General features: G+C 74.5%; 42 protein-coding genes and 4 pseudogenes (1 of these 46 running past the window's edge). 7 read left to right on the plus strand and 39 right to left on the minus strand.

From position 1 onward, the window contains the following. Positions 1-72 precede the first annotated feature (72 nt). The 5 genes and pseudogenes from WA788_RS26735 to WA788_RS26755 all read right to left on the minus strand — a co-directional run. Positions 73-1,758, minus strand: a complete 1,686-nt coding sequence (locus tag WA788_RS26735) for a ribonuclease J (RefSeq protein WP_335981422.1) — start codon at positions 1,756-1,758, stop codon at positions 73-75. A 256-nt stretch (positions 1,759-2,014) separates the two neighbouring features. Then, complete coding sequence (dapA, locus tag WA788_RS26740) at positions 2,015-2,914, minus strand: 4-hydroxy-tetrahydrodipicolinate synthase (RefSeq protein WP_335981425.1); 900 nt, start codon at positions 2,912-2,914, stop codon at positions 2,015-2,017. A 183-nt stretch (positions 2,915-3,097) separates the two neighbouring features. Then, positions 3,098-3,547: pseudogene (thyX, locus tag WA788_RS26745) on the minus strand (FAD-dependent thymidylate synthase); the annotation flags it as partial. Positions 3,548-3,550: 3 nt separating this feature from the next. Continuing rightward, positions 3,551-4,477 (minus strand): annotated as a pseudogene (locus WA788_RS26750) (HNH endonuclease); the annotation flags it as partial. Further along, positions 4,457-4,762 (minus strand): annotated as a pseudogene (locus WA788_RS26755) (FAD-dependent thymidylate synthase); the annotation flags it as partial. The pseudogenes WA788_RS26750 and WA788_RS26755, both read right to left, overlap by 21 nt. Positions 4,763-4,925: 163 nt before the next feature. Between WA788_RS26755 and WA788_RS26760 the strand changes: the two are divergent. Beyond that, positions 4,926-5,468, plus strand: coding sequence for a hypothetical protein (locus WA788_RS26760; protein ID WP_335981428.1), 543 nt, complete (start codon positions 4,926-4,928; stop codon positions 5,466-5,468). A gap of 34 nt (positions 5,469-5,502) precedes the next feature. Here the strand turns inward: WA788_RS26760 and WA788_RS26765 are convergent, their stop codons facing one another. The 6 genes from WA788_RS26765 to WA788_RS26790 form a co-directional block, all read right to left on the minus strand. Continuing rightward, a complete protein-coding gene (locus WA788_RS26765) occupies positions 5,503-6,003 on the minus strand; it encodes a hypothetical protein (RefSeq protein WP_335981430.1) in 501 nt (166 codons plus the stop codon). A gap of 5 nt (positions 6,004-6,008) precedes the next feature. Further along, positions 6,009-6,806, minus strand: a complete 798-nt coding sequence (gene dapB, locus WA788_RS26770; RefSeq protein WP_335981431.1) for a 4-hydroxy-tetrahydrodipicolinate reductase — start codon at positions 6,804-6,806, stop codon at positions 6,009-6,011. Positions 6,807-6,897: 91 nt separating this feature from the next. Next, the gene (locus WA788_RS26775; RefSeq protein WP_335981434.1) at positions 6,898-8,274 is read right to left on the minus strand and encodes a M16 family metallopeptidase; all 1,377 of its coding nucleotides are present in this window, start codon (positions 8,272-8,274) and stop codon (positions 6,898-6,900) included. Then, positions 8,271-10,490 carry a polyribonucleotide nucleotidyltransferase gene (locus WA788_RS26780; RefSeq protein ID WP_335981436.1) on the minus strand — a complete coding sequence of 740 codons (2,220 nt, stop codon included), beginning with the start codon at positions 10,488-10,490 and terminating at the stop codon, positions 8,271-8,273. Before WA788_RS26780 ends, WA788_RS26775 begins: the two co-directional genes overlap by 4 nt. Before the next feature lie 411 nt (positions 10,491-10,901). Further along, entirely contained in the window at positions 10,902-11,189 is a 288-nt protein-coding gene (rpsO, locus tag WA788_RS26785) for a 30S ribosomal protein S15 (protein ID WP_033173003.1), read from the minus strand. Positions 11,190-11,341: 152 nt separating this feature from the next. Further along, a complete protein-coding gene (locus WA788_RS26790) occupies positions 11,342-11,998 on the minus strand; it encodes a chloramphenicol phosphotransferase CPT family protein (protein ID WP_335981444.1) in 657 nt (218 codons plus the stop codon). 307 nt (positions 11,999-12,305) lie between these two features. On the opposite strand from WA788_RS26790, the gene WA788_RS26795 reads away from it, so the two are divergent. Further along, positions 12,306-15,701: an SCO5717 family growth-regulating ATPase gene (locus WA788_RS26795; RefSeq protein ID WP_335981447.1), complete on the plus strand. Its 3,396-nt coding sequence runs from the start codon at positions 12,306-12,308 to the stop codon at positions 15,699-15,701. Positions 15,702-15,900: 199 nt separating this feature from the next. Here the strand turns inward: WA788_RS26795 and WA788_RS26800 are convergent, their stop codons facing one another. From WA788_RS26800 to rimP, 12 genes are all read right to left on the minus strand, one after another. Beyond that, the gene (locus tag WA788_RS26800) at positions 15,901-16,860 is read right to left on the minus strand and encodes a bifunctional riboflavin kinase/FAD synthetase (protein WP_335981450.1); all 960 of its coding nucleotides are present in this window, start codon (positions 16,858-16,860) and stop codon (positions 15,901-15,903) included. A gap of 134 nt (positions 16,861-16,994) precedes the next feature. Further along, on the minus strand, positions 16,995-17,678 hold the full coding sequence (locus WA788_RS26805) for a phosphatase domain-containing putative toxin (protein ID WP_335981452.1): 684 nt from the start codon (positions 17,676-17,678) through the stop codon (positions 16,995-16,997). Between the two features lie 156 nt (positions 17,679-17,834). After that, complete coding sequence (locus WA788_RS26810; protein WP_335981454.1) at positions 17,835-18,764, minus strand: hypothetical protein; 930 nt, start codon at positions 18,762-18,764, stop codon at positions 17,835-17,837. Then, positions 18,761-21,226: a PEP/pyruvate-binding domain-containing protein gene (locus WA788_RS26815; protein ID WP_335981456.1), complete on the minus strand. Its 2,466-nt coding sequence runs from the start codon at positions 21,224-21,226 to the stop codon at positions 18,761-18,763. The genes WA788_RS26810 and WA788_RS26815 overlap by 4 nt, the downstream gene beginning before the upstream one ends. 277 nt (positions 21,227-21,503) lie before the next feature. Then, positions 21,504-25,529, minus strand: a complete 4,026-nt coding sequence (locus WA788_RS26820; RefSeq protein ID WP_335981457.1) for a serine protease — start codon at positions 25,527-25,529, stop codon at positions 21,504-21,506. Between the two features lie 296 nt (positions 25,530-25,825). Further along, positions 25,826-26,722, minus strand: coding sequence for a tRNA pseudouridine(55) synthase TruB (gene truB, locus WA788_RS26825; RefSeq protein ID WP_335981459.1), 897 nt, complete (start codon positions 26,720-26,722; stop codon positions 25,826-25,828). Then, entirely contained in the window at positions 26,719-27,276 is a 558-nt protein-coding gene (gene rbfA, locus WA788_RS26830) for a 30S ribosome-binding factor RbfA (RefSeq protein WP_335981461.1), read from the minus strand. The genes truB and rbfA overlap by 4 nt, the downstream gene beginning before the upstream one ends. 44 nt (positions 27,277-27,320) lie before the next feature. Then, complete coding sequence (locus WA788_RS26835; RefSeq protein WP_335981463.1) at positions 27,321-27,614, minus strand: DUF503 domain-containing protein; 294 nt, start codon at positions 27,612-27,614, stop codon at positions 27,321-27,323. A 109-nt stretch (positions 27,615-27,723) separates the two neighbouring features. Continuing rightward, complete coding sequence (gene infB / locus WA788_RS26840) at positions 27,724-30,810, minus strand: translation initiation factor IF-2 (protein ID WP_335981465.1); 3,087 nt, start codon at positions 30,808-30,810, stop codon at positions 27,724-27,726. A gap of 173 nt (positions 30,811-30,983) precedes the next feature. Further along, a complete protein-coding gene (locus tag WA788_RS26845; protein WP_335981467.1) occupies positions 30,984-31,262 on the minus strand; it encodes a YlxR family protein in 279 nt (92 codons plus the stop codon). Between the two features lie 97 nt (positions 31,263-31,359). Then, the gene (nusA, locus tag WA788_RS26850) at positions 31,360-32,343 is read right to left on the minus strand and encodes a transcription termination factor NusA (RefSeq protein WP_335981468.1); all 984 of its coding nucleotides are present in this window, start codon (positions 32,341-32,343) and stop codon (positions 31,360-31,362) included. A gap of 2 nt (positions 32,344-32,345) precedes the next feature. After that, positions 32,346-32,912, minus strand: coding sequence for a ribosome maturation factor RimP (gene rimP / locus WA788_RS26855; protein WP_335981470.1), 567 nt, complete (start codon positions 32,910-32,912; stop codon positions 32,346-32,348). A 137-nt stretch (positions 32,913-33,049) separates the two neighbouring features. Between rimP and WA788_RS26860 the strand changes: the two genes are divergently transcribed. The 3 genes from WA788_RS26860 to WA788_RS26870 all read left to right on the plus strand — a co-directional run bounded on the left by WA788_RS26860 (position 33,050) and on the right by WA788_RS26870 (position 35,048). Then, positions 33,050-33,577 (plus strand): hypothetical protein, encoded by a 528-nt coding sequence (locus tag WA788_RS26860; protein ID WP_335981472.1) that lies wholly within the window; start codon positions 33,050-33,052, stop codon positions 33,575-33,577. A gap of 7 nt (positions 33,578-33,584) precedes the next feature. Continuing rightward, positions 33,585-34,010, plus strand: a complete 426-nt coding sequence (locus tag WA788_RS26865) for a ferritin-like domain-containing protein (RefSeq protein WP_335981474.1) — start codon at positions 33,585-33,587, stop codon at positions 34,008-34,010. A gap of 78 nt (positions 34,011-34,088) precedes the next feature. Next, a complete protein-coding gene (locus WA788_RS26870; protein ID WP_443034101.1) occupies positions 34,089-35,048 on the plus strand; it encodes an aminoglycoside phosphotransferase family protein in 960 nt (319 codons plus the stop codon). Positions 35,049-35,080: 32 nt separating this feature from the next. Here WA788_RS26870 and WA788_RS26875 read toward each other — a convergent pair. The 10 genes and pseudogenes from WA788_RS26875 to WA788_RS26920 all read right to left on the minus strand — a co-directional run. After that, a pseudogene (locus tag WA788_RS26875) lies at positions 35,081-35,248 on the minus strand (His/Gly/Thr/Pro-type tRNA ligase C-terminal domain-containing protein); the annotation flags it as partial. After that, positions 35,227-35,769 carry a GNAT family N-acetyltransferase gene (locus WA788_RS26880; RefSeq protein ID WP_335981478.1) on the minus strand — a complete coding sequence of 181 codons (543 nt, stop codon included), beginning with the start codon at positions 35,767-35,769 and terminating at the stop codon, positions 35,227-35,229. The gene WA788_RS26880 and the pseudogene WA788_RS26875, both read right to left, overlap by 22 nt. 170 nt (positions 35,770-35,939) lie before the next feature. Next, a complete protein-coding gene (locus WA788_RS26885) occupies positions 35,940-36,785 on the minus strand; it encodes a GNAT family N-acetyltransferase (RefSeq protein ID WP_335981480.1) in 846 nt (281 codons plus the stop codon). A gap of 133 nt (positions 36,786-36,918) precedes the next feature. After that, on the minus strand, positions 36,919-38,073 hold the full coding sequence (ispG, locus tag WA788_RS26890; RefSeq protein ID WP_335981482.1) for a flavodoxin-dependent (E)-4-hydroxy-3-methylbut-2-enyl-diphosphate synthase: 1,155 nt from the start codon (positions 38,071-38,073) through the stop codon (positions 36,919-36,921). 101 nt (positions 38,074-38,174) lie between these two features. Then, positions 38,175-39,494, minus strand: a complete 1,320-nt coding sequence (locus WA788_RS26895; RefSeq protein WP_335981485.1) for a M50 family metallopeptidase — start codon at positions 39,492-39,494, stop codon at positions 38,175-38,177. Further along, positions 39,491-40,741 carry a 1-deoxy-D-xylulose-5-phosphate reductoisomerase gene (dxr, locus tag WA788_RS26900; RefSeq protein WP_335981488.1) on the minus strand — a complete coding sequence of 417 codons (1,251 nt, stop codon included), beginning with the start codon at positions 40,739-40,741 and terminating at the stop codon, positions 39,491-39,493. Before dxr ends, WA788_RS26895 begins: the two co-directional genes overlap by 4 nt. Positions 40,742-41,066: 325 nt before the next feature. Next, positions 41,067-42,989 (minus strand): acyl-CoA dehydrogenase family protein, encoded by a 1,923-nt coding sequence (locus WA788_RS26905; protein ID WP_335981489.1) that lies wholly within the window; start codon positions 42,987-42,989, stop codon positions 41,067-41,069. 140 nt (positions 42,990-43,129) lie between these two features. After that, the gene (locus tag WA788_RS26910; protein ID WP_335981491.1) at positions 43,130-44,590 is read right to left on the minus strand and encodes an aldehyde dehydrogenase family protein; all 1,461 of its coding nucleotides are present in this window, start codon (positions 44,588-44,590) and stop codon (positions 43,130-43,132) included. Between the two features lie 94 nt (positions 44,591-44,684). Further along, positions 44,685-46,268, minus strand: coding sequence for a PucR family transcriptional regulator (locus tag WA788_RS26915; protein WP_335981493.1), 1,584 nt, complete (start codon positions 46,266-46,268; stop codon positions 44,685-44,687). A gap of 127 nt (positions 46,269-46,395) precedes the next feature. Continuing rightward, a complete protein-coding gene (locus WA788_RS26920) occupies positions 46,396-48,768 on the minus strand; it encodes an ATP/GTP-binding protein (protein WP_335981494.1) in 2,373 nt (790 codons plus the stop codon). A gap of 226 nt (positions 48,769-48,994) precedes the next feature. Between WA788_RS26920 and gabT the strand changes: the two genes are divergently transcribed. After that, positions 48,995-50,326: a 4-aminobutyrate--2-oxoglutarate transaminase gene (gabT, locus tag WA788_RS26925; protein WP_335981495.1), complete on the plus strand. Its 1,332-nt coding sequence runs from the start codon at positions 48,995-48,997 to the stop codon at positions 50,324-50,326. Positions 50,327-50,768: 442 nt separating this feature from the next. After that, complete coding sequence (locus WA788_RS26930; RefSeq protein WP_335981498.1) at positions 50,769-51,407, plus strand: phosphatase PAP2 family protein; 639 nt, start codon at positions 50,769-50,771, stop codon at positions 51,405-51,407. Here the strand turns inward: WA788_RS26930 and WA788_RS26935 are convergent. From WA788_RS26935 to WA788_RS26960, 6 genes are all read right to left on the minus strand, one after another. Then, the gene (locus WA788_RS26935; protein ID WP_335981500.1) at positions 51,343-52,848 is read right to left on the minus strand and encodes a CoA-acylating methylmalonate-semialdehyde dehydrogenase; all 1,506 of its coding nucleotides are present in this window, start codon (positions 52,846-52,848) and stop codon (positions 51,343-51,345) included. The two genes, WA788_RS26930 and WA788_RS26935, sit on opposite strands and share 65 nt — an antisense overlap. A gap of 100 nt (positions 52,849-52,948) precedes the next feature. Further along, on the minus strand, positions 52,949-53,398 hold the full coding sequence (locus WA788_RS26940; RefSeq protein ID WP_335981502.1) for a hypothetical protein: 450 nt from the start codon (positions 53,396-53,398) through the stop codon (positions 52,949-52,951). A gap of 160 nt (positions 53,399-53,558) precedes the next feature. Next, on the minus strand, positions 53,559-54,953 hold the full coding sequence (locus tag WA788_RS26945) for an NAD(P)/FAD-dependent oxidoreductase (RefSeq protein WP_335981621.1): 1,395 nt from the start codon (positions 54,951-54,953) through the stop codon (positions 53,559-53,561). A gap of 1 nt (position 54,954) precedes the next feature. Further along, positions 54,955-55,752, minus strand: a complete 798-nt coding sequence (locus WA788_RS26950; protein ID WP_335981503.1) for an ABC transporter permease — start codon at positions 55,750-55,752, stop codon at positions 54,955-54,957. Beyond that, a complete protein-coding gene (locus WA788_RS26955) occupies positions 55,752-56,693 on the minus strand; it encodes an ABC transporter permease (RefSeq protein ID WP_335981506.1) in 942 nt (313 codons plus the stop codon). The genes WA788_RS26950 and WA788_RS26955 overlap by 1 nt, the downstream gene beginning before the upstream one ends. Then, a protein-coding gene (locus tag WA788_RS26960; protein WP_335981508.1) for an ABC transporter ATP-binding protein crosses the window boundary here: on the minus strand, positions 56,690-57,671 show its 3' portion. The gene runs 275 nt beyond the window's last position; only the last 982 of its 1,257 coding nucleotides appear in the window; the start codon falls outside the window, past its right edge — the gene reads right to left on this strand; its stop codon occupies positions 56,690-56,692. Before WA788_RS26960 ends, WA788_RS26955 begins: the two co-directional genes overlap by 4 nt.

A 57,671-nucleotide genomic window follows, 5' to 3' on the forward strand; every position in this document is an offset into this window, starting at 1 on the left:
TGCCAACGTACTGGAGCGGGCCGCCGGATGCAAATCCGGCGGCCCGCTCCCTGGAACGATCTTGACGGTGCGTCAGACTTCGACGACCACCGGCAGGATCATCGGACGGCGGCGGTAGGTGTCGGACACCCACTTGCCGACCGAGCGACGGATGATCTGCTGGATCTGCCGGGTCTCCATGACGCCGTCGGAGGCCGAACGGGACAGCCCCTCCTCGATCTTGGGGATCACCGCGGCGAACGCGTCGTCCTCGATGCCCGAGCCCCTGGCGTGGATGTGGGGACCGCCGACGAGCTTGCCCGTGGTGCTGTCGACCACGACGAAGACCGAGACGATGCCTTCCTCGCCCAGGATGCGACGGTCCTTCAGGGACGACTCGGTGATGTCGCCGACCGACAGGCCGTCGACGTACACATAGCCGGCCTGGACCTTGCCCGCGATCTTCGCCTTGCCGTCGATGAGGTCGACGGCGACGCCGTCCTCCGCGATGACGGTGCGGTCGCGGGGAATGCCGGTGAGCATGCCCAGGTCGGCGTTGGCCCGCAGATGGCGCCACTCGCCGTGGATGGGCATGAGGTTGCGCGGCTTGCAGATGTTGTAGAAGTACAGCAGCTCGCCGGCCGAGGCGTGCCCCGAGACGTGGACCTTCGCGTTGCCCTTGTGGACGACGTTGGCGCCCCAGCGGGTCAGTCCGTTGATCACGCGGTAGACCGCGTTCTCGTTGCCCGGGATGAGGGACGAGGCGAGGACGACGGTGTCGCCCTCGACGATGCGGATCTGGTGGTCGCGGTTGGCCATCCGGGACAGTGCGGCCATCGGCTCGCCCTGGGAACCGGTGCAGACCAGCACGACCTTCTCGTCGGGCAGGTCGTCGAGCACCTTGACGTCGACGATGAGCCCGCTCGGCACCTTGAGATAGCCGAGGTCGCGGGCGATGCCCATGTTCCGGACCATGGAGCGGCCGACGAACGCGACCTTGCGGCCCCGCTCGTGGGCGGCGTCCAGCACCTGCTGGATGCGGTGCACATGGCTGGCGAAACTCGCGACGATGATCCGCTTCTCCGCCTTGGCGAAGGTCTGCCGGAGCACCTGCGAGATGTCGCGCTCCGGCGGCACGAAGCCGGGGACCTCGGCGTTCGTGGAGTCGGCCAGGAGCAGGTCGATGCCCTCCTCGCCGAGCCGCGCGAAGGTCGGCAGGTCCGTCAGGCGCCCGTCGAGCGGGAGCTGGTCCATCTTGAAGTCGCCGGTGACGACGACATTGCCGGCCGGGGTGCGGATGGCGACCGCGAGCGCGTCCGGGATGGAGTGGTTGACCGCGACGAACTCGCAGTCGAAGGGGCCGATCCGCTCCCGGTCGCCCTCCTTGACCTCCAGGGCGTACGGGCGGATGCGGTGCTCCTGGAGCTTCGCCTCGACCAGGGCGAGGGTGAGCTTGGAGCCGATCAGCGGGATGTCGTCCTTCTCGCGGAGCAGGAAGGGGACGGCGCCGATGTGGTCCTCGTGGCCGTGCGTCAGGACGATGCCGACCACGTCGTTCAGCCGGTCGCGGATGGAAGTGAAGTCCGGCAGGATCAGGTCGACGCCGGGCTGCTCCTCTTCGGGGAAGAGGACGCCGCAGTCGACGATGAGCAGCCGGCCGGCGTATTCGAAGACGGTCATGTTGCGGCCGATCTCGCCCAGTCCGCCGAGCGGGGTGATGCGCAGACCGCCCTCCGCGAGTGCCGGCGGGGGACCGAGTTCAGGGTGCGGATGACTCAAAGGGTTTCTCCTTACCGCGCATGCCAGAGGGCCCCTCGTGGGGGCCGCGGCCGGCGCGACGCTGTTCCGGTGTTCGAGTGGTGCTGCCGCGTTCGGAAGGCTTTTCCGACGCTGACGTTTTCGTGGTCCGGCGTCCTGCGGACCGAAGTGTGGCGTCCGGCGTCTCCGCGGGCCGCGCGCGGCCTGCCCGGGCCCGGGCGGTGCCGCGGAGCGCTGCGGTATTCAGTTGTGAGGTCCTGTGGTGTTCCGGCCGTGCTCAGAGGTGTACCCCGCCCGCGGCGAGATCCTTCCTGAGCTGCTCGGTCTCCTCCTCGCCGAGGGGGACCAGGGGCAGCCGGAGCGGGCCTGCGGGCAGTCCGCGCAGCGCGAGGGCGGTCTTGGTGGTGATGACGCCCTGGGCGCGGAACATGCCGGTGTAGACGGGCAGCAGGCACTGGTGGATCTCGGTGGCCTTGGCGACGTCCCCGCTGGTGTACGCGTCCAGGAGGGCGCGCAGCTCGCTGGAGACGAGGTGGCCGACGACGGAGACGAAGCCGGTGGCGCCGATCGACAGCAGCGGCAGGTTGAGCATGTCGTCGCCGGAGTACCAGGCGAGGCCGCTGCGGGAGATGGCCCAGCTCGCGGCGGCGAGGTCGCCCTTCGCGTCCTTGTTGGCGACGATCCGGGGGTGGTCGCCGAGCCGGACCAGGGTCTCCGTCTCGATGGGGACGGCGCTGCGGCCGGGGATGTCGTAGAGCATGACCGGCAGGGCGGTGGCGTCGGCGATCGCGGTGAAGTGCCGGTACAGGCCCTCCTGCGGGGGCTTGCTGTAGTACGGCGTCACGGCGAGCAGGCCATGGGCGCCGGCGCGCTCGGCCTGGCGGGCGAGGGCGGTGCTGTGCGCGGTGTCATTGGTCCCGACGCCGGCGACGACGTGGGCGCGGTCGCCCACGGCTTCGAGGACGGCGCGGACCAGCCGGTCCTTCTCGTCGTCGCTGGTGGTGGGCGACTCACCCGTGGTGCCGTTGACGACGAGTCCGTCGTTGCCCTGGTCCACGAGGTGGGCGGCGAGCCGCTGTGCGCCGTCGGCATCGAGGGCGCCGTCGGCGGTGAACGGCGTGACCATGGCGGTCAGCACCCGCCCGAAGGGGGCGTCAGGGGTGGAAGTCGGAGCCATACGTCCCACGTTACTGGGTGTGTGTGCGGCTGCGCAGCCATGGTCGGCGCGGCCTGTGGACAACCGGGTCCGCGATGAGGACTCCAGCGCTGCCTGCTCGGGGGTTCAGGCAGCACCGGAGTCCGTTTCCGCAGCCTAGATGAACTTCGCGAATGCCTGCAATCCGAACACTTCGGACATTTCCTAGGGGGCGACTCGGCCGTTCGCGTTGAACGCGGCGTGCGTGAGCGGCATCAGCTTCGCCCACTCCGCCTCCATCAGCTCGCCGACCATCTCGATCTCCCGCTGCGGGAAGGACGGGACCCGGGCCAGCTCGTGCTGTGTCCGCAACCCGAGGAAGTGCATCAGCGACCGGGCGTTGCACGTGGCGTACATCGACGAGAACAGCCCCACCGGCAGCGTCGACCTGGCCACTTCCCGGGCCACCCCGGCCGCCAGCAGCTCCTGGTAGGCCGCGTACGACCGCTCGTACGACTCCGCCATCACGGCGAGCGCCGCCTCGCGCTGCTCATCGCTCCCGGCCACGAACTCGTACTTCCCCGGCCGGCCCTGCTGCACGAGCTTGCGCTCCTTGCCCGGCACGTAGAACACCGGCCGCAGCTCCCGGTACCTCCCGGACTCCTCGTTGTACGAGTTGTGGACGACGATCCCGTTCGCCAGGAAGTTGTGCCACGGACCGGCGACGGCCAGGTCGTAGGTCATCTCCTCGCCGTCCTCGACCACCGCGGTGATGCGGTCGGGGAGTGCGACGGCGATCTTCCCGCCCCGCTGGGCGAGCGCCTGCTCCGAGGCGCTCTTGGTGGCGTGGCACTCCTCGCAGGCGGGAGCGAGGTTGCCGGTGTCGAGGGCCTTCGTCAGGTCCGCGGCCACCGGCACCACATGGTCCAGGGCCAGGGACCCGCGCGGGAAGCTGCCGCCGCACAGGTGGCAGGTGTCCGTCTCCGCGATCAGGCGCTCGCGCTGCATCGACGTCCACACGCCGATGCCGCGGCGCAGGCTCGGCGGAACCAGCCCCGCGGACGGGCGTACCGCGGTGCCCGCGCTCATCACGGCGTCCCCGGCAGCCAGCTCGCCCGCCTTGCGCCAGCCGTCGGGGGTGAGGATCGCGTGGTCGACCGAGCAGCGCAGGGTGCGGCCGCCCTCGGTGGTGATGCGGATCAGGGACTTGGTGCCCGACTCCATGACGTCGACGATCCGGGCCCGCTGGGTTCGGAGGGTTTCCTCGTCGTAGCACCGCACGTGGTTGCGGCGGACCGACTCCAACCGGCGCACCCGCGTGCTCGGGTGCTCCTCGCGGAACTCCGCGACCGCGCTGTCCGCCGCCTCCCGGCTGTCGTACAGGCCGAGGTAGTGGTTGCGGCCCTGGTGGCGCGCCTGCGCCATCCACTTGCCGGCCTTGGTGTGCCAGGTGGCCCCACCGGCCGGGGTCGGCAGCCGCTCCTCGACACCGTGGTGCCACTGCTGGTAGAGGTCCTTGATCGTGCGGCGGCGCAGTCCGCCCGCCTCGCTCTCCAGGGTGATCTCGGTGTCGCCGGCCAGGCACCATCCGGCGCGGTGGCGCATGAACTCGCGGATGACGAAGATCGGGGCGCTGATGAAGAAGGTCATCGAGTTGTGCTCGAAGGGGCTGCCGTGGCGGTCGCGCATCAGGTAGTTGATCAGGCCCTTGGAGCGCTCGGGGTCCTTGGTCAGCTCTTCGAGGGACTGCTCGCCCGCGGTGGAGACGCGGGCCGCCCACAGGACGTCGGTGTCGGACGCGCTGTGCTTGACGAGCTCGACCGTGACGTCGTCCCGCAAGTGGACGGGGGCGGGGGCGGGGGTCTCGGTGGCGGGCTGGTCGGTGGACACCGGCGGGTCCTTCCTGTTGTCTGTTGTGCGCCGCTCAGCTTATGGGGTGGGTCCGGGCGGCAGCCGCAGCCGGGCCGACCCGGAGCTTGGCCGCCGCGACCGGGCCGGATAACCTCACCCGTCAACAGCCCTTGCACCTGACAGCAGCCGAAGGATTCTCCGCGTGTCCTTGCCCTTCCGCTCCGCCGCCGCCGTTGACGACGAGTACGCGACCGGCCGGCCGCTGCCCGCCGACCTGCGGGACCGCTGGATGCGCCCGTACCGTCCGGGCCCCTGGCGGGTCGCCGTCGCCGCGCTGGCGCTGATGCTCGCCGCCTACCTGCTGTTCGCCGCGCTGATCATGGTCGCCGCCAAGAGCGTGCAGGGCGGGGGTGTGCTGGTCCTGTTGGCCGCACTGGTGATCGCGGGCACGCTGCGGCTGCTGCGGATGGGCGTGTGGCTCAGCGGCAGGGGGCTGCGGCAGGTCGGGTACTTCACCACGGTCACCGTGCCCTGGCCGCAGGTGACGTCGGTGCGCACCGCGCAGCAGCCGGTGCGGGTGCTGGGGCTGCCGCGCAGTGTGCAGGGGCAGGCGCTGGTGATCAGCCGGCGCGGTACCGCGCTGCGGCCGCTGATGACCGACCACAACGCGGACTTCCTGGGGCGGGCGGAGGCGTTCGACGTCGCCGCGGACGCCATAGAGGGCTGGTCGCTGGAACTGCGCTGAGGGCGCCGCGCGCCTGCGGTGGGCCCATTGTCGGCTACCGCGGGTCGTCCGCGGCCTGCTGGGCGGCGCCTGCCGCCCGTACGGGCGGATGTGCCGCCTGCGCGTCATGGAGGCGGATGGCGCGCTGCATGGCCTTGCGGGCGCGCGGGGTGTCGCGGGCGTCGAAGTAGGCGACGGCGAGGCGGAACCAGTTGCGCCAGTCCTCGGGGTCGGCCTCGGTCTCGGCCTGGCGCCTGGCGAACACGGCGTCGGCCGAGGCGCGGTCGATACGGCCGCTGGGGGTGCGGGCCAGCTCGTCCACGGGCAGCCCGCCCTCGGCCTCGAGCTCCCGGCCCAGCCGTCCGGCGTGCCGGGCGAACTGGGTGGTGTGCCACAGGAACCAGGCGCCGATCAGCGGGAGCACCAGGACGGCGAGGCCGAAGGCGACGGTGACGGGCCGGCCGTCGGCGATCAGCAGCACTCCGCGGTCGCCGACGAGCACGAAGTAGAAGACGAGGACGACCGCGGAGACGGTGTAGCTGAGCTTGGCGCGCATCGGGTTCAGTCTCCCTGGTGCCCGGCGGTGGTGGTGCCGTCCGCCGCGCCGGGTCCGTCGGTGAGGAAGTGCTCCAGGCCGAAGGTGAGGCCGGGGACGCCGGGGACGGTGCGGACGGCGAGCAGGATGCCGGGCATGAAGCTGCTGTGGTGCAGCGAGTCGTGGCGGATGGTGAGGGTCTCGCCGGTGCCGCCGAGCAGGACCTCCTGGTGGGCGAGCAGGCCGCGCAGCCGTACGGAGTGCACCGGGACGCCGTCGACGTCGGCGCCGCGGGCGCCGTCGAGGCCGTGGGTGGTGGGGTCGTGCTGTGCCGGGCGGCCGGCCTCGGTGCGGGCGGCGGCGATCAGCTGGGCGGTGCGGGTGGCGGTGCCGCTGGGCGCGTCGGCCTTGTTGTCATGGTGCAGCTCGATGACCTCGACGGACTCGAACCAGGGGGCCGCCTGCTGGGCGAAGCGCATGGTGAGGACGGCGCCGATGGAGAAGTTGGGGGCGATGAGCGCGCCGGTGCCGGGCGAGGCGTCGAGCCAGCCGCTCAGGGTCTCCAGCCGCTCGGGGGTCCAGCCGGTGGTGCCGACCACGGTGTGGATGCCGTGGCCGACACAGAACTCCAGGTTGGCAAGGACGGAGTCGGGGTGGGTGAGTTCGACCGCGACCTGGGCGCCGGATTCGGTCAGCGCCTCCAGCCGGTCGCCGCGGCCGACCGCGGCGACCAGGTCGAGGTCGTCGGCGGCCTCGACGGCGCGGACCGCCTCCGAGCCGATCCGGCCCTTCGCACCGATGACGGCCACTCGCAGCTTGCTCATCGTTGGGGAGTCCTCCGGGTGTAAGGGTCACGCAGCAGGGCGTGCGGGTGTTACACGGTGCCTGCCTGCGCACCTGCGGACAGTGCGCAGGCTACGCGATGGCCTCGTGCAGCCGTGCGGCCTGCTTCTCCTTGACCGGCCCTATGACCGCCAGGGAGGGCCGCTGCCCCAGTACATCGCGGGCCACCTCGCGTACCTGGGCCGGGGTCACCGCGGCGATCCGGGCCAGCAGGTCGTCCACGGACAGCTGCTCGCCCCAGCACAGTTCGCTCTTGCCGATCCGGTTCATCAGGGCGCCGGTGTCCTCCAGGCCCAGCACGGTGGAGCCGGAGAGCTGGCCGATGGCGCGGCGCAGTTCCTCGTCGCTGAGGCCCTGCTCGGCGACGTGGTGGAGTTCGTCGCGGCAGATCTTGAGGACGTCGGGCAGGCGGCGCGGCTGGCAGCCGGCGTAGACGCCGAACATGCCGCAGTCGGCGTAGGAGGAGGTGTAGGAGTACACGGAGTAGGCCAGGCCGCGCTTCTCGCGGACCTCCTGGAAGAGCCGGGAGCTCATGCCGCCGCCGAGCGCGGTGTTGAGGACGCCCAGGGCCCAGCGGCGTTCGTCGGTGCGGGACAGGCCGGGCATGCCGAGCACCACGTGGGCCTGTTCGGTGCGCCGGTCGAGGATCTCGACGTGTCCGCCGCCGCGGATCGTCCGCTTCCCGGCGCGGGGCGGCTGGGGTGCGGCGCCGGTGTCGGTGAGGGCGCCGGCGCGTTCGAAGGCGCGGCGGACCTGGCGGACGACGGTGGCGTGGTCGATGTTGCCCGCGGCGGCGACGACGAGCCGGGTGGGGTCGTAGTGCTTGCGGTAGAAGCGGGCGACCTGGTCGCGGGTGAGGGCGTTGACGGTCTCGACGGTGCCGAGGACGGGGCGGCCGAGCGGGGAGTCGCCCAGGAGCGCGGTGGTGAACAGGTCGTGCACCTGGTCGCCGGGGTCGTCCTCGGTCATGGCGATCTCCTCCAGGACGACGCCGCGTTCGGCGTCGATGTCCTCCTGGCGGATCAGGGACCCGGTGAGCATGTCGCAGACCACGTCGATGGCGAGCGGCAGGTCGGTGTCGAGCACCCTGGCGTAGTAGCAGGTGTACTCCTTGGCGGTGAAGGCGTTCATCTCGCCGCCGACGGCGTCGATCGCCGCGGAGATGTCGAGGGCGCTGCGCCGCTGGGTGCCCTTGAAGAGCAGGTGCTCCAGGTAGTGCGTGGCGCCGTTGAGGACGGGGGTCTCGTCGCGGGAGCCGACGCCGGCCCAGATGCCGAAGGTGGCCGAGCGCACGGTGGGCAGTGTCTCGGTGACGACGCGCAGGCCGCCGGGGAGCACGGAGCGGCGTACGGTGCCGGTGCCGTCGGTGCCGGGCAGCAGGGTCCGTGTGCGGACGGCCCGCCCCTTGGTGGAGGGGCGGGCCGTCACTGCGGTGGAGCGGGTCGTCACTTGGCCGACTCGTCCTTCTGCTCCGCGCCGTCGTCCTCGCCCTCGATGACGGGGATCAGGGAGAGCTTGCCGCGCTGGTCGATCTCGGCGATCTCGACCTGGACCTTGGTGCCCACGCCGAGGACGTCCTCGACGTTCTCGACGCGCTTGCCGCCGGCGAGCTTGCGGATCTGCGAGATGTGCAGCAGTCCGTCCTTGCCGGGCATCAGCGAGACGAAGGCGCCGAAGGTGGTGGTCTTCACCACGGTGCCCAGGTACCGCTCGCCGACCTCGGGCATGGTCGGGTTGGCGATCTGGTTGATCATCGCCCGCGCGGCCTCGGCCTGGGAGCCCTCGGTGGCGCCGATCAGGACGGTGCCGTCGTCCTCGATCGAGATGTCGGCGCCGGTGTCCTCCTGGATCTGGTTGATCATCTTGCCCTTGGGGCCGATGACCTCGCCGATCTTGTCCACGGGGATCTTGATGCTGATGATCCGCGGGGCGTTGGGGGACATCTCGTCCGGGGAGTCGATGGCCTCCATCATCACGTCGAGGATGTGCAGGCGGGCGTCGCGGGCCTGCTTGAGGGCCGCGGCCAGCACCGACGCGGGGATGCCGTCGAGCTTGGTGTCGAGCTGGAGGGCGGTGACGAACTTCTTGGTGCCGGCGACCTTGAAGTCCATGTCGCCGTACGCGTCCTCGGCGCCGAGGATGTCGGTCAGCGCGACGTAGTGCGTCTCGCCCTCGATCTCCTGGGAGATCAGGCCCATGGCGATACCGGCGACGGGGGCCTTGAGCGGCACACCGGCGTTCAGCAGCGACATGGTGGAGGCGCAGACCGAGCCCATGGAGGTGGACCCGTTGGAGCCGAGCGCCTCGGAGACCTGCCGGATCGCGTAGGGGAACTCCTCGCGGGTGGGCAGGACCGGGAGCAGGGCGCGCTCGGCGAGCGCGCCGTGGCCGATCTCGCGGCGCTTGGGGGAGCCGACGCGGCCGGTCTCGCCGACGGAGTACGGCGGGAAGTTGTAGTTGTGCATGTAGCGCTTGCGCGTCTCGGGCGCGAGCGTGTCGAGCTGCTGCTCCATGCGGAGCATGTTGAGGGTGGTGACGCCCAGGATCTGGGTCTCACCGCGCTCGAACAGCGCCGAGCCGTGCACCCGCGGGATCGCCTCGACCTCGGCGGCCAGGGTGCGGATGTCGGTGACGCCGCGGCCGTCGATGCGGACCTTGTCGCGGATGACGCGCTGGCGGACCAGCTTCTTGGTCAGGGCGCGGTAGGCGGCGGAGATCTCCTTCTCGCGCCCCTCGAACTGCGGCAGCAGCTTCTCGGCGGCCAGGCCCTTGACCCGGTCCAGCTCGGCCTCGCGGGCCTGCTTGCCGGGGATGGTGAGCGCCTGCGCGAGCTCGCCGGTGACCGCGGACTCCAGCGCCTCCAGCACGTCGTCCTGGTAGTCCAGGAAGATCGGGAACTCGGCGGTGGGCTTGGCGCCCTTGGCGGCCAGTTCGGACTGCGCCTTGCACAGCACCTTGATGAACGGCTTGGCGGCCTCCAGGCCGGCGGCCACGACCTCCTCGGTCGGCGCCTCGACACCGCCCTCGACCAGCTTGATGGTGTGCGCGGTGGCCTCGGCCTCGACCATCATGATCGCGACGTCGCCGTCGTCCAGCACGCGGCCGGCGACGACCATGTCGAAGACGGCCTCCTCCAGCTCGCTGTGGGTCGGGAACGCCACCCACTGGTTCTTGATCAGCGCGACCCGGACACCGCCGATGGGGCCGGAGAACGGCAGGCCGGCCAGCTGCGTGGAGCAGGAGGCGGCGTTGATGGCGACCACGTCGTAGAGGTGGTCGGGGTTGAGCGCCATGACGGTGCAGACGACCTGGATCTCGTTGCGCAGGCCCTTGACGAAGGACGGGCGCAGCGGGCGGTCGATCAGCCGGCAGGTGAGGATGGCGTCCTCGGAGGGGCGGCCCTCGCGGCGGAAGAAGGAGCCGGGGATGCGGCCGGCGGCGTACATGCGCTCCTCGACGTCCACCGTGAGGGGGAAGAAGTCGAAGTGCTCCTTGGGCTGCTTCGAGGCGCTGGTCGCCGACAGCACCATGGTGTCGTCGTCCAGGTAGGCCACGGCGGAGCCGGCGGCCTGGCGGGCCAGGCGGCCCGTCTCGAAGCGGATGGTGCGGGTGCCGAAGGAACCGTTGTCGATCACGGCTTCGGCGTAGTGGGTCTCGTTCTCCACTATCGGGTTTCTCCTCGTTTTTGCCCGCAGGGCGTGTCCCTGCCGGGCCTTCGGTGGAGGTGCGTCGTCCCGCCGGGGCCGGTCTTCGATCGAAGCCTCCGGTGGCGGGTGCCACCCGGGGGCCACTACCGAGGACCGGCGTATGCGGCGGTCAGGAGGACGCTCCTCCTCGTGCGTTGTCAACACCCGAACGGTGTCAACAGCCCCATTGCACCAGACGCGGGCCGGATCGCGCACGTCATGCGCGCGGCCCGGGCGGGTGCCGCGGGTCCGTCGAACGGCTACTCGGAGCCGTCCGCCGGAAAGTCGTACGGAACATACGGATACGGAACATACGGAACGGTCGTACGGAAGGCCGTACGGAAAAGGGAGCGGTCCCGTGTCGAACGGGGACCGCTCCCTGGTGGCTTCCTAGCGGACGCCGGCCGCACCGGCACGGATGCCGAGGCGCTCGCGCAGCTCACGGAAGCGCGTGATGTCCTTCTTGGCCAGGTACTGCAGCAGACGGCGGCGCTGGCCGACCAGGATCAGCAGACCACGACGCGAGTGGTGGTCGTGCTTGTGGGTCTTGAGGTGCTCGGTCAGGTCCGAGATCCGGCGCGACAGCAGTGCGACCTGGACCTCGGGGGAGCCGGTGTCGCCCTCCTTGGTGCCGAACTCGGCGATGATCTGCTTCTTCGTCTCGACGTCGAGCGACATACGGACTCCTCAGGGTGTCTACGGCCTTCGAGCGCCCCCGGTCTGCATCGCGGGGGAATCTCACATGACTCGCAAGGCGCTGCCACGCGGTGCGTGCACACGCGTGGCCGCCACCCAGGGTAGCAGGGCGCGTCGACCTCCCTACCCGCGGGTCACCCCGGGTGGGCGGCGTGGCCGGCCGGGTACGCCGACCAGGGCGCGCCCGGGTACGCCGCGCGGGCCGCCCGGGCCGCCTGTGCCTCCCGCGCGGCCCGGATCGCGCGCAGCCGGCGGAAGGCGGTCGGCGGGCGGCCGCAGGCGACGCGCGACTCGACGTACTCCTTGACGAGCTCCGCGCAGGCACGCGGCGAGGCGGTGCCGGTGTCGCACTCAAAGTCGTACACGCCGTGGGCGTGCACCCGGGTGTACTGGTAGGCGGCCAGGCCCGGCGGACGGTCGGCGCGCGCCTGCTCGCGGCGCTTGAGCTCCGGCAGCGGGCAGTGCACGCCGATGAGGAAGACCTCGGCGTCGGCGAGGACGGTCAGGCAGTCGTCCAGCCGCCACGGCTCGCTCAGCACGTGGTCGACGACGAGGTCGTTGCCCGCGGCGGCCATTCCCGCCACGGCGCGGTGGTATCCCATCCGGGTGCGGGTGAGCACCGCGTCGAGCGCGTCGGGGGCGACGTCCTTGGCCGCGCGCATGGCGTTGATGCCGTCGACCGGGAAGTGGAAGTAGGGGTCGCCGTCGAGGATCGCCAACAGCTCGCGGGCGATGCTCGACTTGCCCGCGCTGGACGTGCCGTTGAGGAAGATGATCCGCCCGGGGCGCATGGAGGCGATCGTATACGCGCTTCACAGCGCGGCGACAGCACAGCCGCGCGGGCGGTGGCAGGCGGTGGCGGGTGGCGGCACGCGGCGGCGGGCCGGGCGGGGCGGGGCCGAGGCGCGGCCGAGGTGTCCGGGGCGATTCGGGCGGGAAGGAGCGGAAAGGGTGTCCGAACGGCCTGACGGCGTACGGCGACCGGCTATTAGGCTGTCCGTCGAAGTGGCGGGGACCGCGGGGCACAGAAGAGCCCGTGCGGCACACGGGGTGGGGAGACGGTGACGCGTTGCTCCCCGACGCAGACCTGGAGGCATTGTGAGCAGCGATCGGGACGACAACCGCGCGGGCGGGGCCGCCCCTGTCGAGGGCCCCTCCGGGGGTGAGGTCACGGACATCACCGGCGAATACCGCTTCGATTTCACCCCTCCGGCCTGGTACATGCAGAGCGGCAGCGACCCGGACGCCGACAGCGGCGCCGACGCCGAAGCGGAGCCGGACAGCCCCGCCGCGGCCGCGGCGGAGCCCGAGGGCTCGGGGTCGCGCGCGCCGGTCTGGGAGCCGCGGCCCGAGGCCGGCGCGGGTGCCGCGCCGGGTGACGCGTCGTCGTGGTCGGCCGCCTCGCTGCCTCCGGTGGGGGGCCTGGGCAGCGGTTCGGCCTCCGGCGCCCGGGTCGCCGCGGGCGGCTCGGCTCAGCCGGAGGACGCCAGGCCCTCCTGGTCCGCCTCCTCCGTACCGTCCGTGCCCGCCCCTGCTGCCGTCGAGCCGAAGGACGCGCCTGCCGGTGCGCCGGAGCCGGAGGACGCCAAGCCCGCCTGGACGCAGGACGAGGAGGAAGAGGACGACGGCTTGCCGCCGCTTCCGCCCGGGTCCGAACTCATGGCCAAGAAGAGCGACGCCCCGGCGGCGCGGGGGTCTTCGGCCGAGGGCGACCACCGCTCCCCCGCCGCGATGCGCCGCGAGATCGAGGAGCGGGCGGCCGCGATGCTGGCGAAGGCGGAGTGGCCGCCGCGGGACACGCGGCCCGCGGCCGAGCCGGCGGCGCCCCCGCAGGACGCCCGGCCGGAGGCCCGGCCGGAGAACGAGGCCCCCGAGAGCGCGCGGCCGGCTGCCGCCCAGGAGCCCGAGGCGCAGGACGCGCCGGCGCAGAAGCGCGCGCCGGTGTGGACGCCGCTGCCGGTGCCGCCCGCCGAGGACCCGAAGCCGTGGACGCCGGACGCGCCGCGCGGCCCGATGCCGCCGCTGCCCCCGCAGTTCCAGCGCGCCGAGGAGCCGGCGCCGCCCGCACCGGCTCCCCCGGCCGCGCCCGCCGCCGGCGGCCCGGGGGCGGACTTCCCGCCGCCGGTCGGGCAGCCGGTCGTCCCGGCCGGGTACGGCTTCCCGCCGCCGTCCGCGCAGCCGCAGCCGCAACCGCAGCCCGTCCAGCAGCAACCGCAGCCCGAGGCGCCGCAACCGGCCGCGCCTGCCGAGCAGTTGCCCGCGCCCACGGGGTACGCGCAGCCGCAGCCGGCCGCCGCGCCGCTGCCGCCGCCCTCGCCCCAGGCCCAGCCGTCCGGTTTCGAGCTGCCGCGCCCGACGGGGTACGCGCAGCCGCAGCCCGCCGCGACGCCCCCCGCTCCCCCGGCGCCGGCGCCTGCTCCGACCGCGCCTCAGGAGCCCCAGGCGGCGCAGACCGCCCCCGCCGGGCCCGGTTACGGCTTCCCGCAGCAGCAGCCCCCCGCGCCCGCCGGTCCGACCGGGCACGCCCAGCCGCAGCCCGCCGCGGCTCCCCCGGCACCGGTACCGGCCCCCGCCCAGGAGCCTCCGGCCGCCGCCGGATACGGCTTCCCGCAGCAGGGCCCGCCCGGTCAGCCGGCCCAGCCGCACGCCGCGCCCGCGCTCCCTGCCGCGGAAGGCCCGCAGCCGCACGCCCCGGCACCCGCACCGGCCCCAGCTCCGGCCGCCGCACCGGTGCCGCCCGGCGGCGTCCCGCCGCAGCCCGGGTACCCGCAGCCGGGTCCGTCGCAGCTTCCGGCGGCCGCCGGGGCCGGACCGGACGGCGGGTACGGCTACCCGCGCCAGCCCGGCCAGCCGCAGCCCGAGGCCGGCTCGCTCCAGCCGCTGCCCCAGCACGGCGCGTACGGCTTCCCGCAGCAGAACCCGCCGGGTGCGGCCGCCGCGCCCGAACCGGCGCCCCAGACGCCCCCGGCGGCCGCCCCGCCCGCCGCACCGGCCGCGCCCGTCGACCCCCGCGCGGGCGGCTGGCCGACGGTGACGCCCGACCAGCGCCAGCGCACCACGCAGGGCGGCGCGCCGCTCGGCTACACCGCGGCCGTCGAGCTGAGCTCGGAGCGGCTGCTGCGCAACCAGCCGAAGCCGAAGCGGCCGGGTGCCAACGCGCAGCCGTCGCGGTTCAAGATCGGCGGCAAGAAGGAGGAGGCCGAGCGGAAGCGGAAGCTGGAGCTGATCCGCACCCCGGTGCTGTCCTGCTACCGGATCGCGGTGATCAGCCTCAAGGGCGGCGTCGGCAAGACGACCACCACGACCGCGCTCGGCGCGACGCTGGCCAGCGAACGGCAGGACAAGATCCTCGCGATCGACGCCAACCCGGACGCGGGCACCCTCGGCCGCCGGGTGCGGCGGGAGACCGGCGCGACCATCCGCGACCTGGTGCAGGCGATCCCCTACCTCAACAGCTACATGGACATCCGGCGGTTCACCTCGCAGGCGCCCTCCGGCCTGGAGATCATCGCCAACGACGTGGACCCGGCGGTGTCCACCGCGTTCAGCGACGAGGACTACCGGCGCGCCATCGACGTGCTGGGCCGCCAGTACCCGGTGATCCTCACCGACTCCGGCACCGGATTGCTCTACAGCGCGATGCGCGGCGTGCTGGACCTGGCCGACCAGCTGATCATCGTCTCGACGCCGTCCGTCGACGGCGCCTCCAGCGCCAGCACCACCCTCGACTGGCTGTCCGCGCACGGCTACGCCGAGCTGGTCTCCCGCAGCCTGACCGTCATCTCCGGGGTGCGCGAGACCGGCAAGATGATCAAGGTGGACGACATCGTGGCGCACTTCCAGACCCGCTGCCGCGGCGTGCTGGTCGTGCCCTTCGACGAGCACCTGGCCGCGGGCGCCGAGGTCGACCTCGACATGATGCGGCCGAAGACCCGCGAGGCGTACTTCAACCTCTCGGCGATGGTCGCCGAGGACTTCGTACGGGCCCAGCAGGCGCAGGGGCTGTGGACGCAGGACGGCAACAACCCGCCGCCGGTGCAGGCGCCGCCGATGCCGGGGCAGCCCGGCCAGCCCGCGGCGTTCCCGCCGCCCGGTCCGTACGGCGCCCCCCAGGACGGCGGCGGGCCGTACCCGGTGCCGGGCGGGCAGCCCGGCCCCGAGCAGCCCCCGAACCCGTACGGCGCCCCGCCCGCCGGCCCGTACGGCCAGCCGCAGCCCGGGCCGTACGGCGGGCAGCCGATGCCGCCCGGCCAGGTCCCGCCGGGCCAGTACGGCGCCGCGCCGGCCGGTCCGCCGCAGCCGTACCCGCCGGCGCCGGGGCAGCCGGGGGCCGGGCAGCCGGGCTTCCAGCCGGAGTCGGCGCAGCCGCAGGCGCCACAGGCCCAGCAGGGTTGGCCGGGACAACCGGACCAGCCCGGGCAGCCGCCGCAGAACCCGCAGCCTCCCCAGCAGGGCTACGGCTACCCCTCGCCCCCGCCGCCCCCGCAGCACTGACCGCCCGCGCCCGACGCGTCCGACGACGCGCCGGGCGCGCGCACGCGCGACCCCAGGGCCGCCGCCGTGGCGGCGGCCCTGGCGGCGTACGAACGGCCCGCCGGACGACGACCGGATGGAGCGGCAGCCGGGTGCTGGTCACACGCGAAGTCCGCGACCGCGTGCAGGCCGTCGGCTACGCGTACGGCCGGCCCGGCGGTCAGGTGCGGGGCGGTTCGGCGGTCTCCAGGAGCTCGCGGGCGCGCTTGACGTCGTCGGACATCCGCTCCAGCAGCGCGTCGATGGTGTCGAACTTCTCCATGCCGCGCAGGTAGGCGAGGAAGTCGACGGCGACGTGGAGGCCGTAGAGGTCCAGGCCCACGCGGTCGATGGCGTAGGCCTCGACGGTGCGGGCGGTGCCGTCGAAGGTGGGGTTGGTGCCGACGGAGATGGCAGCGGGCATCGGCTCGCCGTCGACGTGCAGCCAGCCCGCGTAGACGCCGTCGGCGGGGATCGCGGTGTGCGGGAGCGTCTCCACGTTGGCGGTGGGGAAGCCCAGTTCGCGGCCGCGCTGGGCGCCGCGCACCACCACGCCCTCGACACGGTGCGGGCGGCCCAGCACCTCCGCGGCGCCGGCCACGTCGCCCTCGGCGATCAGCCGCCGGGTCAGCGAGGAGGAGAACGGCTCGCCGCCGCCGGCGGTGCCCCGGACGAACAGGTCCACGACCTCCAGGTCGTAGTCGTACTTCAGGCCGAGCGCGGACAGGAAGTCCACGTCGCCGGCGGCCTTGTGGCCGAAGCGGAAGTTGGGGCCCTCCACCACGAGCTTCGCGTGCAGCCCGTCCACCAGCACGGTGCGCACGAACTCACTCGGCGTCAGCTTGGAGAACTCACTGGTGAACGGCAGGATCAGCAGCGCGTCCACCCCCAGTTCCGCGACGAGTTCGGCCCGCCGGTGGTGCGCCGACAGCAGCGGCGGGTGGGTGCCGGGCCGGACCACCTCGCTGGGGTGCGGGTCGAAGGTCACCACGACCGAGGGCAGCCCCAGTTCCTTCGCCCGCTGCACGGCCCGCCCCATGATGAGCTGGTGCCCGCGGTGCACACCGTCGTACGACCCGATGGTGACGACGCTGCGGCCCCAGTCACCGGGAACGTCCTCCAAGCCCCGCCACCGCTGCACCTTGACGCTCCGCTTCTGCTGGTCGGCCGCTGCTGGGCCGGGTCTTCACTGTCTCAAGCCGTCATCGCTCTACCGCGCTGCCGTCATGGCTCTACCGCGCTACGGACAAGCCTGCCATGCCGCCGCGCGCCGCCTCACAGCGACGCCTTGATCCGCCGGGGCGCGTCGAGCAGCCGGCTGATCCCGCTGACCAGTGCGGGCGGCTGCCTGCTGTCGTGCCGGCCGGCGTGCAGCACGTAGTAGACCTGCTCGATGGAGGGCGGGCCGACCGCCACGGTGCGCAGCGCGGCCTGCTCTGGGGTGGCCTGGCCGGTGCGCACCAGATACGCGGCGACCATCGCGCCGGTGCGCCCGACGCCCGCGCCGCAGTGCACGTAGACCGGCCCGTCGGAGGCCCGCACCACCCGCAGGAAGGCGTCGACCTGCGGCCCGGTCGGGGTCTGGCCGTCGCGGATCGGCAGCCGCACGGCGGTCAGCCCGGCCCGGGCGGGCAGCGCGGACTCCCGGGCGGACAGGTCCTCCGCGCGCAGGTCCACCACCGTGCGGATGCCGTCGGCGGCCAGTTCGCGGTAGCCGGCCGCGGTGGGCGCGGAGCCGCGGTAGACCTTGGCGTCGACCTTGAGGAAGTGGTTGATCCCGGCGGGCGTGTGGCGGCCGCCGGACGCGTCGTGCCGGGCCCACGCGGTGAGCGCGAGCATGCCGCCGGCTGCGCCGGCCCACAGCACGCCGTAGCCGAGCAGGCAGCACACCAGCACCTTCGCTGTGCGCCGGACCAGCGCCTGTACGGTCCAGGCGTCCGCGGCCGCGTCCCCGTCCACCGGAACGGGGAGCGGGGGCGCGGTCGGGAGGGCGGGGGCGGGTGGAGCCGGGGCCTGGGACAAGGCGCTGTTCACCACCTGGGTGGAAAACGGGGGACGGTGGCCACAGGCTACTCCGCCGCGGCGCCCGCGCGGTCAGAGCGACCGCGGCCGCGGTCAGTGCGGAGGCGCGGCCTGGCCGTCGCCGAGGACCTTCGCCGACACGCGGTTGGCGGAGGCGTCGGTGAGGCAGCCGCGCAGCCGCAGTACGTCATGGGGGCTTAGCGCGGGCCGGATCACGCCCGCGTACACGCCGTCGGACAGCACGCCGAGACTGGCGTCCGGGCTCGGCGCGGAGGTGGAGCGGCGGCAGCCCTCCCACAGGTCGCGGGCGGCCAGTTCACGGGCGGGCGCGTCGGCCCGGCCGTGCACCTTGACCTGGAAGACGACCGTGGTGGCCGCGGCGTTCGGCCGCGCCTCCTCCCGGGTCTCGGTGGCGTCGGCGAGCGCGTACACGCCCCACACCAGCAGGACGACCGCGGCCACCGCCCCAGCCACCGACAGCAGTACCCGCAGCCGCCGGGCCGGCGGCACCGCGGGCCGGTCCTCCAACTGCGGTACGGCGCCGTGCACTCCGCCCGGCGGCGCGGCCAGCGGCGCCAGCCGTCCGGCGAGGCGGCGCTCGGCGCCCGGCCGGGCGGTGGCGGCCGCGATCCGCTGGATCACCCACGCCACCCCGGACAGGGCCGCGCCGGTCACCATCAGGATCGGCACGAAGACGAAGGTGCGCGAGGCGCCCCCGCCGGGGTCGGCGCCGTCCCCGCGGCCGTCGCCGAGCCAGCGGAAGGGGTGGGTGGCGGCCTGGTCACGGGCGTGCTCCAGCCGGCGCCGGATCTCCTCGGCGCGGGCGTCGGAGTCGTTGAGCCGGCGCTCCAGCCGCCCCATCCGGCCGAGTAGGATCGCGAGGACGAGGAAGCCCTCGACGGCGAGCAGCAGCACCCCGCAGAGCACCGCGCGCTGCCACTCCCAGCGGTAGAGGTAGACGACGAGGTAGACCGCGGCGGCGAGGGTGGACAGGCCGCCGAACAGGTAGCTGACGTACTTCATGCCGCGGCCCCCTTGCCCTGCGCGGCGCCCCCGGCGTCCGGCGGCGGTACGGGCGCGGCGGCGGGTACGCCCGTCGCCACCGACGACGGGTCAGCGGGCCCGTCAGCCGCGGCAACGGAATCACCTCCCGTGCCGAGCCCCTTGCCGCCGTCCGGCGGCGGATCGGCGCCGGGGAAGGCGTCCTCGCCCGGACCGCCGGGGCTCCGAGGACCGGGCACGGCGCCGACCGGCCCCGCGGGACTCCCAGGACCGGTGGCGCCAACCCGCCCGCCGGGGCTGCCGGGTCCGGGTGAGGTCTCGGGCTCCTGGCCGGGAGCGGGACGTCCGCCGGGGGCCGTGTCCCCGGAGTGCCCGACCGCGCCGGTCACGCCGTCCACTGTCAGCGCCGTGCCCGGGACGTAGCGCTCGACGGCGCGGGGGACGCCCACCGCGGTCGGCACGCCGTACTCGCGGGCCAGCACCGCCAGGTGGGACAGCACGCTGCCGGTCTCCGCGACGAGCCCGGACAGGCCGGGCAGCAGCGGGGCGAGCGCCGGGTCGAGGGTGCGGACGACCAGCACCGGGTGGGGCGGGCGCGGCTCGCTGCCGTGCCACGCGGTGCCTGTGCCGCGGCCGCCGCCCGCGCCCTGGCCGGTCTCCGCGCCCCGCGCCCCGCGGCCGGTGCGCACCGCCTGCGGCCGGCCGTCGGCGGCGAGCCGGAACGCCGCCGGGAGCGGGGCGGCCGCGGGGCGCGGCAGCCGCTCGGCGAGGTCGGCGGGCCGGGGGCCGCCGTCGGCCACCGCCATGAGTTCGCGCCAGCGCAGCTGGGCGATCCGGCCCCGTTCGGCGGCCGGGCCGTGCGTGTCGATCCGCCCGCCGATCTCCCGCACCATCGCGGCCTGCATCTCCTGCACCCACCGGATGCGCAGCCGCAGCCCCTCGCGGACGGACAGGAACCCGACGCCGCGCGGCACCCCGTTCCATCCGACGCGCTCCGGCAGGTCGGGGTGCTCGCCGAGCGACGGCGGCAGCAGGGCCAGCAACACCGGCTGGCGGCGGAGCAGTTCGCGGTCGGGACGGCCGCCCGCCCGGCCCTCGGCGAGCACCGCCAGCGCCTCGCCCGCGGCGGTGCTCCCGGGGTCGGCGTCCAGCAGGGCGCCGGCCAGGGACTCCTGCGCGTGCAGCGACGCGAGCACCGTACGCCCCCAGGCGACCGCGGTCAGCAGCTCGCCGCTGAGCATGTGGCGGGGCGCGGCGAAGTTGTGCAGTTGCCGGTCGACGTCGGCCATCAGGTCCCGGGCGAGCAGCGGCAGCGCCGTCCGCAGCCGACCGACCCGCCACGCGGCGGCGGCACGGCGGGCGCCGGGCGCGGGGTTGACGAAGTCGAGCACCGGGTGCGCGGCGGGCACCGCCCCGAGCAGCCGCAGGTCGGCGGCGGCCCGGCCGTCCACCGCGGTGGCCACCGGAAGTCTGCGCAGCTTGCGGCGGGGCGCGGCCCCGGCGATGTCCAGGGCGAGGGCCAGCCCCTGGTTCATCGGGGCCAGCCATAGGTCCTCCTCCAGAGGTTGGAGGACGCCCGGCAGTGTCTCGGCGACCGGCCCGGGGCCCAGCAGCCGCGCGCCGCGGGGCGGGCGGGACGCCATCGCGGTGATCGGCCGGGTCTGGAAGAGCCAGAGCCGGCCGGCCGGGTCGAAGCCGAACTCGACGTCCTGCGGACCGCCGTGGACGGACTCGGTACGGCGGGCCAGCCGGACCAGTTGGGCCAGTTTCCGGCGGTCGAGCGGTCCGGTGCCGTGCGGCTGGGCCGGTTCGGTGTGCAGCAGCCGCCCGCGGCGGGTGAGTTGGTAGCGCACGCCTTGGGTGCTGCCGTCCACGAGCCGGTCGGGGCCGCCGGCGACCGCGCTGACCAGGATGTGGTCGTAGCGGCCCTCGACGGGGTCGGCGCCGAACATCACGCCGCCCGCGGCCGCTTGGAGCATCGGCTGCACCAGCACGGCCATCCCGTGCAGCGGGTGGCCGGCCTCCGCCCCGTCCGCCGGTGCCACCCGCAGCGCGGAGTCGAGCACCTGGCGGACCGCCCGGGTGAAGGCGTCCCAGCCGCGTACGTCGAGCACCGAGTCGAAGCGGCCGGCCATCGAGGAGTCCTCGGTGTCCTCATGGGCGGAGGAGGAGCGCACCACCAGCGCGGCCGGTTCACGGGCCTCTTGCGGTGCGGGTCCCGCTGTGCCGCCCGCCAGCTGTTCCCACGCCGCGCGCACCGCGCCGGCCCCGGCGGGTGCGTCCGGCGCCCGGTCGGCGGGGACCAGGACGAAGCCCGGCAGCACCGGCAGGCCCGCGGCGGCGGCCCGCGCGAGGTTCGCCGCTTTCGCCCCGGCCACGGACGGGTCGGCGGCCGCCGCGGTGTCCAGCGGCGCCACCGCCATGGCCACGGCTGTCGTGTCGAACCCCTCGATCCCCTCGTTCCCCTCGATCCCTTGGGCCATTGCCTGCTCCTTCCGGCGGTCGCCGTCCCTCGGGGCGCTCCGCGGCGGCGGCCGCGGATCGCGCGACCGCCTCCGACCACCCTCAGCGTCAAGGACAACGCCTCTTCACCTACGAGACTTTCCGCCGTCGCCGCCGAGTTGCCTCGCGATGGGGGCCGACCGATCCGTTCCGGCCACGGCCCGATGAACAGAGGAACGGACGAACCGACGGACGGACGAACGGACGAACCGACCGGCCGGCGGGCCGATGTGACCGGCCGTCGGCCCGCCGGATCTTTCAGGAGGCCACGAGCAGGTCGTGGCGGGCGCTGGGGCCCAGCAGGGTGTCCCAGGTGACGTCGGTGAGCCACGTACGCAGCAGGTGCGCGAACGGGGGGTGCTCCGCGGCGAGCGCGACGACGGTGCGGTCGAAGCGGACGGCGCCCTCGGGGGTGCGGGTGAGCAGCATCGCCAGGCGGTGCACGAGGTCGCGGGTGAGCAGCGGGTGCTGGGTGGGCGCGGCGTGGGCCGCGGCGGCCAGGAGTGCGGCGAGCACGTCCGGATCGCGCTCGGTCTCCAGGGCGGCGTCCAGCAGTTCGTGGCGCAACGGCTGCGAGAGGTGGGTGCCGGGTGTGGCGAAGACCGGCAGCAGGACCGCCCGGACGGGCGCGGGGTGCTCGCGCAGCAGCTCGGCGGTGACGCTGAGCAGCAACGGGCGGGCACCCGGGCCGTGTTCGAGTCGCAGGTCGAGGTAGCGGGCGACGTCCGGGGCGGCCTCCGGGTGCTGCCGCAGGTGGTCCTGGACGAGGACGGCGGCCCGGCGGGCGAGCACCGGCTCCCGTACGGCGGCCAGCGCGGCGAGCACCTCGGCCGCGCGCGCCGCCGCGCGGCCCTCGACCGCGCCGACCGGCCCGAGCTCGCCCGCCGGCCGCGTGCCGCCGATCGCCGCTTTCGCGCCGGTGTCGCCGTCCACCGCCCGCAACCGGGTCCGGAAGGCGTCGAGCACCATCTCCGGGTGGGTGTCCATCGCCTCCACCAGGGCGTCGGGCGAAAGGCCCGGGTCGCCCGCGGCGAAGCCGCGCAGCGCGGCCGGCAGGTAGCGCACCCGGGTCGGGAGGTCGCGGACCAGCACCCCCAGCGCCGCGCCGTGCAGGCCGGTCTCGTCGGCCCGGGCGAGCAGGGCGAGCGCGGCGTAGCGCAGCAGTTCGCGGTCGGCGGGGCCGCGGGCGAAGCGGGCGACCCGGGCGCCGTAGGTGGCGGCGGCGACCCGGCGGGCGGGGCGCGGGTCGTGCGCCCAGCGGTCGACGGCCCGGCAGATCGCGCCCGGGTGGTCCTCGGCGAGTGCGGCGAGCACCGCGTCGGCGCCCGGGTGCCCTGCGTCGACCAGCGCCTCGGTGAGCGCGTCGGGCGCGCGGCGGCTGTGGGTGTGCAGCAGGGCCTGCGCGGCCGAGGCGACGGTCAGCCGCCCGCCGACGGTGAACGGGTGCGCCGCTTGGAGCGGGCGGTCGTCGTCGAACCAGCCGCACACCACGGGCAGCGCGGCCCCGCCCTGCTCGCGCAGCAACTGCGCCGCCACCCCCAGGAACCGGTCCTGCCGCGGGTGCTGGCCGGGCGGCCCGTCGGCCGGCAGCAGCACCCGCAGCAGCTCCAGCCGGTCCGGCACCGCCAGCGGCACCGCCCGCCAGAACCACGGCCCGAACCCGCCCAGCGCGCCCAGGTGTTCGGGGACGAAGCCGCCGACCGCGATCGCGCGCACGACGATCCGCCCGGCGAGCGCGCGCAGCACGGGCAGCAGCGGCCCGGCATCCTCGACCCGCAGCAGCGCCTCCCGCAGCAGGTGCGCGGCCCACCACTGGGCCTCGGCCCGACGCCGCTCCGCCCCGGGCGCCGCCCCGGCCGGCCGGGGCGGCTCCGTCCAAGGGCCGGCCGCGCGGACCCGACCGTTCGGCACGGTGTCCGCGTCCAGGTCCGCGCCCTCGGGCTCCCACCGGACGGGCGGGCGCTCCTGGCGCGCCCGGGGCCACGACGGCCCGGGGCGGCCGGTCCGTCCGTCGTCCAACACCTCGACCAGCGCCCCGAGATGCTCCGCCAGCGCCTCGGGCGGCGCCAGCAGCAGCGCACCGACCACCGGCCCGGCCCGGTGCCGCGGCACCGGCAGCGAACGGGGGCGCCCGGACGGGCCGACCGCCGGTGCGGGCGGGACCGGCGGCGCCCCGGGCGTCAGCCCCGGGCCGCCGGTCCCGCCGAACCGGCCCGCGGTGCGCGACGGCAGCCGGACCGGCGCGTCACCGGGCACCAGGGGCGGTACGGAGTGGCCCTCGGCGGGCGACCAGCGGTGCACCAGGGCGTTCAGCGCGGTCGGCAGGTCGAGGTGGAGGGACTGGACCCAGTCGCCGAACTCCTCGTGCGCGAAGCGGTAGCCCGCGCCGGCTGGCACGAGCAGGCCCTCGGCGAGGACCGCCGACGCCCAGCCCGTACGCCACGGGAACAGCTCCTCGAACGCCTCCCGGTCCAGTTCGCCCTGGCCCGGGCCCAGACAGCGCCGGGCCGCCTCATGGGTCTGTCCGGCCACCCGGGCGGCGAGCCGGCGCAGCCCCCGGCCGCGGACCGGCGGCGCGTCCGGTGCCGCGGCGCTCAGCCGCACCGCGATCCGCAGGCACGCCGCGTCCAGGTGGGCCGCGAAGACCTCCGCGCGGGTGGGCGGCGGGCCGGGCGCCACCCGCGGGCCGATCTCGGCCCGCACCTGGGACAGCAGCCGCAGCGCCAGCACGTGCCCGGCGTCCTTCGCGCGCAGCGCGCCCTCGGGCAGGCCGTGCCGCGCGCGAGCCTCGGCGGCCTCCGCCCCGGCGAGGTCCCCCACCCGCACGCACGGCGGCAACGGCCGTACGGCGACGCCGGGTTCGCCCTGCCCGTCCCCGGCGCCCGCACCCGCGCCCGCCCTCGGCTCGTGGACCAGCTCGGCGGGGAGCAGCGCGCCGGCCTGCTCCCAGAACTCCGGGCGGCACGCCACGACCAGCCGGGCCCGGCTGGTGCGCAGCCACCCGGCGGTCGCGGCGATCCACCCGGCCAGTTCGTGGGCGAGGACGGGCGGCATCTCCTCGGGCGCGTCGAGCAGCACGACCAGCGGGCGGCCGGCGGCGCGAGCGAGGGCCGCGACCTCCTCGGCGGGGTCGGCCGCGCCGTACGCGAGTGGTGCGGGCAGCGGCCGCCCAGGGATGTGGCCGTCCGGGCCGACCACCCGGGCGGCGGCCCGCAGCGCGCGCTCCACGGCGTCCTTGACGCTGCCGTCGCCCGGCCGCAGTTCCGCGCCGCGCACCCACACCGTGGGCGCCGGGTCGGCGGCCTCGCGGCGGCGGGCGGCCAGGGCGGCGAGTTCGGTGCTGCGGCCGGTGCCTGGCTCGCCGACCAGGCCGGCGGCGAGCGGCGCGGCCTCGCCGCGGCGGCTGAGGAAGTGGTCGAGCGCGGCGGCGATCCCGGGTCTGGGCACCGCCTCCCGGCACGGTTCGCCGGCGCCCGCGGCGGCTTCGACGCTCGCGTCGGCCAGCCGGAGGGCCCCGGCGAGGTTGAGGTGCGCGCCGTACGCCGGGACGGTCGCGGCGGCCCGGACGATCAGCTCGGCCAGCGGCGCGGGCGCCGCCCCGGGGTGCAGCGGCACCGCGAAGCCGCCGGCTCGGTGCCCGGAGTGCAGTGCGGTGACCACCACCGCGAGCACCGCGCCGGTCGCCGCGTCGACCACCGGGGTGCCGGACGCCTGCGGGCCGGCCGCCGCCAGGTCGGCGCCGTCGAGCGCCAGTTCATGGACGCCCTCCAGCAGGTGGAAGCGGTCGGTGGCGGTGTACGTGACCGAGGTGGTGCCCAGCACGGTCGCCGCGGCGGGCTGCGGCAGCCGCAGGACGGCCCGCCGGTCGCGGTGCCCGGCGCCGGAGCCTGGGGGCGCGATCGGCAGGGGGCGCACGTCGAGCCCCTCGGTCGCCACCAGCGCGAGCCCGCACCCCGGCAGCGGGGTGACCGCCTCGGCCTCGACCAGGCACACCTGGTCGCCGGGGGCGTGCAGCACCAGCCGCGCCAGCCCGTCGACCGCCTCGTGACTGGTGATCAAGGTCCCCTCGCGGTCGGCGAGGAAGCCGGTGCCGCGCGGGCGTCCGGCCAGGTCGCAGACCCGGATGAGCGCACCCGCGCCCCCCGAGCCGCCGCCGGCCCCGCTCCCGGTGCCGCCGGGCGCGCCGTCCCGTACGCCGTCGCGTGCGCCGGTCCGTCCGCCGGCCTGCTCGCCGATGTGCCCGCCCCGTCCCCGGGTCCTGCCGCCGCCGCGCACCACTGTCATGGCCTGCACTCCCCCACTCCACCCGCCCCCCACGCCCCGTTTCGTCCCGCTATCGACGGTAGGTGGCGGACGGTCCGGCGCCAAGATCGCCTGGGGAACGCGCCCCCTCCACGACCCGCCCTTCACTCCGAGCGCCCCGCCATCCGGGTGATTTCGGCGGCCCGAATGGATAGGGACAGCTCGGGGGGCGGAGGGGGTCGTGGGGCGGGACCGCCAAGGGGACAGGCAGTCCCGCCGTACGGCGAGGCGTTCGCCGTACGGCGGGCAGGGGTCCGGCCGTAGAAGCGGGCGGGCGGCTACTGGCCGAAGCCCGCCACGATCTTCGCGCGGCCCTGGTGCTCCTCGACCAGCGCCAGGAAGCGGCCGTCGGGCCCGAACACCGCGTGGGTGCCGGCGCCGAGCGCGGGCGTGCCGATCCGGACCCCGTTGCCGAGCAGCCGCGCCTGGTCGGCGTCGACGTCCCAGCGGGGGAAGGCAGCCGCCGCGGCCCGCTCGATCGGCAGCACCTCGAAGGACTCCTCCAACTGCTCCAGGGTGCGCGCGACGGTGAGGTCGTACGGCCCGACGCGGGTGCGGCGCAGCGCCGTGAGGTGGCCGCCGACCCCGAGCCCCGCGCCGAGGTCGCGGGCGAGCGCGCGGATGTACGTGCCGGAGGAGCAGGTCACGGTGACGTCGAGGTCCAGCAGGCCGGGTGCGCCGTCGGGCACCCGCACCTCGCCGACCGTGAACGCGCTGACCGTCACCGGCCGGGCGGCGAGTTCGAACTCCTCCCCCTCGCGGACCCGGGTGTAGGACCGCACCCCGTTGACCTTGATGGCGCTGACCTTGGAGGGCACCTGGAGGATCGGCCCGGTGAGCGCGGCGACCCCGGCGTCCACGGCGGCCCGGGTGACCGCGGCGGCGGACGTCTCCGCGGTGACCTCGCCCTCGGCGTCGTCGGTGACGGTGGACTGGCCGAGCCGGATGGTGGCCGCGTACTCCTTCTCGGTGAGCGCGAGGTGCCCGAGCAGCCGGGTGGCGCGCTCCACCCCGATCACCAGCACCCCGGTGGCCATGGGGTCGAGGGTGCCGGCGTGGCCGACCCGCCGGGTGCCGGCCAGCCGGCGCATCCGGGCCACCACGCCGTGCGAGGTGAGCCCGCCGGGCTTGTCGACGACGACCAAGCCCGAAGGGCCTTCCTTCCTGGGACTCATGCCTGGCCGCGACCGTCCTCGTCATCGGCCGCACCGGCCGCTGCCTGCTCGCCGGTCTCCTCGGGGTCTGTGTCCTCGGCGGCGCCCGTGTCCTCGGCGGCGTCGGCGTCCTCGGCGGAGGCGTCCTCGTCGTCGTCGGCCGGCTTGCGGTACGGGTCGGCGTCGCCGGCGTACTGCGCGTCGGTGGCGGTCTTGCGCACCTGCTCGTCGGCCGCGCGGGCCTTGGCGAGCAGGTCGTCGATGGTGCGGGCGTTGTCGGGCAGCGCGTCGGCGACGAACGCCAGGGTCGGGGTGAACCGCACCCCGGTCTGCCGGCCGACCTCGGAGCGCAGCACACCCTTCGCGCTCTCCAGGGCGGCGGCGGACGCGGCGCGCTCCTCGTCGTCCCCGTAGACCGTGTAGAAGACCGTCGCCTCCCGCAGGTCACCGGTGACCCGGGTGTCGGTGATCGTCACGTATCCCAGCCGCGGGTCCTTGATCCGCCGCTGGAGGGTCTCGGCGACCACGACGCGGATGCGGTCCGCGAGCTTTCGCGCCCGCGCGGTGTCGGTCATCGTGTTCTTCTCTCTTCACTCGGTTCGTTCGGTCCGTCGTCCGGTCACTCGTCGTCGCCGTGGATGCGCTGCCGGGCGGAGAGCAGATCCACCTCCGGCCGGGCGGCCATCCAGCGCTCGCACCGGTCGAGGACGTCCCTGACGTGTCCGAGGTCGCCGGAGACCGTCGCGATCCCTATCTCCGCCCTGCGGTACAGGTCCTGGTCACCGGTCTCGGCCACGCTCACCGCGAACCTGCGGTGCAGTTCGGCGACGATCGGGCGGACCACGGACCTCTTCTCCTTCAGCGACCGTACGTCACCGAGCAGCAGGTCGAAACGCACTGTGCCTACGTACATGACCATGAACGGTACAGGCGACGGCCGGGGCCGATCGACGGCTTTTTCTGCCGTCGACCGGCCCCGGACCGGTGGTGCCGCCCGCCGCGGTCGGCAGCGGGCCGTGGGATCAGCCGCGCGGCTTCTCCCGCATCTCGTAGGTGGCGATGACGTCGTCGACCTTGATGTCGTTGTAGTTGCCGAGGTTGATACCGCCCTCGTAACCCTCACGGATCTCGGTGACATCGTCCTTGAAGCGGCGCAGGCCCTCGATGTTGAGGTTCTCCGCCATGACCTTGCCGTCGCGCAGCAGGCGGGCCTTGGTGTTGCGCCGGACCTCGCCGGAGCGCACCAGCACACCGGCGATGTTGCCGAGCTTGGAGGAGCGGAAGATCTCGCGGATCTCGGCGGTGCCGAGCTCCACCTCCTCGTACTCGGGCTTCAGCATGCCCTTGAGCGCCGCCTCGATCTCCTCGATGGCCTGGTAGATCACCGAGTAGTAGCGGACGTCGACGCCTTCGCGCTCGGCCATCTGGGTGGCACGCCCGGCGGCGCGCACGTTGAAGCCGATGACGATGGCGTCGGAGCCGGTCGCCAGGTTGATGTCGGACTCGGTGACCGCACCCACGCCGCGGTGCAGCACGCGGATGTCGACCTCCTCGCCGACGTCGAGCTGGAGCAGTGCCGATTCCAGCGCCTCGACCGAACCGGACGCGTCGCCCTTGATGATGAGGTTGAGTTCCTGCACCTCACCGGCCTTGAGCGCCTCGTCCAGGTTCTCCAGCGAGAACCTGCGGCCCTTGCGGGCGAACGCCGCGTTCCGCTCGCGGGCGGCACGCTTCTCGGCGATCTGCCGGGCGGTGCGGTCCTCGTCGACGACGAGGAAGTTGTCGCCCGCGCCGGGCACGTTGGTCAGGCCGAGCACCAGCACCGGAGTCGACGGGGTCGCCTCCTCCACGCTGGCGCCGCTGTCGTCGAGCAGCGCCCGGACCCGGCCGTACGCGTCGCCGACCACCATGGTGTCGCCGACCCGCAGGGTGCCGCGCTGGACCAGGACGGTCGCCACGGCGCCGCGGCCGCGGTCGAGGTGCGCCTCGATCGCGATGCCCTGCGCGTCCTGGTCCGGGTTGGCCCGCAGGTCGAGCGAGGCGTCCGCGGTCAGGACCACGGCCTCCAGCAGGCTGTCGATGTGCAGGCCCTGCTTGGCGGAGATGTCGACGAACATCGTGTCGCCGCCGTACTCCTCGGCGACCAGGCCGAACTCGGTGAGCTGGCCGCGCACCTTCGTCGGGTCGGCGCCCTCGACGTCGATCTTGTTGACCGCGACCACGATCGGCACGTCGGCGGCCTTGGCGTGGTTGAGCGCCTCGATCGTCTGCGGCATCACACCGTCGTTCGCTGCGACCACGAGGATCGCGATGTCGGTGGACTTCGCACCGCGGGCACGCATGGCGGTGAACGCCTCGTGACCGGGGGTGTCGATGAAGGTGATGGCGCGCTCTTCGCCGTTGACCTCGGTGGCGACCTGGTAGGCACCGATGTGCTGGGTGATGCCGCCGGCCTCGCCCGCGACCACGTTGGTCTTGCGGATCGCGTCGAGCAGGCGGGTCTTGCCGTGGTCGACGTGACCCATGACGGTCACCACCGGCGGGCGGGAGACCAGGGCCTCTTCGCCGCCCTCGTCCTCGCCGAACTCGATGGAGAAGGACTCGAGCAGTTCGCGGTCCTCCTCCTCCGGGCTGACGATCTCCAGCACGTAGTTCATCTCGCCGGCGAGCAGCTCCAGGGTGGAGTCGGACACCGACTGGGTGGCGGTCACCATCTCGCCGAGGTTCAGCATCACCTGGACGAGCGACGCCGGGTTGGCGTTGATCTTCTCGGCGAAGTCGGTGAGCGAGGCACCGCGCGACAGGCGCACGGTCTGGCCGTTGCCGCGGGGCAGCAGCACGCCGCCCACGGACGGGGCCTGCATGGCCTCGTACTCCTGGCGCCGCTGGCGCTTGCTCTTGCGACCGCGCGCCGGACGGCCACCGGGGCCGCGACCGAAGGCACCCTGCGTTCCGCCACGGCCGCCCGGGCCGCCCGGACGCCCGCCGAAGCCGCCGGGACGCGGACCGAAGCCGCCACCCGGGGCGCCGCCACCGGGACGGGGGCCGCCGAAGCCGCCGCCGCCGCCACCACCGGGACGACCGCCGCCACCGGGACCGGCCGGACGGCCGGCGAAGCCGCCGCCACCACCGGGACGACCGCCGCCGCCACCGGGACGGCCACCGGGACCGCCCGGACGGCCGCCGGGGCCGCCGGGACGCCCACCGGTGGAGGGCGCGGGGCGCTGCGGCATCATGCCCGGGTTCGGGCGCGGGCCCGAGGACTGCGGGCGGGGCATGCCGCCCGGGGTCGGACGGGCGCCGCCGGGGCCGCCCTGGCCGCCACCGGGACGCGGGGCGCCACCGGGGCGCGGAGCGCCGCCGCCGGGACCCGCGGGACGCGGGGCACCGCCCTGGCCGCCGCCGGGACGCGCCGCGCCACCGGGGCGCGGCATGCCGGTGGAGCCGGACGTGAACGGGTTGTTGCCGGGACGCGGGCCGGCCGGACGCGGCGCGGCCGGACGGGCGCCCTGGCCGGGCGCGGGGCGGTTGCCGCCGGGGCGGCCGCCGTCACGCTGGCCACCGTCGCGCTGGCCGCCGTCGCGCTGACCGCCGGCCGGGGCCGGACGGGACGGGCGCGGGCCGGGGGCCGGCGCGCCGGGGCGCTGGCCTGCGGCCGGGGGCGCCGACGGGGGTGCCTGGAACTCCGCGGCGGGCACGGGTGCGGCCGGCGCGGGCTTGGGCCCGGGGGTGGGCCGGGGGCCGGGGCGCGGGCCGGACGGCGCGGCGCCGCCGCTCGGGGCGGCCGGAGCCGCCGGGCCGCCGGCCGGCTTGGGCGCCGGGGCAGCAGGACGAGCCGACGCGCCCGGGGTGGGGCCTGCCGGCTTGGGCCCCGGACGGCCTGCCGCCGGGGAGGGCGCCGCCTTGCGCGGCGCGGACGGCTTCGCAGCGGACTTGCCGGCGCCGCCGCCGGGTCCCTGGAAAGCGTCAGTCAGTTTGCGGACAACCGGCGCCTCGATCGTCGAGGACGCCGAACGGACGAATTCGCCGAGTTCCTGGAGCTTGGCCATGACGACCTTGCTCTCGACTCCCATCTCCTTGGCGAGTTCGTATACCCGGACCTTAGCCACTTCGCTCCTTTTAGGTCCGGGGTGATCGTCCGCCGGACCGTCGCTACTTCATGGGCGTACTCATCGCGTACTCATCGAGTGCTCATCGCAATCTCGACCTACTTCCATCTCGCGAGGTACCTGACCGCACGGTGTGCCCGTGCCGTTCCTGTTCTTACGGGGTGTTGCCGGTGTTACGGGGCTGCCTGCTCGACGTACCGGCGCAACTCCGCGGTGTCCGGCGCGACCGGCCCTCTGAAGGCCCGGGCGAACGCCCGACGGCGGACCGCCAGGTCGAGACAGGCAAGGGCGGGATGCAGATACGCACCCCGACCGGGCAGCGTACCGCGAAGATCGGGAACGCACGCGCCCCCGCTCGCCGCCACACGCAGCAGATCGCTCTTGGCCGCGCGTTGACGGCAGCCGATGCAGGTTCGCTCCGGGCATGCTGGCGTCAGCGTCCGACCAGACACCTCTAAGTCTACCTCCCCGCGCCAACCTCACTCCTTCGAGTGGGCGAACGTACGGTTGTTCGTCCGGAACCCACAGTTTCGCCGCTCGGCGAAGGCGTCAGTCCTGCTGCTCGGTGTCCGGCCGGATGTCGATCCGCCAGCCGGTCAGCCGCGCGGCCAGCCGCGCGTTCTGGCCTTCCTTGCCGATCGCCAGCGACAGCTGGTAGTCCGGCACGGTCACCCGGGCGGAGCGGGCGGCGGCGTCCACCACCTCGACGTGGGAGACCCGGGCCGGGGACAGCGCGTTGGCGACCATCTCCGCGGGGTCGTCGGACCAGTCCACGATGTCGATCTTCTCGCCGTGCAGTTCGGCCATCACCGCCCGCACCCGCGCGCCCATCGGGCCGATGCAGGCGCCCTTGGCGTTCAGCCCGGACCGGGCGGAGCGCACCGCGATCTTCGTACGGTGCCCGGCCTCGCGGGCGATCGCCTCGATCAGCACCGAGTTGTCGGCGATCTCGGGCACCTCCAGGGCGAAGAGCTTCTTCACCAGGTTCGGGTGGGTGCGCGAGAGGGTGACGGACGGGCCGCGGGTGCCCTTGGCGACCCGCACCACATAGGCGCGCAGCCGGGTGCCGTGACCGTAGTCCTCGCCGGGGACCTGCTCCTGCACCGGCAGGATGGCCTCCAGCTTGCCGATGTCGACCAGGACGTTCTTGGGGTCCTTGCCCTGCTGGACGACGCCGGTGACGATGTCGCCCTCCCGGCCGGCGTACTCCCCGAAGGTGACGTCGTCCTCGGCGTCGCGCAGCCGCTGGAGGATCACCTGCTTGGCGGTGGACGCGGCGATCCGGCCGAAACCGGTGGGCGTGTCGTCGAACTCGCGCGGCTCGGCGCCCTCCCCCGCCTCCTCCTGGTCCTCGGTCGCCCACACGGTGATCTGCCCGCTGTGGCGGTCCAGTTCGACCCGTGCGCGCCGGTGGCTGCCGGGCTCGCGGTGGTACGCGATGAGGAGTGCCGACTCGATCGCCTCGACCAGCAGGTCGAACGAGATCTGCCGTTCGGTCACCAAGCCCCGCAGGGCCTTCATGTCGATGTCCACGGCTACGCCTCCTCAGTGTTCTCGTCGTCAGTGTTGTCGCCGACGGTCTCGTCGCCGTCGTCCGCCTCGTCGTCGGCGCCGTCCTCGGCACCGCTCTTGCGGTTGAACTCGATCTCCACCCGGGCCCTGGCGATCTCGGCGAAGTCCGCCCGGGCCGGCTTGGGCTTGCGGCCCTTGACGCCGGGGACCTCCAGGTCCAGGCCCGCGTCGTCCACCGCCATGATCCGTGCGATCAGCTCGCCGCGCTCCTTGAGCTGGAGCTTGACCAGGCGGCCGGTGTTGCGGCGGAAGTGCCGCGGCTCGGTCAGCGGCCGGTCGGTGCCGGGCGAGGTGACCTCGAGGACGTACTCGGCCTCTCCCATGGCGTCGGACGCGTCGAGGGCCTGCGACATCGCGCGGCTCAGCTCGGCCACGGCGTCGAGCTGCACGCCGTCCTCCGCGTCCACGACGACCATCAGCTGGCGGCGCCGGCCGGCCACCGTCACCTTGACGTCCTCCAGCTCCAGTCCCGCCTCGCCGACCAGCGGCTCAAGCAGCGCGCGCAGCCTCTCGCTCTGGGTGGTGCTCATCCGGGTGACTCCTCGGCCGCGTCTGCTGTTGTCATGGAAGGTCGCGTGTTGAGCGGAACTTTACCCGAGTCCGCAGGGCCCGGACGCGGCGCGGGGCGGGCACCGGGATGACAGTGGCTGCGCCTACACTCCCTGTCATGATCCCGAAGCTGACCCGGCGTGGCGCCGTGGCCATGGCGACCGCCGGGGTGCTGGCGGGCTGCTCCGGCGGCCGCAGCGGCGCGGCCACCGCCTCGCGGGCGGACACGGCGCAGGCCGCGCTCCAGGCGCGGGAGGTCCGGGACAGCACAGCGCTGCTGGCGCGCTACGACGCGGTGATCGCGGCGCATCCGCAGCTGGCGGCGCGGCTGGCACCGCTGCGCGCGGACACCGCCGCGCACGTGCGGGTCTTCGACGGCCGGTCGGCGACCGCGCGCACATCCCCGTCGGCCCCTTCCTCGCAGGCCGCACCGCCCGCTTCGGTGCCCCCTTCCGCGACCGCCTCGGACGGCACCGGGTCCGCCGCCTCGTCGCTGGCGGCGCTCGCCACCGCCGAGCGGGAGCTCGCCGACCGCAGGGCCGGCACCCTGCTGAGCGCGCCGGGTGCCCTCGCCCGGCTGCTGGCCTCGGCGGCCGCGGCGAACGCCGCCCACGTCGCCCTGCTCGGCCGCCCGGCCGGAAAGTGAGCGCCCGGTGACCGCGACCACAATCGTCGACGCCGCGCAGGCCGCCCTCGCCGCCGAGCACGCCGCCGTCTACGGCTACAGCGTGGTCGGCGGGAAGGTGGCCGCCGATCGCAGGGCCGAGGCGCAGCAGGCGTACGACGCGCACCGGGCCCGCCGCGACGCCCTGGCCCGTACCGTGACGGACCTCGGCGCGGCGCCGGTGGCCGCGGCGGCCGGCTACGAACTGCCGTTCGCGGTGACCGGCCCCGCCGCGGCGCTGCGGCTGGCCGGCTACCTGGAGGACCGGGTCGCGGGCGCGTACGGCGACCTGGTGGCGGTCGCGATCGGCGGGATACGGCAGGACGCGGCGGCCGCGCTGCGTGAGGCGGCGGTGCGCGGGGTGCGCTGGACCGGCGTCGGCGTAGCCTTCCCCGGGGTGGCCGAGCAGCGCTGACCGGCGGGCCGCACGCGCACACGACGGAGGGAACGCAACACGATGAGCGCAGCGGCGCAGGGCGGCGGGGCCGGGAACATGTCCGGGGACGCGTCCGGGAACTCGCGGGCCGCGGGCGTGGTCCTCGCACCTCCCGAGCGGCTCGTGCGCACCGTCTCCGCCTGGGCGGGCGAGCCCGGCCGGCGGTGGCTGGCCGCGCTGCCCGCGACGGTCGCCGGCTACCTCGACCGGTGGGGGCTCACCGCGGAGCGGGTCTTCGCCGCGGGCGGCCAGATCAGCATGATCGTGCTGGTCCGCACCGACGACGGCACGCCGGCCGTCCTGAAGGCGGGCATGGTCACCCAGGAGACCGCCCAGGAGCACGCCGCGCTCGCGCACTGGGGCGGGCGCAGCGCGGTGCGACTGCTGCGGGCCGACCCGGAGCAGGGCGTGATGCTGCTGGAACGGCTGCACGCCGACGTGTCGCTGCGCTCGCTGGCCGAGCCGAAGGCGATGCTCGAAGCGGCCGGGGTGCTCCAGCGGCTGTGGGTGCCGCCCGCCGGCGGCCACCCCTTCACCACCGTCGAGGAGTACACCGGCGCGCTGGTGCCCCTGCTGCGGGCGCGCCGCGAGGAGCCGTACGCGCAGGACGTGCGGGCGCTGGTCGACGAGGCCCTCGCCGACCACGGCCGGCTCGTCGCCACCGCGCCCGAGGCCGTCCTGCTGCACGGCGACTACCACCACGGCAACGTGCTCGCCGGGGACCGCATGCCCTGGCTGGCGATCGACCCCAAGCCGCTGGTCGGCGAGCGCGCCTACGACCTCGCCTGGCTCGTCCGCGACCGGCTCGACACCCTTGTCGCCCAGCCCGGCTCCCGCGCGGCCGCCCGCCGCCGCCTCGCCAAGCTCGCGGCCGCCGTCGACGTCGACCCCGAGCGCCTGCGCGGCTGGTCCCGCTTCCGCGCCGTCGAGGCCGGCGTGTGGAGCCTGTCCGTGGGCGACACCCACGACGGCGAACTCCTGCTGGAGTTCGCCACCTGGCTCGACCCGGCCGCCTGACGCCGACCGGACACATCAGGCGTCCTGCTGCGTCAGGTGTCCCGGAGCCGGGCGACCGCCTCGGCCAGCGGCAGTTCGGTGCGGGCGCCGGTGCGGCGGTCCCGCACTTCGAGCACGCCCTCGCCCGCGCGGCGCCCGGCCACGAGGACACGGGGCACCCCGATGAGCTCGGCATCGGTTATTCCGGGCGCGGCAGTGGGAGGGGGGCACCCATGACGGCGTAGGGGCGGGGGGCGCTGGGGAAGTGGACGGGGCGGGCGAGGTCGCGGTAGCCGAGGGTGCGGTAGAGGTGGCGGGCGGGGCTCTCGACGTCGATCGCGGAGAGGATGCTGCGCGGCTCGGTGGCGGTGTCGGTGATCTCGGTGATCAGGCGGCGGCCGATGCCGCGGGCCTGGAAGTCGGGCAGCACATGCAGTTCGGTGATGACGAAGGAGTCGTCGAGCCAGCTGTCGTTGCCGCGCATCCGCAGGTAGGGCTGGACGACGCTGGACCACCAGTGCGAGCGGTCGTTGGGCATGCCGTAGACGAAGCCGACCATCCGGCCGTCGCGGGTGTGGTGCGCGGCCCAGGCCCGCGCCCCCGTACAGGCCAGGTGGCGCAGCACGATCTGGCGGCGGATCGCGACCTCCTCCGGGCCGAGCCCGAACGCCACCGCCTGCACGCCCAGCGCCTCGTCCACGTGTTCGGCCAGTTCACACGGGCGGACCACCACGTTCTCCATGACGCGCGACCTTATCGCCTCCCGCCCGCCGCGACCCTCCCGGTATGCCGAGCGAGCCAAAGGGCGCGCCGGTGTCGAAAGGGAGAGCGCGCGGAGTTTCCCGAGGAACGAGGGAATCGAGCACGGTCGACCGTCGACACCGGGTTAAAGCACCCGGAGGCGAGCGAGGCTCAAAAGAGGACCGACATCAGGGCGCCGACTTCGGTGAAGCCGACGCGGCGGTAGGCGGCGCGGGCGGGGGCGTTGAAGTCGTTGACGTAGAGGCTGGCGACGGGGGCGACGTCGCGCAGCGCGTAGTGCAGGACGGCGGCCATGCCGGTCTCGGACAGCCCGCGGCCGCGGTACTCCGGGGCGACCCAGACCCCCTGGATCTGGCAGGTGTGCCGGGTGACCGCGCCGAGTTCGGCCTTGAAGACCACCCGACCGTCCTCGATCCGGGCGAACGCCCGCCCGGTGGAGACGAGTTCGGCGACCCGCGCCTGGTAGAGCAGCCCGCCGTCGCCGGCCAGCGGCGAGATCCCGACCTCCTCGGTGAACATCGCCACGCACGCGGGCATGAGCACGTCCATCTCGTCGCGCCGGACCCGGCGCACCAACGGGTCGGGCGCCACGTCCCTGGGCAGCGCCCGGGTGGTCATCAGGGGCTGCCGGGCGCGGACCTCGCGGGCCGGCCCCCAGTGCGGCTCCAGCCGCGCCCACAGGTCGGCGGTGGCCTCGGCCGGGCCGACGATCGACGCGCAGCGGCGGCCGGCCCGGCGGGCGCGCTCGGCGAAGGCGCCGACCGCCTCGGGCGTGGCACAGATCGGCACCAGGTTGGCGCCGGCGTAGCACAGGGAGGTGAGGCGGCCGCCGGAGTACCAGCCCCACATCTCGCCGCCCAGCCGCCATGGGTCGAGCCCGGCGATGCCGACGCGGGAGGTGACGAAGGCGTTGGCGACCGGGTCGCGGTCCAGGACGGCGAGGGCGGCGTCGAGGTCCTGGGGTTCCAGGACGCGCGTGGTCGGCTGGGTCAGCACGGGCACCCCTGACCGTACGGGCCGCGCTCCCCGGCCGGAGCGGGGATCGCCGGGCACCGTACTCGGCTGCGGTCGGGCGGGCCGGGTGTCGCGTGCGGCGCCGCGGACGCGGCACCCGGCCTGAGGCATGCAGTCAGGAGATGCTCACCTGCGGCTCGCCGGAAGCGACACCGGCCGCCTCCATCTGCTCGGCCAGCTTCATGGCCTCCTCGATCAGGGTCTCGACGATCTGCGACTCGGGCACGGTCTTGATGACCTCGCCCTTGACGAAGATCTGCCCCTTGCCGTTGCCGGAGGCAACGCCGAGGTCGGCCTCGCGGGCCTCGCCGGGGCCGTTGACGACGCAGCCCATCACGGCGACCCGCAGCGGGACCTCCATGCCGTCCAGGCCCGCGGAGACCTGGTCGGCGAGCTTGTAGACGTCGACCTGGGCGCGGCCGCAGGACGGGCAGGAGACGATCTCCAGGCGGCGCTGACGCAGGTTCAGCGACTCCAGGATCTGGATGCCGACCTTGACCTCCTCGGCCGGGGGCGCCGACAGCGAGACGCGGATGGTGTCGCCGATGCCCTCCGACAGCAGGGCGCCGAAGGCGACCGCGGACTTGATGGTGCCCTGGAACGCCGGGCCGGCCTCGGTGACGCCGAGGTGCAGCGGGTAGTCGCACTTCTGCGCCAGCAGCCGGTAGGCGTTGACCATGACGACCGGGTCGTTGTGCTTCACCGAGATCTTGATGTCGCGGAAGTCGTGCTCCTCGAAGAGCGACGCCTCCCACAGCGCGGACTCGACCAGGGCCTCGGGGGTGGCCTTGCCGTACTTCTCCAGCAGCCGGCGGTCCAGCGAGCCGGCGTTGACGCCGATCCGGATCGGCACCCGGGCCGCGGCGGCGGCCTTGGCGATCTCCTTGACCTTGTCGTCGAACTGCTTGATGTTGCCGGGGTTGACCCGGACCGCCGCGCAGCCCGCGTCGATGGCCGCGAAGACGTACTTCGGCTGGAAGTGGATGTCGGCGATGACCGGGATCTGCGACTTCTTCGCGATGGTGGCCAGCGCGTCCGCGTCGTCCTGCGTGGGGCAGGCGACGCGGACGATCTGGCAGCCGGACGCGGTCAGCTCGGCGATCTGCTGGAGGGTGGCGCCGATGTCGGACGTGCGGGTGGTGGTCATCGACTGCACGGAGACCGGCGCGTCGCCGCCCACCGCGACACTTCCGACCTGGATCTGACGGCTTTTGCGGCGGTCGGCGAGTTTGGTCGGAACATCCGGCATACCGAGCGAAATCGCGGTCATTTGCGTGGCATCCCCAAGGTGTGGATCGAGGTCCCGGTGTGATCGGGCTCCAGGGTCGAGATTACGACACCGCGCCCGCGGCTCTCACTCGGCTCGGGGCCTCACGAGCTCAGTTTGACCGGGTTGACCACATCCGCGATGAGAACCAGCAGCGTGAAGCAGACGAAGATGCCCGCCACGACGTAGGCGACCGGCATGAGCTTGGCCACGTCGAACGGCCCCGGGTCGGGGCGGCGGAAGACGCGCGCGGCGTGCCGCCGGATCGCCTCCCACAGCGCGCCGGCGATGTGTCCGCCGTCCAGCGGCAGCAGCGGCACCATGTTGAACAGGAACAGCGACAGGTTGAAGCCGGCCACCAGCATCACCATCGTCACCACCCGGTCGACCGCGGGGGCCTTCATCGCGAAGACCTCGCCGCCGACCCGGGCCGCACCGACCACGCCCATCGGCGAGTCGGCCTTGCGCGGCGCGTGGTGGAAGGCGGCGTTCCACAGGTCGGGGATGCGCTCGGGCAGCGAGACCAGCGAGTCCACGCCCTGCTTGGCCATGTCGCCCATGTGCCGCACGGAGTCGGCGAAGCCGAGCGGCTGGATGTGGCTGGCCGGGCTGAAGCCGAGGAAGCCGGCCTTCACCGGGTCGCCGTCGGTCGGGTTCCCGTCGCTGTCGGTCCTGGCCACCGTGTTGGTGGTGATGGTCGGGTGCAGGGTGACCCGATGGCCGTGCCGCAGCACCACGATCGTGGCCGGGCCGGCGCCCTTGCGGATGTCCTCCGACAGCTCCGACCAGTTCTTCACCGGCTTGCCGTTGAACTCCAGGAACTTGTCACCGGCCTTGAGCCCGGCGGTCTTGGCGGGCGCGACCGGGTCGCTCGCGCGGCACGGGTTGTCCGCGTCGCGGTGCGAGGTGTCGGCCTGGGAGATCACGCAGTCGCTGACCTGGCCGACGACGGTCGTCGACATGCTGATGCCGAAGCCCATGAAGACGGTCAGGAACAGCGCGACGGCGAGCACCAGGTTCATGAACGGTCCGGCGAACATGACGATGACGCGCTTCCACGGCTTGCGCGTGTAGAACATCCGCGTCTCGTCGCCCGGTTGCAGCTCCTCGTACGCGGCGCTCCTGGCGTCCTCGATCATGCTGCGCCACGGCGAGGTGGAGCGGGCGGAGATCCGGCCGTCCTCCCCGGGCGGGAACATGCCGATCATCCGGATGTAGCCGCCCAGCGGGATCGCCTTGAAGCCGTACTCGGTGTCGCCCTTCTTCCGCGACCACAGGGTGGGCCCGAAGCCGACCATGTACTGCGGCACGCGGATCTTGAAGATCTTCGCCCACATCAGGTGGCCCAGCTCGTGCCACGCGATGGAGATCATCAGACCGACGGCGAAGACGACTATGCCGAGGACCGTCATGAGAGCCGTCATACGCCTGCTGCCTCCGATGCTTGCGCCAGTTCGCCGGCCCGGGCCCGTGCCCAGGTCTCCGCTTCGAGGACGTCCTCGACCCGCAGCCGAGTTCCCGGCGCCGGGGTGCCGTGCTCCTCGACGACCCGGGCGACGGTGTCCACGATCCCGGTGAAGGGCAGCCGGCCGGCGCGGAAGGCTTCGACGCATTCCTCGTTGGCCGCGTTGAACACCGCGGGTGCGGTGCCCCCGAGGCTACCGACATGCCGGGCCAGCGCGACGGAAGGGAACGCGTCGTCGTCGAGCGGGAAGAACTCCCAGGTGGCGGCCTTCGTCCAGTCGACGCCCGGCGCGGCGTCCGGCACCCGGCGCGGCCAGCCCAGGCCCAGCGCGATCGGCATCCGCATGTCCGGCGGGCTGGCCTGCGCCAGCGTGGAGCCATCGGTGAACTCCACCATCGAGTGAATGTAGGACTGCGGGTGGACGACGACCTCGATCCGGTCGAAGGGCACGTCGAAGAGCAGGTGCGCCTCGATGACCTCCAGGCCCTTGTTGACCAGGGTCGCGGAGTTGATCGTCACCACCGGGCCCATGTCCCACGTCGGGTGCGCCATCGCCTGCTCGACGGTGACGCCGGCCAGCTGCGCGCGGGTGCGGCCGCGGAAGGGCCCGCCGGAGGCGGTGACGACCAGCTTGCGGACCTCGGCGCGGCTGCCGCCGAGCAGCGCCTGGAACAGCGCGGAGTGCTCGGAGTCGACCGGCACCACCTGGCCGGGTTTGGCCAGCGCCTTCACCAGCGGGCCGCCGACGATCAGCGACTCCTTGTTGGCGAGGATCAGCACCCGGCCGGCGGCCAGCGCGGCGAGCGTGGGCCGCAGGCCGATGGAGCCGGTGATGCCGTTCAGCACGGAGTGGCAGGGCAGGCCCGCGGCCTCGGTGGCGGCCTGCGGTCCGGCGAGGATCTCCGGCAGCGGCCGGCTGCCGTACCGCCCGGCCAGCGCCTCGCGCAGCGCGGGCACCGCCGACGCGTCGGCGACGGCGACGGTGTGCACGTCCAGCCGGTGGGCCTGCTCGGCCAGCAGGGCGACCCGGCCGCCCGCGGCGGACAGCGCGACCACCCGGAACCGGTCGGGGTTGCGCAGGGCCACGTCGATGGCCTGGGTGCCGATCGAGCCGGTCGAGCCGAGGATCACGATGTCCCGCGGCCCGTCGCCGGGTCCGGCGGGCTCGTACGGGCGGTGGTGCGGGTCAGCGAGAGCGTCCGTCATGGGGGTCATTGTGTCCTGCCCGGGCCCTTGCCCACGCACGGGCCCGGGTCGGGTGGGGTCGCTGCGGGTGGCGGGCGGTGTACGGCGGGTGGCCGGTACGGGCCCCGGTGCGCGGTCCGGTGCGGCGGTCCGCACGGGGCGCTGGCCAGGGTACGCCCGGCGGCTGTGCGCGGCGCCGACGCGTGCGCGGCCCGGCTGGGGCGCGGACCGGCGCACGGGAGCGGGGCGGGGCGCGGGCGGGGGCCGTACGAGGCGGGGCGGCCCCGGGGCGGTCGTACGGCCCGGCCCGGCCGCGCGGTTGCGGCGCGGGCGGCGGCGGCGGCGTTCAGCGCACGGGGCGCCGTACGTTCTCGGTGGCGGCCGGGCCCAGGCTCGCGTCGGCGATCCAGGCGCCGTCGTCCGCACGGTCCACGATGCCCTCCTCCAGCCAGCCGGCCTTGCCCTCGCGCACCGCCCGGGCCAGCTTCCGGTCGGTGTCGTCGGTGTTGCTCCACAGCCGGGTGAACAGCTCCTCCACCCGCAGCCGGGACTGGCGGCAGAACGCGTCGGCCAGGCCCCGGGCGGCCGGGCCGTGCTCCGCCGTGGCGGCCAGGTGCTCGGCGCGCACACACGCCGCGCTCATCGCGAACAGCTCGGCACCGATGTCCACGATCCTGGCCAGGAAGTTCTGCTTCAGCTCCATCCGGCCCTGCCAGCGGGACATGGCGTAGAAGGTGCTGCGCGCCAGTCGGCGCGAGGCCCGCTCGACGAACCGTAGATGCCCGGCCAGCTCCCCGAACTCCCCGTACGAGGTGGGAAGTTGACCGGGTCCGGCGACGAGCTTCGGCAGCCAGCGGGCGTAGAAGCCGCCCGCCTTGGCGCCGGCCCTGGCCTTGTCGGCGAGCGTGCTGTCGGGGTCGATGAGGCCGCCGGCCACCGACAGGTGGGCGTCGACGGCCTCCCGGGCGATCAGCAGGTGCATGATCTCGGTGGAGCCCTCGAAGATCCGGTTGATCCGCAGGTCGCGCAGCATCTGCTCGGCCGGGACCGCCTTCTCGCCGCGCGCGGCCAGCGAGTCGGCGGTCTCGTAGCCGCGGCCGCCGCGGATCTGCACCAGCTCGTCGGCGATCCGCCAGGCCGCCTCGGAGCCGAAGAGCTTGGCGAGCGCGGCCTCGATGCGGATGTCGTTGCGGTCCTCGTCGGCCATCTGCGAGGACAGGTCGACCACCGCCTCCAGCGCGAAGGTGGTCGCCGCCATGTAGGCGATCTTCGCGCCGACCGCTTCGTGCTCGGCGATCGGCTTGCCCCACTGCTCGCGGGCCGCCGACCACTGCCGGGCCGTCCGCAGGCACCACTTGGCGGTGCCCACGCAGGCCGCGGGCAGCGAGAGCCGGCCGGTGTTGAGGGTGGTCAGCGCGATCTTCAGGCCGGCGCCCTCGGGGCCGATCCGGTTGGCCGCGGGCACCCGCACCCGGTGCAGGCGGGTGACGCCGTTCTCGATGCCGCGCAGCCCCATGAAGGCGTTGCGGTGCTCCACGGTGATGCCCTCGCGGTCCGCCTCGACCACGAACGCGCTGATGCCGCCGGGGTGGCCCTCGCCGCGCGGCACCCGCGCCATCACCACCAGCAGGTCGGCGACGACGCCGTTGGTGGTCCACAGCTTGACGCCGTCGAGCAGGTAGTCGTCGCCGTCGGGCACGGCGGTGGTGGCCAGCCGCGCCGGGTCGGAGCCGACGTCCGGTTCGGTGAGCAGGAAGGCGCTGATGTCGGTGCGGGCGCAGCGCGGCAGGAACGCGTCCTTCTGCTCCTGCGTGCCGAACATCCGCAGCGGCTGCGGCACGCCGATCGACTGGTGGGCCGACAGCAGCGCGCCGACCGCGGGGCTGACCGAGCCGATCATGGCCAGCGCCTTGTCGTAGTACACCTGGGTGAGGCCGAGGCCGCCGTAGGTCTCGTCGATCCGCATGCCGAGCGCGCCCAGTTCCTTCAGGCCGCGCACCACCTCGTCGGGGATCCGCGCCTCGCGCTCGATCTGGGCGGGGTCCACCCGCGTGCGCAGGAAGTCGCCGAGCCGGGCGAGGAACGCCTCGCCCTTCGCCACCGCCTCGGGTGCCGGCAGCGGGTGCGGGTGGATCAGGTCCAGCCGGAAGCGGCCGAGGAACAGCTCCTTGGCGAAGCTGGGCTTGTGCCACTCCTGTTCGCGGGCGGCCTCGGCCACCTGCCGGGCCTCGCGTTCCGAGACGTTGCGCGTTGCGGTGGGTGCGGACACGGTTTGCGTCACCTCCGGGCGGGCCGGCGACCGGCCGGCGTACGTGTCCGTCCTATCCGACATCGCCCGAAGCGGCCACCGAAGGACGGCCGGGCCGCAGGCAGGGTGCCGGTGGCCCGGCCGGAGGTGCGCGTCCGCTGCTACAGGTCCAGCCCGGTCAGCACCATCACCCGCTCGTAGGTGTAGTCGTCCATCGCGTACCTGACGCCCTCGCGGCCCTGCCCGGAGTCCTTGACCCCGCCGTAGGGCATCTGGTCGGCCCGGTAGGAGGGGGCGTCGCCGATGATCACCCCGCCGACCTCCAGTTCCCGGTGGGCCCGGAACGCGGTCTGCAGGTCGTGGGTGAACACGCCGGTCTGGAGGCCGAACCGGGAGTCGTTGACCGCCGCGAACGCCTCGTCGGTGCCGTCCACGCGGTGCAGCGACAGCACCGGCCCGAACGCCTCCGCGGAGGCCAGCACCGCGTCGGCGGGCAGGTCCGCGAGCACCGTGGGCGCGTACGTCGCGCCGTCGCGGGCGCCGCCGGTGAGCAGCTTCGCGCCCTTGGCGACGGCGTCGTCCACCCAGCGCTCGACGCGCTCCGCGGCCGCCTCGCTGACCAGCGGGCCGACGTCGGTGGCCGGGTCCGTCGGGTCGCCGGTGACCTGGGCGCGCACCTTGGCGACGACCTTCTCGGCGAGCGCGTCGTACACGGCGGTGTCGGCGATGACCCGCTGCACCGAGATGCAGGACTGGCCGGCCTGGTAGTTGGCGAAGGTGGCGATGCGGGTGGCCGCCCACTCCAGGTCCTGCTCGCTCGACCAGTCGGCGAGCACCACGGCCGCCGCGTTGCCGCCCAGCTCCAGGGTGACGTGCTTGCGCGGCACGGAGTCCGCGATCTGGTAGCCGACGGTGTCCGACCCGGTGAAGGAGATCACCGGCAGCCGCGGGTCCTGCACGAGCGCGGGCATCCGGTCGTTCGGCACCGGCAGCACGCTCCAGGCGCCCGCCGGCAGGCCCTCGGTCTCGGCGAGCAGCTCGCCGAGCAGCAGCGCCGACAGCGGGGTGGCCGGCGCCGGCTTGAGGATGATCGGCGCGCCGACCGCGAGGGCGGGGGCGACCTTGTGCGCGACCAGGTTCAGCGGGAAGTTGAACGGCGCGATGCCCAGCACCGGGCCGCGCGGGAAGCGGCGGGTCAGCGCGAGGCGGCCGACGCCGCCCGGGTCGGTGTCCAGGCGCTGCGCCTCGCCGCCGTTGAAGCGGCGCGCCTCCTGGGCGGCGAGCCGGAACACCGACACGGCCCGGCCGACCTCGCCGCGCGACCACTTCAGCGGCTTGCCGTTCTCCGCGGTGATCAGCGCGGCCACTTCCCCGGCCCGCTCCGCGAGCCGCTGCGCCACGTGGTCCAGTGCCGCGGCCCGGACGTGGGCCGGCGTCGCCGCGAAGCCGGCGGTGGCCGCGGCCGCCGCCGCGACGGCCTGCTCGACCTGTGCCTCGTCGGGTACGGACACCCGGCCGACCAGGCCGCCGTCCCACGAGCCGGTCACGTCGAACGTCTCCGTGCCGCGCGCCGGGCGGCCGGCGATCCAGAACCCGTGCGGCGCTGTGTCTGTGGTCGTCATACGCCGCACGGTAGTTCGCGCCGCCGCGGCGCCCTGTTGTCCGCGGTGGAGCGCCGCCGGGCGGCGCCGCGCCGAATTGGCCAGGGCGCCCGGTTCACTGCTCCGTCTTGAGGGCGAGCCACAGCTCCATGCGGACGTCCGGGTCGTCCAGGGAGCGGCCGAGGATCTCCTCCACCCGCCGCATGCGGTAGCGCAGGGTGTGCCGGTGCACCCCCAGGTCGGCGGCCGCGGAGTCCCACTGCCCGTGGTGGGCCAGCCACGCGGCGAGCGAGGCCACAAGGTCCCCGCGCGAGGTGGCGTCGTGCTCGCGCAGCGGCCGCAGCAGCCCCTCGGCGAAGGCCCGCACCGCGTCGTCGGCGAGCAGCGGGACGACCGAGCCGACCCCGACCTCGCCATGCTCCACCAGGTTCACCCCGCGCCGCCGGGCCACCGCGAGGGCCCGCTCGGCCTGGCCGCGCGCGGCGGGTGCGTCGGCGGGGTCCAGCGGCGCCGACAGCCCGGCCGCGAGGCCCTCCTCCGCCCCGGCCAGGTCCGCGGCCACCGTGAGCGCCGCGGCGCCCTCGGCCGCGACCAGGACCAGCCGCTCGCCCTCGGTGACGACCAGCACCGGTTCGGCGGCGCGGACCGCCGCGGCCTCCGCCCGCTCGGCCAGCAGCACCAGCGCCTCGGGCAGTTCCGGCGCCTCGACGCCCTGCGGCGCCTCCGCACCGGGCTGCGGCGGCGCGGCGCCGTTCGCCTCGGCGATCATCATCCGCACCGGCGCGTGCAGCAGCGTGCCGTACATCGGGCCGGCGGTGGCGCGGGCGTGGTCGGCCTCGCCGGCCAGCAGCATCCGCAGCAGCGCCGCGGAGAGCCGGCCCTGCGCGGCGACCAGGGCGCGGGACTGTTCGAGGGAGAGCGTCAGCAGCGCGACCGCGGCGTGCACGACGTACCGCGCGGAGGTGCCCAGGCGCTCCTCGGTGCCGACCGCGAGGAAGCCGCGCGGGCGGCGGGCGGTGCCCAGCGACTGGAGCTCGACCCGGTCCTCGCTGCCGGCCGGGCCGGCCACCGCGACGCTCGCCGGGGCCGGCACGGCCCGCAGCCGGTCGATCTCGCCGCCCAGCCGCGCCGCGCGGCGGCCCGCCCACTCCGGCGCGGCGGCCAGCACCGCGCCGGACGCGTCGTACAGCGCCGCCCAGCCGTTCAGGTGGGCCGCCAGCCGGGACAGCAGCGCCGCGGGCCCGTCGGGGGACAGCGCGGCCCGGGTCAGCTCCCGCTGCGCCTCGAACCCGGCGGTCACCGCCTGGTACCGGTCGGCGGCCACGGCCGCCGACACCGCCTTGCTGATCGCGATGAAGGGCGTGGCCCGCGGCACTTCGAGCAGCGGCAGGCCGGCCTCCTCGGCGGCCTCGACCAGGGTCCGCGGCACCTCGTCGTGCCCGACGCCGACGCCGAACCCGAGCCCGACCACGCCCGCCGCCGCCAGCCGCCGCACGTATCCGGCGACCGCGCCGGCGTCGGCGGTGTCCAGCTTCAGCCCGGTGGTCAGCAGCAGCTCCCCGCCCTCCAGATAGGGCGCCGGGTCCTCCAGCTCACTGGTGTGCACCCAGCGCACCTCGGCGGCGAGCTGCCCGCCCGCGGCGAGCACGGTGAGCCTGAGCGACGTGTGGTGCGCCAGCGACGCGAGCGTGAGAGGCATGCCTACCTGGTGCCGTTCGGGGACGGAGGTTCGGGGCCGGACCACGGAAGTTCGGGGCCGGAACGAGGACGTGGTTCTGCCGACCGGTCGCCGACACCCTGGAGTCCCCGCACCGTACCGCACCCCCTCACGACCGCAGGTCCACCAGCACCGGCGGCGCATGCTCCCCCGCGGTCGTCGTCAGCGACACCACCGCGTGGCCGACGGGGACCTGCTGGGCCAGGTCGGCGGCCGACCAGCGCTCCCGCTCCACCTCGCGGACGGTGACCGACTCGGTGGTGACGACCTCGCCGGTGAACAGCCGCCGCACCCCGCGGCTCAGCCGCCTGGGCAGCCCGCCGGACTGGTCGGGGGTGCGGGTGATGTCCTTGGTCTGCACCCGCATGGTGCCCCATGTCTCGGAGAAGAACCGGCCGTCGCGCGGCGAGACGCCCGCGAACACCATCCGGCAGCCCACCGCGCCGACCGCGGCGCCGCGCAGCGCCTCCGGCAGCGCGTCCAGGGAGCGCAGGCCCAGCACCGCGCCGGCGTTCTGGCCCCGCAGCGACGGCAGCGCGCGCAGCGTCGCCTCCGACAGCGCCTGCGCGGCGTCGTCGACCACGATGCAGGCGAACAGCGCGCGGTCCCGGCGGGCGGCGACCGCGGCGGTGAACTGGGCGAGCAGCAGCCGCACCAGTATCCGGGAGGCCTCGGCGTGGCCGCGCTCGGGCAGCTCCACCCGGACCCGCAGCGGGTGCGCCAGCGCGTGCATCGCGAACGGCCGGCTCCGGCCGGAGGTGTCGAAGAACCCGGCGAACGCGGGCCGGTCGAGCACCCCGATCCGGTCGGCGAGGACCGTGCCGATGTCGCCGGGCCGGGCGCTCTGCCGCTCCCGCGCGTCGAGTTCGCGCACCAGGCCCGGCAGGCCCACCGCGTCGACGGCCTCGCGCAGCGCGGCGAAGGCGTGCGGCAGCCCCTCCAGCAGTTCGCGCAGCACCGGCACGGTCGGGAAGCGGCCATGCGCGGCGGCGTAGGGGCCCAGCAGCTGGCCCAGGGCCGTGGCGGCGCGGCGCTGCTCGCTCTCGGGCCCGTCGGTCAGCGCCTCGGCGAGCAGTCCGGCCGCGGTGTCGGGGTCGGTGCTGCCGCCGTACAGGTCGAGGTCGTAGCGGGAGGCGGGGTCGGCGAGGGAGATCACCACGTCGTACGCCTCGGCCGGGCCGAGGTCGACGTCGGCGCCGGCGACCGCGACGACCGCGGCGCGCCCGGCGAGCGCCTGGAGGCACAGCGACTCGACCACCGGGCGCATCAGCAGCCGGCTCTTGCCGGAGCCGGGCGGGCCGACGGCGAGCAGCCCGGTGCCCAGCACCCCGGGGTCCAGGGCGATGCCCGAGCCGCGGTACTGGTAGCCGTTGCGCGGGTCGGCGACGCCGGTGCCGATGCGCACCTGGCCGCCGAGCAGGTCGTGGTCGGCGGTGCGCCGCGGCACGTCGCGGGCGCCGGAGGGGTGCACCATGGCGGCGCCGCCCAGTTCCAGCACGCCGTCGGCGAACTCCCGGGCGCCCTCGGGGCGGGAGTGCACCGCCTGCCACGCCTGGCGGACCCGGGCGCAGTCGACGTCGTTCATCCGACCGGTGCGGACGTCCTGCGCCAGCCGGTCGGCGGCGGCGCCGTACCCCGCCGCCCGCACCTCCGCCCAGTCGGTGGGCGCGGGCAGGGCCGCGGCGCCGGGGGCGCCCTGCGGCGGCAGCAGGCCCTCGGACCCGGCGGGCTGCCGGCGGGCGGCGCTGCGCGCGCGCAGCAGTTCCGGCCAGCGGCCGTACTTCGCGGCGGCGACCGCCACGACCAGCGCGGCGATCGCGTCGACCTCGTACTCCACGCGCAGGGCCGCCTGCTCGCCGTGCTGGAAGGCCGAGGGCGGGTAGAAGGGGAGGATCAGCGACATCAGCGGCAGGAACTTCTTGTCGCTGAGCACCCAGACGCACACGCCGATCACCAAGGCGGCCGTGGCCCTGGCGCGCGGCTCGCGCAGGTAGCGCCGGCCGACCTCGCCCCAACTGCCGATCTTCGCGAAGTAGCGGGTGAGCAGCGCCAGCCACAGGCACTCGTAGAACGCGGCGGCGAACTGGCCCACCCGGCTGGGGTGGCTGCCGTGCCACCACGAGCCCGGGGTGAGCAGCGTCAGCGGGCGCCGCCACAGCGGGACGTAGCCGTTCTTCATCAGCGACCACAGCAGCAGCGCGCACAGCAGGGCGAGCACCGCTCCGCCGATCAGGCGGCGGTCGGTCATCCGGTCGGGGTCGTCGGGCGGGCGGGGCACGTGCCCGTACGCGTAGATCCCGGGGGCGTCCGAGACCCGCGGGGTGCGCAGCCAGCGCTCCACCGCGGACAGCGGCGGGGCCTGCACGGGGGCGGGCGGCGGCGCGGCGGGCCGCGGCACCGGGCTGCGGGGCGGGACCGGCGGCGGGGCGGGCTGCCCGTACGGGGGGCCCTGCGGACGGGTGTTGCGGTCCTTGGCATCCATCGCGCGCCTGCTCTCGCCCCTCATCGCCGCCGATGCGCACAATGTAGTCGAGCCGATACCCCGGCAAAAGGATCTTGTCGTTTTACGGTGCCGCCGCCCGCACTGTCCGAACCGGCGAAACCGGCGCCGCCAGTGCGACCGATCGGAGTATGCGGGGGTACCGGGGCCCGCCTAGCCTCCGAAGTGACCGGGGCGTCACAGCACACCGAGTAGGGAGAGCGCCGCCATGACCGCAGTGCCGCAGGAGCGCAGGCTCGTCACCGACGTACCAGGACCGAAGTCGCGGGAGCTGGCGGCCCGCAAGTCGGCCGCGGTCGCCGACGGGGTGGGGGTGACGCTGCCGGTGTTCGTCGCGCGTGCCGGCGGCGGCGTCGTGGAGGACGTGGACGGCAACCGGCTGATCGACTTCGGCTCGGGCATCGCCGTGACGTCGGTCGGCAACAGCGCGGAGGCGGTGGTCCGGCGGGCGTCGGCGCAGCTCGCGGACTTCACCCACACCTGTTTCATGATCACCCCCTACGAGGGCTACGTGGAGGTGTGCGAGGAGCTGGCCCGGCTCACCCCCGGCGACCACGCCAAGAAGTCCGCGCTGTTCAACTCCGGCGCGGAGGCGGTGGAGAACGCGGTGAAGATCGCCCGGGCGTACACCAAGCGCCCCGCGGTGGTGGTCTTCGACCACGGCTACCACGGCCGCACCAACCTCACGATGGCGCTGACCGCGAAGAACATGCCGTACAAGGAGGGCTTCGGGCCGTTCGCGCCGGAGGTCTACCGGGTGCCGCTGGCGTACGGCTACCGGTGGCTGACCGGGCCGGAGCACGCGGCGGAGGAAGCCGCGGCGCAGGCGGTCGACATCATCACCAAGCAGATCGGCGCCGAGCACGTGGCAGCGATCGTGATCGAGCCGATCGCGGGCGAGGGCGGCTTCATCGAACCGGCGAAGGGCTTCCTGCCGCGGATCGCGCAGTTCGCGCGGGACAACGGCATCGTGTTCGTGGCCGACGAGATCCAGACCGGGTTCTGCCGGACCGGTCAGTGGTTCGCGTGCGAGGACGAAGGGGTGGTGCCGGACCTGATCACCACGGCGAAGGGCATCGCGGGCGGGCTGCCGCTGGCGGCGGTGACCGGCCGCGCGGAGATCATGGACGCGGCGCACTCCGGCGGCCTGGGCGGCACCTACGGCGGCAACCCGGTGGCGTGCGCGGCCGCGCTCGGCGCGATCGAGACGATGCGCGAGCTGGACCTGCCGGCGCGGGCGCGGCGGATCGGCGAGGTGATGACGCCGCGGCTGCGCGCGATGCAGGAGAAGTTCCCGGTGATCGGCGAGGTGCGCGGGCGCGGCGCGATGATCGCGGTGGAGCTGGTGCGGCCGGGGACGAAGGAGCCGGACGCGGCGGTGACGGCGGCGGTGGCGAAGGCGTGCCACGCGGCCGGGCTGGTCGTGCTGACGTGCGGCACGTACGGGAACGTGTTGCGTTTCCTGCCGCCGCTGGTCATCGGGGAGGATCTGCTCAACGAGGGCCTGGACATCATCGAGGCGGCCTTCGCCGGCGTGTGAAACCAGGGACGTGCCGTGTGCCGGGTGAGGCCTGTGCGACGCGGGGGACGGGGTCGTGAAGAAGGTGTGCGAGCCTGATGGCGGACGGGTGATCGACGACCCTGATGAGCCGCCTGTGACGTACGGTTTCCGAGGAACACCCCGCACGTGGCCGAATCCCAGTGATGAGGCCGCGGGCGACAACGCGCCGATGAATCCCCATCACCGGCGCGGCAGTGCCCTCGCGCACGACAACGCCGGGACTTCTTGCCCCGGCGATCCTCGCCGATCGGCTGGCCGTTCGTCCCAAACCCCCCGGGACGGACGGTACGGCGATCGCCCTGGCCGCCCCGGAACTCTCCCCCCTGTTCCGGGGCGGCCGACTTCTGCCCGGGCCCGCCTGCTCGCCCTCGGCGCCGCCTTCGCCGCGGCCGTCACCGCCTTCTGCCTGCTGACCTGGCAGGTGTCCTCCGGCGGCGGCCTGGTCGGCGACGACTGGCGGGTGCTGCGCGGGGCCCGGCGCGCGGCCGCCGCGCATCCCGCCTTCGACGGCCTCGCGCACGCGCTGAGCGACCTGGGGGACATCGCGGTGGCCGTGCCGGTGCTGCTGGTGGCGCTGGCGGCGGCCGTGCGCCTGGGGCGGCGGGCGGGGCTGCCGCGCTGGTGGCTGCCGCCGGGCGCCGCGGCGCTGGCGATGTGCCTGCTGCCGGTGGTGGTCGGTTCCGTGAAGGCGGGGGTGGACCGCCCGGCGCCGGGGCGGGTGCGCGCCGACCCGAGCTACGGCTACTTCCCGTCCGGGCACACCGCGACCTCGTCCGTGGCGTTCGGGCTGGCCGCGCTGGTGCTGCTGCCGTTCGTCCGGCGGGCGGCGCTGCGCGCGCTGCTGGCCGCCGGCACCGGGCTGCTGGCACTGCTGGTCGGGGTCGCCCTGGTGTGGTGCGACTACCACTGGCCGCTGGACGTGCTGGCGAGCTGGTGCCTGGCGGCGGCGCTGCTGTCGGCGGTGGGGGCGGCGCTGCTGGTGCCGGGGGCGGCGGTCAGGAGTTCGTCGGGAAGCCCAGGTTCAGGCCCGCGTGGGAGGGGTCGGGCCACCGCTGGGTGACGGCCTTGCCGCGGGTGAAGAAGCGCACCCCGTCCTCGCCGTAGGCGTGCGTGTCGCCGAAGAGCGAGTCCTTCCACCCGCCGAAGGAGTAGTAGGCGACCGGCACCGGGATCGGCACGTTGATGCCCACCATGCCCACCTCCACCTCGTGCTGGAAGCGCCGGGCCGCGCCGCCGTCGCGGGTGAACAGCGCGGTGCCGTTGCCGTACGGGTTGGCGTTGACCAGCTCCAGGCCCGCTTCGTAGCTGGGCACGCGGACCACGGACAGCACCGGGCCGAAGATCTCGTCGTCGTAGACGGACATGCCCGGGCGGACGTGGTCGAAGAGGGTCGGGCCGAGCCAGAAGCCGCCGGGGTCGCCGTCGACGGCGTGCTTGCGGCCGTCGGCGACCAGCACGGCGCCCTCCGCGGTGCCGGCGTCGAGGTAGCCGGTGACCTTGTCGCGGTGCGCGCCGGTGACCAGCGGGCCCATCGCGGAGCCGGGCGCCGCGCCGGGGCCGACGGTCAGGGTGGCGATGCGCTGCTTGATCCGCGCCACCAGGTCGTCGCCGACCGGGTCGACGGCGACCAGCACCGACACCGCCATGCAGCGCTCCCCCGCGGCGCCGTAGCCGGCGTTCACCGCCGCGTCGGCGGCCAGGTCCAGGTCGGCGTCGGGCAGCACCAGCATGTGGTTCTTGGCGCCGCCCAGGGCCTGGACGCGCTTGCCGTGGCGGGTGCCGGCCTCGTACACCGCGCGGGCGACCGGGGTGGAGCCGACGAAGGAGACCGCCTTGATCCCGGGGTGCTCCAGCAGCCGGCCGACCGCGTCCTTGTCGCCGTGCACGACGTTGAACACCCCGTCGGGCAGGCCGGCTTCGCGCCACAGCGCGGCGAGGAAGTTCGCGGCGGACGGGTCCTTCTCCGACGGCTTGACGACGACGGTGTTGCCGGTGGCGATGGCGAGCGGGAAGAACCACATCGGCACCATGGCGGGGAAGTTGAAGGGCGAGACGATCGCGACCGGGCCGAGCGGCTGGCGCAGCGAGTACACGTCGACGCCGGTGGACGCCTGCTCGGTGTAGCTGCCGCGGGCGAGTTGGGGGATGCCGCAGGCGTACTCGACGACCTCCAGGCCGCGGGCGACCTCGCCGAGCGCGTCGGAGTGCACCTTGCCGTGCTCGGCGACGATCAGCGCGGCGAGTTCCTCGCGGCGGGCGTTGAGCAGCTCGCGGAAGGCGAAGAGCACCCCGGTGCGCTTGGCGACCGACGTCCGGCGCCACTGGCGGAAGGCGTCGGCGGCGGCGCGTACCGCCTCGTCCACGACCTCGGGCCCGGCGAAGTCCACCCGTCCGGTGATCCGGCCGGTGGCCGGGTCGTGGACGTCGCCGTGCCGCTCGGCGGTGCCGGTCCAGGGCCGGCCGGCGATCCAGTGCGTGATGTGCGAGGTCGAGGTCGTCACGGGGTGAGCCCTTCCGTCGTCGTCTGCCGCCCAGTGTCGCCACCGGCGGCGGGGTGCCACAAGCACCCGGCCGGGCGGGCCGGGCCGCGACGCGCGGCGCTCACCCGCCCGCGAGCCGGGCGGCGGCCTCGTGCATCGCCAGTTCCAGCACCACCGGGTCGGTGAGGTGGCCGGTGCCGTCCGGGGGGACCAGCCAGCGCACTCCCCCGGTCGGCCGGCCGGGGTAGGGCACCACGATCCAGGTGCCGCGCCCGGCGCCGCGCACCCCGGTGCCCAGCCAGCGGGCGGCGGTGCCCGGCGGCACGAAGAAGCCGATCCGCTCGTCGCCGAAGTCGGCGAGCACCGGGCCGGGCGGGCCGGTGAGCCGGGTCAGTACGTCGAGCGTGGAGTAGCCGATCCGGCCGGGCAGGATCAGCACGTCCCACTGGCGTCCGGCGGGCAGCAGCGCCACCCCGAGCGGGCTGCGCTCCCACTCCCGTCTGCATCCGCGCGGGTCGTCCGCGACCGAAGCCAGCCACTCCACCGCGCCCTTCGTACCCGTGTCGGCCATCGTGGGACCCCTCCGTCCGTCGTGCGAGGCGTGTGCCGTCACACGGGAGAGGGCGTGGGGGCCGGATCATTACGCGGGTTTCACCGGCCATCGGATGTGACGCGCCTCACACTGTGAGGGGAGTGGTGCGGGCGGGTCGGCGCCACCAGCGGCGGGGCGGTCACGAGTCGAAGCCGAGGCCGGCCCGGTCCAGGGCCCGCAGCCACAGGTTGCGCCGCCCCTGCGACCGGTCGGCCCGCGCCAGCGACCACTGGGTCAGCCCGATCCCGGCGGTGGCCAGCGGCTCGGGCGGGAAGGGCAGCGGGCGGCGGCGGACCATGGCGAGCACGGTGCGCTCGGTGGTCAGCCCCGACAGCAGGTCGAGCATCACCTCGGCGCCGAACCGGGTGGCGCCGACACCGAGCCCGGTGTACCCGGCCGCGTAGGCGACCCGCCCGCCGTGGGCGGTGCCGAAGAACGCCGAGAAGCGGGTGCAGGTGTCGATCGCGCCGCCCCAGGCGTGGCTGAAGCGCACCCCCTCCAACTGCGGGAAGCAGGCGAAGAAGTGCCGGGCCAGCCGCAGGTACGTCGCCGGCCGCTGCTCGTACGCCGGGTCCATCCGGCCGCCGCGCGGGTAGACCGCGTCGTAGCCGCCCCACAGCACCCGGTTGTCGGCGGTCAGCCGGAAGTAGTGGAAGCGGTTGGCGCTGTCGCCCAGGCCCTGCCGGCCGCGCCAGCCGATCGCGGCGCGCTGGTCGTCGGTGAGCGGTTCGGTGGTCAGGGCGTAGTCGTAGACGGGCACGGTGCGGTGCCGGGTGCGGCGCAGCAGCGAGGGGAACACGCCGGTGCCCAGCGCCGCGTGGTGGGCCAGCACCCTGCCGTACGGGGTGCGGACGGCCAGTGCGGCGCCGTGGCGGACCAGGGCCAGCGCGGGGGTGTGCTCGTAGATCCGCACCCCGGCCCGTTCGGCGGCGCGCCGGAGCCCCCAGGCGAGCTTGGCCGGGTGGACCATGGCCACCCCGCGCCGGTCGTACAGCCCGGCGTGGAAGGTGGGCGAGTCGACCTCGGCGCGCACCTGGTCGCGGTCCAGGTACTCCAGGTCCAGGCCGTGCTGGAGCGCGGTGGCGTGCGCCTGCCGCAGTTCCTCGGCCTGGTAGGGGGCGGTGGCCACGTCGATCTCGCCGGTCCGCTCGAACTCGCAGTCCAGGCCGTACCGCCGCACGGCGGCCTCGATGGCGTCGAGGTTGCGTGCGCCGAGGTCCTCCAGCGCCGCGAACTCCCCCGGCCAGCGGGCCAGTCCGTTTGCGAAGCCGTGGGTGAGGCTGGCCGCGCAGAAGCCGCCGTTGCGGCCGGAGGCGGCCGAGCCGATCCGGCCCGCCTCGATGAGGACCACGTCGCGGCCCGGGTCGCGCTCCTTGGCCAGCAGCGCCGTCCACAGCCCGCTGTAGCCGCCGCCGACCACCAGCAGGTCGCAGTGCTCCGCGCCGGCCAGCGCCGGCTGCGCGGCCGGCCGGGCCGGGTCGTCGAGCCAGTACGGCACCGGGCGGGCGGCGGCGAGCGCGCGGGCGGGGTCCATGTCAGCCACGCGCCTTCCGGCGGCCGCCGACGAGTTGCCCGGCCAGCACCAGCAGCACCGCGAGCACGAACATGGCGGTGCCGATCACGTTGACCTGCACCGGGGTGCCGCGCTGCGCCGAGCCCCACACGAACATCGGGAAGGTGACGGAGTTGCCCGCGTTGAAGCTGGTGATGATGTAGTCGTCGAAGGACAGCGCGAACGACAGCAGCGCGCCGGCCGCGATACCCGGCGCGGCCAGCGGCAGGGTGACCCGCAGGAAGGTCTGCGCCGGGGTGGCGTACAGGTCCTGGGCGGCCTGCTCCAGGCGCGGGTCCATGCTCATCACGCGGGCCTTGACGGCGGTGACCACGAAGCTCAGGCAGAACATGATGTGCGCGATGAGGATCGTCCAGAAGCCGAACCGGATGCGCATGTTGAGGAAGAGGGTGCCGAGCGAGGCGCCCATCACCACCTCGGGCATCGCCATCGGCAGGAAGATCAGCATGTTGGTGGCGGCGCGGCCGCGGAAGCGGTAGCGGGCGAGCGCGAAGGCGGTCATGGTGCCCAGCACGGTGGCGGCGAGTGTGGCGTAGACGGCGATCCGCAGGCTCAGGCCGAGCGAGCCGCACATGCCGGAGACGCTGCACGGGTGCTGCCAGGCGTCGGTGGAGAAGTGGTTCCAGGTGTAGTTGAAGCGGCTCTTGGGCTTGTTGAAGGAGAAGGCGAGCACCACCAGGTTCGGCAGGATCAGGTAGCACAGGGCGAGGACGCCCGCGATCACCACGAGGTTGGCGCGCAGTCGGCGGATCAGGCGCATCAGACCAGCTCCTCCGTTCCGGCCCGGCGGATGTAGAGGGTGACGACGGCGAGGATGACCGCCATCAGCAGGAACGACAGGGCGGCTGCCGTCGGGTAGTCCAGGACCCGTAGGAACTGCGACTCGATGACGTTGCCGATCATCTGCTGGTTGGTGGAGCCCAGCAACTCGGCGTTGATGTAGTCGCCGGAGGCCGGGATGAAGGTCAGCAGGGTGCCGGCCACCACCCCGGGCATCGACAGCGGGAAGGTCACCTTGCGGAAGACGGTGAACGGGGTGGCGTACAGGTCGCCGGCCGCTTCGTGCAGGCGCCCGTCGACGCGTTCCAGCGAGGTGTACAGCGGCAGGATCATGAACGGCAGGAAGTTGTAGGTCAGGCCGCACACGACGGCCAGCGGGGTGGCGAGCACCCGGTCGCCCTGGGTGACGCCCAGCCAGGACGTCACGTCCAGCAGGTGCACGCTGTTGAGGAAGGACACCACCGGGCCCTGGTCGGACAGGATCGTCTCCCAGGCCAGGGTGCGGATCAGGAAGCTGGTGAAGAACGGCGCGATCACCAGGATCAGCAGCACGTTGCGCCACCGGCCGGCGCGGAAGGCGATGGTGTACGCCAGCGGGTAGCCGATCAGCAGGCACAGCGCGGTGGCGATGGCGGCGTAGGCCAGGGAGCGCACGAAGTGCGGCCAGTACTCGCTGAGCGCGTCCCAGTAGGTGGCGAAGTGCCAGGTGACCTTGAAGCCGTCCTCCAGGGTGCCGGTCTGCACCGAGGTCGACGCCTGGTACACCATCGGGGCGACGAAGAAGACCAGCAGCCAGGCCACCCCGGCGAGCAGCAGCAGATAGGGCACGCGGCGCCGCCGCGCGGCGGCCCGGCGCAGCGCCTCGGGCGGCGGGGGCGCCTTCGGGGCGGGCGTGGCCAGGGGTTCGGTGGCGGCGGTCATACGGCGGCCCCCTCGGCGGGCTCGGTGCGCCCGGTGCCGCCCGCCCCGGTCGCTGGCCCCGTCCCCGTGCCCGGCGCCGCCTCGTCCAGGTCCGCGCCGAGCCCGGCGCCGATGTCCTGTCCGGCGTCCAGCCCGAAGGTGTGCGCGGGGTTCCAGTGCAGGACGACGGGCGCCCCGGGCACCAGCCGGGTGTCGCGCTCGACGTTCGGCACGAAGACCTCCAGGCCCGCGCCGACCGGGCTGTCGACCACGTACTGGGTGGAGACGCCGATGAAGCTGGAGTCGGCGATCGTGCCGGATATCCGGTTGCGGCCGGCGGGCACCTCCCCGGCGTCGTCGCGGTGGGTCAGGGTGATCTTCTCCGGGCGGACCCCGGCCAGCACCCGGTCGCCGCGGGCGGCCTTTGTGCGGCAGCGGGCGGCGGGCATCGCCAGCTCCTGCCCGGCGCGCACCAGCCGCAGGGTGCCGTCGGCGACGCCGGCCACCTCGGCCTCGATCAGGTTGGAGGTGCCCAGGAAGTTCGCCACGAAGGTGGAGGCGGGGTTCTCGTAGAGGTCGGCGGGCGCGCCCATCTGCTCGACCCGCCCGGCGTTCATCACCGCGACCGTGTCGGCCATCGTCATGGCCTCCTCCTGGTCGTGCGTGACGTGCACGAAGGTGATGCCCACCTCGGTCTGGATGCGCTTGAGTTCGAGCTGCATCTGGCGGCGCAGCTTCAGGTCCAGCGCGCCGAGCGGCTCGTCCAGCAGCAGCACCTTCGGCTGGTTGATCAGGGCCCGCGCCACCGCCACGCGCTGCTGCTGGCCGCCGGAGAGCTGGTGCGGGCGGCGCCGGGCCAGCGGGCCGAGCTGCACCAGGTCGAGCATCTCGCCGACCTTCGCCCGCACCGGCCTGACGCCGCGCCGGCGCAGCCCGAACGCCACGTTCTCGTAGATGTCCAGGTGCGGGAAGAGCGCGTAGTTCTGGAAGACGGTGTTG

The sequence above is a fragment of the Streptomyces sp. CA2R106 genome (assembly GCF_037034245.1).
GTDB lineage: Bacteria > Actinomycetota > Actinomycetes > Streptomycetales > Streptomycetaceae > Actinacidiphila.

What these genes read in the sequence shown, in the direction of transcription:
- WA788_RS26880 (WP_335981478.1), bottom strand. Translation starts at nt 35,769, where the DNA reads ATGGAGAACGTGGTGGTCCGCCCGTGTGAACTGGCCGAACACGTGGAC.
- rbfA (WP_335981461.1), bottom strand. Translation starts at nt 27,276, where the DNA reads ATGACCGACACCGCGCGGGCGCGAAAGCTCGCGGACCGCATCCGCGTC.
- WA788_RS26815 (WP_335981456.1), bottom strand. Translation starts at nt 21,226, where the DNA reads ATGGCCCAAGGGATCGAGGGGAACGAGGGGATCGAGGGGTTCGACACG.
- WA788_RS26895 (WP_335981485.1), bottom strand. Translation starts at nt 39,494, where the DNA reads ATGACGGCTCTCATGACGGTCCTCGGCATAGTCGTCTTCGCCGTCGGT.
- WA788_RS26945 (WP_335981621.1), bottom strand. Translation starts at nt 54,953, where the DNA reads ATGGACCCCGCCCGCGCGCTCGCCGCCGCCCGCCCGGTGCCGTACTGG.
- dxr (WP_335981488.1), bottom strand. Translation starts at nt 40,741, where the DNA reads ATGACGGACGCTCTCGCTGACCCGCACCACCGCCCGTACGAGCCCGCC.
- dapA (WP_335981425.1), bottom strand. Translation starts at nt 2,914, where the DNA reads ATGGCTCCGACTTCCACCCCTGACGCCCCCTTCGGGCGGGTGCTGACC.
- WA788_RS26820 (WP_335981457.1), bottom strand. Translation starts at nt 25,529, where the DNA reads ATGACAGTGGTGCGCGGCGGCGGCAGGACCCGGGGACGGGGCGGGCAC.
- WA788_RS26920 (WP_335981494.1), bottom strand. Translation starts at nt 48,768, where the DNA reads ATGGATGCCAAGGACCGCAACACCCGTCCGCAGGGCCCCCCGTACGGG.
- ispG (WP_335981482.1), bottom strand. Translation starts at nt 38,073, where the DNA reads ATGACCGCGATTTCGCTCGGTATGCCGGATGTTCCGACCAAACTCGCC.
- WA788_RS26860 (WP_335981472.1), top strand. Translation starts at nt 33,050, where the DNA reads ATGATCCCGAAGCTGACCCGGCGTGGCGCCGTGGCCATGGCGACCGCC.
- dapB (WP_335981431.1), bottom strand. Translation starts at nt 6,806, where the DNA reads ATGAGCAAGCTGCGAGTGGCCGTCATCGGTGCGAAGGGCCGGATCGGC.
- WA788_RS26835 (WP_335981463.1), bottom strand. Translation starts at nt 27,614, where the DNA reads ATGTACGTAGGCACAGTGCGTTTCGACCTGCTGCTCGGTGACGTACGG.
- truB (WP_335981459.1), bottom strand. Translation starts at nt 26,722, where the DNA reads ATGAGTCCCAGGAAGGAAGGCCCTTCGGGCTTGGTCGTCGTCGACAAG.
- WA788_RS26870 (WP_443034101.1), top strand. Translation starts at nt 34,089, where the DNA reads ATGTCCGGGGACGCGTCCGGGAACTCGCGGGCCGCGGGCGTGGTCCTC.
- WA788_RS26955 (WP_335981506.1), bottom strand. Translation starts at nt 56,693, where the DNA reads ATGACCGCCGCCACCGAACCCCTGGCCACGCCCGCCCCGAAGGCGCCC.
- WA788_RS26950 (WP_335981503.1), bottom strand. Translation starts at nt 55,752, where the DNA reads ATGCGCCTGATCCGCCGACTGCGCGCCAACCTCGTGGTGATCGCGGGC.
- gabT (WP_335981495.1), top strand. Translation starts at nt 48,995, where the DNA reads ATGACCGCAGTGCCGCAGGAGCGCAGGCTCGTCACCGACGTACCAGGA.
- WA788_RS26915 (WP_335981493.1), bottom strand. Translation starts at nt 46,268, where the DNA reads ATGCCTCTCACGCTCGCGTCGCTGGCGCACCACACGTCGCTCAGGCTC.
- rpsO (WP_033173003.1), bottom strand. Translation starts at nt 11,189, where the DNA reads ATGTCGCTCGACGTCGAGACGAAGAAGCAGATCATCGCCGAGTTCGGC.
- WA788_RS26790 (WP_335981444.1), bottom strand. Translation starts at nt 11,998, where the DNA reads ATGCGCCCCGGGCGGATCATCTTCCTCAACGGCACGTCCAGCGCGGGC.
- WA788_RS26810 (WP_335981454.1), bottom strand. Translation starts at nt 18,764, where the DNA reads ATGAAGTACGTCAGCTACCTGTTCGGCGGCCTGTCCACCCTCGCCGCC.
- WA788_RS26765 (WP_335981430.1), bottom strand. Translation starts at nt 6,003, where the DNA reads ATGCGCGCCAAGCTCAGCTACACCGTCTCCGCGGTCGTCCTCGTCTTC.
- WA788_RS26940 (WP_335981502.1), bottom strand. Translation starts at nt 53,398, where the DNA reads ATGGCCGACACGGGTACGAAGGGCGCGGTGGAGTGGCTGGCTTCGGTC.
- rimP (WP_335981470.1), bottom strand. Translation starts at nt 32,912, where the DNA reads ATGAGCACCACCCAGAGCGAGAGGCTGCGCGCGCTGCTTGAGCCGCTG.
- WA788_RS26910 (WP_335981491.1), bottom strand. Translation starts at nt 44,590, where the DNA reads ATGACGACCACAGACACAGCGCCGCACGGGTTCTGGATCGCCGGCCGC.